General features: G+C 53.4%; 45 protein-coding genes, 1 pseudogene and 1 riboswitch (1 of these 47 running past the window's edge). Of the genes and pseudogenes, 16 read left to right on the top strand and 30 right to left on the bottom strand.

What is annotated here, in order from left to right; translation table 11 throughout:
- Positions 1 to 1,119, bottom strand: a 1,119-nt coding sequence (locus WCT94_RS18205) for a linear amide C-N hydrolase (protein WP_336870874.1), incomplete at its 3' end; no start/stop codon positions are given.
- A gap of 287 nt (positions 1,120 to 1,406) precedes the next feature.
- A complete protein-coding gene (locus WCT94_RS18210) occupies positions 1,407 to 1,832 on the bottom strand; it encodes an ester cyclase (RefSeq protein WP_336870876.1) in 426 nt (141 codons plus the stop codon).
- A 212-nt stretch (positions 1,833 to 2,044) separates the two neighbouring features.
- Here WCT94_RS18210 and WCT94_RS18215 point away from each other — a divergent pair, with 212 nt between their 5' ends.
- Entirely contained in the window at positions 2,045 to 2,818 is a 774-nt protein-coding gene (locus tag WCT94_RS18215; RefSeq protein WP_336870878.1) for a DUF3750 domain-containing protein, read from the top strand.
- A 16-nt stretch (positions 2,819 to 2,834) separates the two neighbouring features.
- Here the strand turns inward: WCT94_RS18215 and WCT94_RS18220 are convergent, their stop codons facing one another.
- Positions 2,835 to 3,737: a LysR family transcriptional regulator gene (locus tag WCT94_RS18220; protein ID WP_015841166.1), complete on the bottom strand. Its 903-nt coding sequence runs from the start codon at positions 3,735 to 3,737 to the stop codon at positions 2,835 to 2,837.
- Positions 3,738 to 3,948: 211 nt separating this feature from the next.
- On the opposite strand from WCT94_RS18220, the gene WCT94_RS18225 reads away from it, so the two are divergent.
- The 4 genes from WCT94_RS18225 (at position 3,949) to WCT94_RS18240 (ending at position 7,300) form a co-directional block, all read left to right on the top strand.
- A complete protein-coding gene (locus WCT94_RS18225) occupies positions 3,949 to 4,335 on the top strand; it encodes a VOC family protein (protein WP_336870965.1) in 387 nt (128 codons plus the stop codon).
- A gap of 72 nt (positions 4,336 to 4,407) precedes the next feature.
- The gene (locus tag WCT94_RS18230) at positions 4,408 to 5,175 is read left to right on the top strand and encodes a sulfite exporter TauE/SafE family protein (RefSeq protein WP_336870881.1); all 768 of its coding nucleotides are present in this window, start codon (positions 4,408 to 4,410) and stop codon (positions 5,173 to 5,175) included.
- Positions 5,176 to 5,218: 43 nt separating this feature from the next.
- The gene (locus WCT94_RS18235) at positions 5,219 to 6,256 is read left to right on the top strand and encodes an alpha/beta hydrolase family protein (protein ID WP_336870882.1); all 1,038 of its coding nucleotides are present in this window, start codon (positions 5,219 to 5,221) and stop codon (positions 6,254 to 6,256) included.
- Positions 6,257 to 6,481: 225 nt separating this feature from the next.
- A complete protein-coding gene (locus WCT94_RS18240) occupies positions 6,482 to 7,300 on the top strand; it encodes a hypothetical protein (RefSeq protein ID WP_182099791.1) in 819 nt (272 codons plus the stop codon).
- 61 nt (positions 7,301 to 7,361) lie between these two features.
- Here WCT94_RS18240 and WCT94_RS18245 read toward each other — a convergent pair.
- Positions 7,362 to 7,679: pseudogene (locus tag WCT94_RS18245) on the bottom strand (zinc-binding dehydrogenase); the annotation flags it as partial.
- 102 nt (positions 7,680 to 7,781) lie between these two features.
- On the opposite strand from WCT94_RS18245, the gene WCT94_RS18250 reads away from it, so the two are divergent.
- Entirely contained in the window at positions 7,782 to 8,837 is a 1,056-nt protein-coding gene (locus WCT94_RS18250) for an acyltransferase family protein (protein WP_336870883.1), read from the top strand.
- 153 nt (positions 8,838 to 8,990) lie between these two features.
- On the opposite strand, the gene WCT94_RS18255 is transcribed toward WCT94_RS18250, so the two are convergent.
- Entirely contained in the window at positions 8,991 to 9,914 is a 924-nt protein-coding gene (locus tag WCT94_RS18255) for a GGDEF domain-containing protein (RefSeq protein ID WP_336870885.1), read from the bottom strand.
- A gap of 153 nt (positions 9,915 to 10,067) precedes the next feature.
- Positions 10,068 to 11,087 (bottom strand): NADPH-dependent aldehyde reductase Ahr, encoded by a 1,020-nt coding sequence (ahr, locus tag WCT94_RS18260; RefSeq protein ID WP_336870887.1) that lies wholly within the window; start codon positions 11,085 to 11,087, stop codon positions 10,068 to 10,070.
- A 158-nt stretch (positions 11,088 to 11,245) separates the two neighbouring features.
- Positions 11,246 to 11,342, top strand: a riboswitch (TPP riboswitch).
- Between the two features lie 36 nt (positions 11,343 to 11,378).
- Here ahr and thiM point away from each other — a divergent pair.
- The 3 genes from thiM (at position 11,379) to psiE (ending at position 13,533) form a co-directional block, all read left to right on the top strand.
- Positions 11,379 to 12,173, top strand: coding sequence for a hydroxyethylthiazole kinase (thiM, locus tag WCT94_RS18265; RefSeq protein WP_336870888.1), 795 nt, complete (start codon positions 11,379 to 11,381; stop codon positions 12,171 to 12,173).
- Positions 12,170 to 12,973: a bifunctional hydroxymethylpyrimidine kinase/phosphomethylpyrimidine kinase gene (gene thiD / locus WCT94_RS18270; RefSeq protein WP_336870889.1), complete on the top strand. Its 804-nt coding sequence runs from the start codon at positions 12,170 to 12,172 to the stop codon at positions 12,971 to 12,973. Before thiM ends, thiD begins: the two co-directional genes overlap by 4 nt.
- A 152-nt stretch (positions 12,974 to 13,125) precedes the next feature.
- Positions 13,126 to 13,533 (top strand): phosphate-starvation-inducible protein PsiE, encoded by a 408-nt coding sequence (gene psiE / locus WCT94_RS18275; RefSeq protein ID WP_039486479.1) that lies wholly within the window; start codon positions 13,126 to 13,128, stop codon positions 13,531 to 13,533.
- A 28-nt stretch (positions 13,534 to 13,561) separates the two neighbouring features.
- Here the strand turns inward: psiE and yegS are convergent, their stop codons facing one another.
- The 11 genes from yegS to WCT94_RS18330 form a co-directional block, all read right to left on the bottom strand.
- Positions 13,562 to 14,461: a lipid kinase YegS gene (gene yegS / locus WCT94_RS18280; protein ID WP_336870892.1), complete on the bottom strand. Its 900-nt coding sequence runs from the start codon at positions 14,459 to 14,461 to the stop codon at positions 13,562 to 13,564.
- Between the two features lie 468 nt (positions 14,462 to 14,929).
- A complete protein-coding gene (gene trhP, locus WCT94_RS18285; RefSeq protein ID WP_336870894.1) occupies positions 14,930 to 16,291 on the bottom strand; it encodes a prephenate-dependent tRNA uridine(34) hydroxylase TrhP in 1,362 nt (453 codons plus the stop codon).
- 194 nt (positions 16,292 to 16,485) lie between these two features.
- Complete coding sequence (locus tag WCT94_RS18290; RefSeq protein ID WP_336870896.1) at positions 16,486 to 17,445, bottom strand: glutathione S-transferase family protein; 960 nt, start codon at positions 17,443 to 17,445, stop codon at positions 16,486 to 16,488.
- A 170-nt stretch (positions 17,446 to 17,615) separates the two neighbouring features.
- Positions 17,616 to 18,167: a GNAT family N-acetyltransferase gene (locus tag WCT94_RS18295; protein WP_336870898.1), complete on the bottom strand. Its 552-nt coding sequence runs from the start codon at positions 18,165 to 18,167 to the stop codon at positions 17,616 to 17,618.
- A 44-nt stretch (positions 18,168 to 18,211) separates the two neighbouring features.
- Positions 18,212 to 18,940 (bottom strand): two-component system response regulator BaeR, encoded by a 729-nt coding sequence (gene baeR / locus WCT94_RS18300; protein WP_336870900.1) that lies wholly within the window; start codon positions 18,938 to 18,940, stop codon positions 18,212 to 18,214.
- A 33-nt stretch (positions 18,941 to 18,973) separates the two neighbouring features.
- The gene (gene baeS / locus WCT94_RS18305) at positions 18,974 to 20,341 is read right to left on the bottom strand and encodes a two-component system sensor histidine kinase BaeS (RefSeq protein WP_336870903.1); all 1,368 of its coding nucleotides are present in this window, start codon (positions 20,339 to 20,341) and stop codon (positions 18,974 to 18,976) included.
- A 7-nt stretch (positions 20,342 to 20,348) separates the two neighbouring features.
- Positions 20,349 to 21,746 (bottom strand): MFS transporter, encoded by a 1,398-nt coding sequence (locus WCT94_RS18310; protein ID WP_442955507.1) that lies wholly within the window; start codon positions 21,744 to 21,746, stop codon positions 20,349 to 20,351.
- A 728-nt stretch (positions 21,747 to 22,474) separates the two neighbouring features.
- Positions 22,475 to 25,555, bottom strand: a complete 3,081-nt coding sequence (gene mdtC, locus WCT94_RS18315) for a multidrug efflux RND transporter permease subunit MdtC (protein WP_336870907.1) — start codon at positions 25,553 to 25,555, stop codon at positions 22,475 to 22,477.
- The gene (locus tag WCT94_RS18320; RefSeq protein WP_336870909.1) at positions 25,552 to 28,674 is read right to left on the bottom strand and encodes an MdtB/MuxB family multidrug efflux RND transporter permease subunit; all 3,123 of its coding nucleotides are present in this window, start codon (positions 28,672 to 28,674) and stop codon (positions 25,552 to 25,554) included. Before WCT94_RS18320 ends, mdtC begins: the two co-directional genes overlap by 4 nt.
- The gene (locus WCT94_RS18325) at positions 28,674 to 29,915 is read right to left on the bottom strand and encodes an MdtA/MuxA family multidrug efflux RND transporter periplasmic adaptor subunit (RefSeq protein ID WP_336870912.1); all 1,242 of its coding nucleotides are present in this window, start codon (positions 29,913 to 29,915) and stop codon (positions 28,674 to 28,676) included. The genes WCT94_RS18320 and WCT94_RS18325 overlap by 1 nt, the downstream gene beginning before the upstream one ends.
- A 248-nt stretch (positions 29,916 to 30,163) precedes the next feature.
- On the bottom strand, positions 30,164 to 31,354 hold the full coding sequence (locus WCT94_RS18330) for a NupC/NupG family nucleoside CNT transporter (protein WP_284144964.1): 1,191 nt from the start codon (positions 31,352 to 31,354) through the stop codon (positions 30,164 to 30,166).
- A 263-nt stretch (positions 31,355 to 31,617) separates the two neighbouring features.
- Here WCT94_RS18330 and WCT94_RS18335 point away from each other — a divergent pair, with 263 nt between their 5' ends.
- Positions 31,618 to 32,583 carry an aldo/keto reductase gene (locus WCT94_RS18335; protein ID WP_336870914.1) on the top strand — a complete coding sequence of 322 codons (966 nt, stop codon included), beginning with the start codon at positions 31,618 to 31,620 and terminating at the stop codon, positions 32,581 to 32,583.
- A 325-nt stretch (positions 32,584 to 32,908) separates the two neighbouring features.
- On the opposite strand, the gene WCT94_RS18340 is transcribed toward WCT94_RS18335, so the two are convergent.
- The 6 genes from WCT94_RS18340 to WCT94_RS18365 all read right to left on the bottom strand — a co-directional run bounded on the left by WCT94_RS18340 (position 32,909) and on the right by WCT94_RS18365 (position 40,263).
- A complete protein-coding gene (locus WCT94_RS18340; RefSeq protein ID WP_011094702.1) occupies positions 32,909 to 33,250 on the bottom strand; it encodes a glucose PTS transporter subunit EIIB in 342 nt (113 codons plus the stop codon).
- Between the two features lie 157 nt (positions 33,251 to 33,407).
- Entirely contained in the window at positions 33,408 to 35,465 is a 2,058-nt protein-coding gene (locus WCT94_RS18345) for a beta-galactosidase (RefSeq protein ID WP_336870916.1), read from the bottom strand.
- 47 nt (positions 35,466 to 35,512) lie between these two features.
- A complete protein-coding gene (locus WCT94_RS18350) occupies positions 35,513 to 36,727 on the bottom strand; it encodes a glycoside hydrolase family 53 protein (RefSeq protein WP_336870918.1) in 1,215 nt (404 codons plus the stop codon).
- A 36-nt stretch (positions 36,728 to 36,763) separates the two neighbouring features.
- Entirely contained in the window at positions 36,764 to 37,612 is an 849-nt protein-coding gene (locus WCT94_RS18355) for a sugar ABC transporter permease (protein WP_011094699.1), read from the bottom strand.
- Positions 37,613 to 37,624: 12 nt separating this feature from the next.
- Positions 37,625 to 38,941 carry a carbohydrate ABC transporter permease gene (locus tag WCT94_RS18360; RefSeq protein ID WP_180779757.1) on the bottom strand — a complete coding sequence of 439 codons (1,317 nt, stop codon included), beginning with the start codon at positions 38,939 to 38,941 and terminating at the stop codon, positions 37,625 to 37,627.
- 89 nt (positions 38,942 to 39,030) lie between these two features.
- Positions 39,031 to 40,263 (bottom strand): extracellular solute-binding protein, encoded by a 1,233-nt coding sequence (locus WCT94_RS18365; RefSeq protein WP_181845659.1) that lies wholly within the window; start codon positions 40,261 to 40,263, stop codon positions 39,031 to 39,033.
- A 492-nt stretch (positions 40,264 to 40,755) separates the two neighbouring features.
- Between WCT94_RS18365 and WCT94_RS18370 the strand changes: the two genes are divergently transcribed.
- The gene (locus WCT94_RS18370) at positions 40,756 to 41,838 is read left to right on the top strand and encodes an ABC transporter ATP-binding protein (RefSeq protein WP_336870920.1); all 1,083 of its coding nucleotides are present in this window, start codon (positions 40,756 to 40,758) and stop codon (positions 41,836 to 41,838) included.
- Positions 41,839 to 42,019: 181 nt separating this feature from the next.
- Here the strand turns inward: WCT94_RS18370 and WCT94_RS18375 are convergent, their stop codons facing one another.
- The 3 genes from WCT94_RS18375 to galR all read right to left on the bottom strand — a co-directional run bounded on the left by WCT94_RS18375 (position 42,020) and on the right by galR (position 45,215).
- Positions 42,020 to 42,157, bottom strand: coding sequence for a hypothetical protein (locus WCT94_RS18375; RefSeq protein ID WP_336870922.1), 138 nt, complete (start codon positions 42,155 to 42,157; stop codon positions 42,020 to 42,022).
- A gap of 260 nt (positions 42,158 to 42,417) precedes the next feature.
- On the bottom strand, positions 42,418 to 43,737 hold the full coding sequence (locus WCT94_RS18380; protein ID WP_336870924.1) for a maltoporin: 1,320 nt from the start codon (positions 43,735 to 43,737) through the stop codon (positions 42,418 to 42,420).
- A 467-nt stretch (positions 43,738 to 44,204) separates the two neighbouring features.
- The gene (galR, locus tag WCT94_RS18385; RefSeq protein WP_256543034.1) at positions 44,205 to 45,215 is read right to left on the bottom strand and encodes an HTH-type transcriptional regulator GalR; all 1,011 of its coding nucleotides are present in this window, start codon (positions 45,213 to 45,215) and stop codon (positions 44,205 to 44,207) included.
- Between the two features lie 463 nt (positions 45,216 to 45,678).
- On the opposite strand from galR, the gene galT reads away from it, so the two are divergent.
- Together galT and galK are read left to right on the top strand one after the other, a co-directional pair.
- Positions 45,679 to 46,719 carry a galactose-1-phosphate uridylyltransferase gene (gene galT, locus WCT94_RS18390; RefSeq protein ID WP_336870926.1) on the top strand — a complete coding sequence of 347 codons (1,041 nt, stop codon included), beginning with the start codon at positions 45,679 to 45,681 and terminating at the stop codon, positions 46,717 to 46,719.
- Positions 46,720 to 46,728: 9 nt separating this feature from the next.
- A complete protein-coding gene (gene galK / locus WCT94_RS18395; RefSeq protein ID WP_336870930.1) occupies positions 46,729 to 47,892 on the top strand; it encodes a galactokinase in 1,164 nt (387 codons plus the stop codon).
- Between the two features lie 79 nt (positions 47,893 to 47,971).
- On the opposite strand, the gene mgtE is transcribed toward galK, so the two are convergent.
- Entirely contained in the window at positions 47,972 to 49,450 is a 1,479-nt protein-coding gene (gene mgtE, locus WCT94_RS18400; RefSeq protein ID WP_336870932.1) for a magnesium transporter, read from the bottom strand.
- A 220-nt stretch (positions 49,451 to 49,670) separates the two neighbouring features.
- On the opposite strand from mgtE, the gene WCT94_RS18405 reads away from it, so the two are divergent.
- Positions 49,671 to 50,120, top strand: coding sequence for a MarR family winged helix-turn-helix transcriptional regulator (locus tag WCT94_RS18405; RefSeq protein WP_336870934.1), 450 nt, complete (start codon positions 49,671 to 49,673; stop codon positions 50,118 to 50,120).
- 195 nt (positions 50,121 to 50,315) lie between these two features.
- Positions 50,316 to 50,741: an organic hydroperoxide resistance protein gene (locus tag WCT94_RS18410; RefSeq protein WP_336870935.1), complete on the top strand. Its 426-nt coding sequence runs from the start codon at positions 50,316 to 50,318 to the stop codon at positions 50,739 to 50,741.
- 659 nt (positions 50,742 to 51,400) lie between these two features.
- Here the strand turns inward: WCT94_RS18410 and WCT94_RS18420 are convergent.
- The 3 genes from WCT94_RS18420 to ppk1 form a co-directional block, all read right to left on the bottom strand.
- Positions 51,401 to 51,589 carry a YjfB family protein gene (locus WCT94_RS18420; RefSeq protein WP_205566340.1) on the bottom strand — a complete coding sequence of 63 codons (189 nt, stop codon included), beginning with the start codon at positions 51,587 to 51,589 and terminating at the stop codon, positions 51,401 to 51,403.
- 229 nt (positions 51,590 to 51,818) lie between these two features.
- Positions 51,819 to 53,354 carry an exopolyphosphatase gene (ppx, locus tag WCT94_RS18425; RefSeq protein ID WP_336870941.1) on the bottom strand — a complete coding sequence of 512 codons (1,536 nt, stop codon included), beginning with the start codon at positions 53,352 to 53,354 and terminating at the stop codon, positions 51,819 to 51,821.
- Complete coding sequence (gene ppk1 / locus WCT94_RS18430; protein ID WP_336870943.1) at positions 53,354 to 55,426, bottom strand: polyphosphate kinase 1; 2,073 nt, start codon at positions 55,424 to 55,426, stop codon at positions 53,354 to 53,356. The genes ppx and ppk1 overlap by 1 nt, the downstream gene beginning before the upstream one ends.
- Positions 55,427 to 55,766: 340 nt before the next feature.
- Here ppk1 and WCT94_RS18435 point away from each other — a divergent pair, with 340 nt between their 5' ends.
- Positions 55,767 to 57,671 carry the 5' portion of an ABC transporter permease subunit gene (locus WCT94_RS18435; protein WP_336870946.1) on the top strand. The gene runs 264 nt beyond the window's last position, so 1,905 of the gene's 2,169 nt are visible here — the first part of the coding sequence; its start codon is at positions 55,767 to 55,769; the stop codon falls past the right edge of the window.

Raw genomic sequence — 57,671 nt, forward strand, 5'->3', positions numbered from 1 at the left:
AAATTTAAATGGCGTGGCGGGCTTAAAGTGTGCTGAAGCCTGACCAGAATAAATAGTGCTCTGGTTTGGCCCTAAATCTAATTTGCTGGCGTTATCTCCACGCGGAGCAAAGTCGATTTTTTTCAAATCAACCCAAAAAATATTGGGGGAGACGGCAGATTCAAAAAAGTACTGTAGCGATTTATGATCGATGACCGTACGCCAGCGTGTTGAGGCAATGTTTGGCATACCCGGTAAGGAATAGCCATAAGGAACCGATGCATTGCGTATAATACTGAATGCGGTGGCTAAGTCCGCTTTATCTTTTTCTATTTTACTTTTTTCTGCTACCCCTGGAATGAGTTTATTGGGGGCAACACTTTTCACATAGAATGAGGCACGAACAAAGCGGTCGGCTGCGCGATTCGTTCCCGGCAGCATCACATTCCCTCCAATCTGATCCCAGTAGGCATTCAGCGCCAACTGCTGATCGAAGGTTGGAGAATTGGTCATTACCTGATAATCCTTATTGTGGTGAATAACCTGTTTGCCGTCGATGTATTCAATAATGGCACTGTCGCCAGACGAATCTGACAAGGACAAATGGAGCGTTGCCATGCGATCCTGTCCCGGTACGTCTTTGGTTACCAGTATAAATTTTTCCTGTTGTAGCGATTTCACGGCTTCATCGACGGTAGCAAAATTATCCAACACATACTGTGCCCATGCGGCGACGCTTAAGCCCGGTTTTTTCGCGGTTGGCTTGGTTTTAGGGTATTCAGATTCCGCCAGCCAGAGCACGTTAGCCGCCAACCCTTTCTCATTCAGGCCATCGGTTGTGGAAGCCATTTTTTCGTTGCCATCAAAAGCAGAGGCAATAACACTGCCGTATTTTGATGTCCATTCCAGAGAATACTGACCAGCGGCACCAGAACGTTTTAGTTCTCGTGGGAAAATCCAGAGATTAGTATGGGTATCGTCGGCCCAGTCCATTGATCGGGCGGTAATGGGGTAATCAGGATTATTGATATCTTTATAAACGAGCCGCGTACAGGCAAGTGAAACCGCCGAGCCTAGCGTTAATGCGACTAATGATAGTACACATACCGTAGACTTAATATGCTTATTATTTTTTTTCATTTAATTTCTCCATTCTCTATTTCCAGAGGTGTGTCGTTAATAGAACTTGCCAATTGATTATAGTCAGCGATTATTTAATGACGTTAAAAATCGTAAAATAGATGCAGGAATGTTGAATGATTATTTAATGAATATGTTTTTTGAATATATTATTTTCATAGTAAGTTCTTTTACACGCCATGATGTTGCTTGTTGAGATGACATTTTTCAGCGTTCGATAAAAATCATCTGGATCCCCGAGCGCAATTGGTTTCATGCGGAACATCGGGGATGTCAGACGCAGCCGGTCAGGCCGTTTCTTCTGCTTTTAATCCATCGAAGTTTTCAAAATGCCAGGTTTCGCTGATGCGGCCTCCCTCAATACGGTGCATATCCATACCAGAGAAACGTACCTGCTGACCGGAGGCTTTCCAGCGGTCGAAATCACCAACGTGTCGGCCGCTCATGGCAATCCGGCAGACCACCAGATCATTCTCGGTAACCACGGCTTCGATATTGATATGGAAGCCTTCAAAAGCCGCATGTGTATGTGCCACGGCGCGTTTGAACCCGGCTGGTGTATTCGGCTGACCGGGGTCGGCAGGATGATTGACCCAATTGGTCGCTAACAGGCGGTCGAAAGCGGCATGGTCATTAGTGTTGAAGGCCTGATAGAAAGCGGCTGCCAGAGACGCGTTATCGTTCATGTCGTTGTTTCTCAGTGTGTTTAACATCGAATATTCTGTGGCATGCGGTCTGAATAAAGGAAGAATCTCGCCTGTAGCCCCACACAACGTAAAAATAGGTCAACATTTTACCCATCGCTTTAATCTTACCGCCAACTGGCAGTAAACTGGCGGAATGATTTTTGACCGATTTTCACTGCGGATACTCTCCCGCATGCGTATCGATTCCGTTCCCTCTTTTTCAGTGAGCTATTTGGCCTATGACGTACCTCAAATATTTGGGGATTGGGTTTATTTGTGTGCTGTTGCTATCTTTTTGGCAAAGTTGGGCGCAGTCGACGCGCAACGGCGAAACGTTTAGCGGGCAAACCTGGTGGTCTGCCAAACGGGATTCTTCTGGGTTAGCGCCGAACCCGGTGCAATTTCGCCAGACGGCTATCGTGCAGGTTTACGCTGCGCCGACATACGGCTGGCGCGGGCTGGTGGCGGTGCACCCGTGGATCATTTTCAAGAAAGCGGGGGAAACTCAATATCGCCGTTACGAAGTGGTGAGCTGGGGGAGCGATAATGTTGTCCGTCTTAACCGGTCGGCGGCAGATGCGTATTGGTACGGGGCGATGCCGAAGCTGCTGGTGGAGCACCGTGGCGACAAAGCAGAAGCCATGATCCCGCAGATTGAGGCTGCGATTAAAAGCTATCCGTGGCCGAATACCTACCACGCCTGGCCGGGACCAAATAGCAATACGTTTCTCGCACACATTGGCCGCGAAGTACCGGCGCTCAAGCTGGATATGCCGGCTAATGCCATTGGTAAGGATTATCGCCCGATCACGCGCCCTGTGGGGATGTCGCCATCGGGAAGCGGCGTGCAGATCTCGCTGCTGGGTGTGTTGGGTATCACGATGGGTATTGAAGAGGGGATTGAAGCCAATATTCTGGGGCTGAACATGGGTGTGGATATGAATCCGCCCGCGCTGCGCTTGCCCTTTGTTGGCCGTCTCGGCTATGAAAAAACGGGCAGTGAAGAAGGCTGAGGGTAAAGCCTTCTCCTTATGCGCCGCACTGCCGCAGGTGCGTTAGCAGATTAGCGACTTCGGGTTGCAGAATCGCACCGGATTTCACGCCCAGCCAGAGCTGGCGTGAAGCCCACTCGTCGGTGAGATTGATGGCGCGCAATCCGGTACCGAGCACTTCCGGGCGAATTGCGCCCTCCGGCAAGACGCTGATCCCCAATCCCGCTTCGATCATGCGGCAAATCCCGTCAAAGCTGCTGACCTGTACGCGCAGACGCAGCACTCTTCCCAATTCATCCGAAGCGTCTTTCAGCTGTTTCAGCAAAGAACTACCGCTATTGAGGCCGACGTAATCGTAGCCCAATGTGTCGTTAAAACTCACGTCTGACAGGGCGGAAAGCGGGTGCTGGGGCGGAACGAGTACGACAAGTTTGTCCTTACGGTAAGGAATCTTCTCGACCCCTTGCGATCCGACATTGTCAGCGAAGATACCGATATCGGCATCTCCCATCGCCAGCGCTGTCACCACGGTTTTACTGAGCTTTTCCTCAAGGTTAATACGAATAAGTGGTCGTGCCAGAAGGAACGACGCCAGATCCTGCGGAAGAAACTGAATAATCGCCGAGGTATTTGCCCACATGTGTACGTGGCCGCGCACGCCAACGGCATAATCATTCATTTCGCTCGCCATGCGCTCCACGTTGCTCAACACATTGCCTGCGAGATTCACCAATTCCTTGCCGGCTGGCGTTAAGGTCAGGCCGCGTGGCATGCGGATGAACAGCGCACAGTCCACGGTACGCTCCAGTTCGGCGATACGTTTACTCAGGGCAGAAAGCGTGATGTGGAATTTTTCTGCGGCTTTGGTCAGGCTGCCCGTTTGAGCAACCTGTAAAAAAATGCGGAGCGACTGGAGGTCAAAATGCGCAGGGTTAATCATAATCGTTCGAGCTTCCTCGGTGGTGTGAAAAACACCTCAGTGACCGGTGTATTGATGCAGAGCAGCGTGTTGTCAACTTTCTTATGGCACGCTAACTCTATCACAGCGGGAGGTTTTCCTGACAGGAAAGGGTCGTTGACGATTCAGTGATTATCAAAAGACCCTGTTACTCCTAGGATGTGAGATGTCTGATGTAAGAGGGAGCTTGGAAATGCCATTTATCGATCATATCGATCACCTCGTATTGACCTGCGTTGATCTCGCGGAGACCCGGTATTTTTATGTCGAGGTGCTGCAAATGCGGGAAGAAACGTTTGAAAACGGGCGCGTCGCTTTTCATTTTGGCCACCAGAAAATCAATGTGCATCTGCGTGGAGCCGAGCATGAACCAAAGGCACATCTGCCTGTGCCGGGGGCGCTCGATCTGTGTTTGATTGCGTCGGTGCCGCTGGAGCAGGTTATCGCGCATCTGGCGCGTTACCGCTGGCCAATCACCGAAGGGCCAGTGATGCGTACCGGCGCCACACAGCCTATCCGTTCTATTTATCTGCGCGATCCCGATCTTAACCTCATTGAAATCGCGGAATATTTATCCTAAAGCCATCGTCTGTCTACCAGCCTGAAACGCGGTTCTCCAGATTGTCTTGTTATTTATAGGTCATGCACTTTTATGTTTAGCTTAATGATGTTCAGCGATATTGTGTTGTGTTTGCTTTTGGGCGTCGGGCTGGGATTTTGTGGGGGAATGTTGGGGATTGGCGGGGGGATTATCGCGATTCCGATTCTGGGCGTACTTTTTGGGATGGATCAGCATCTGGCGCAGGGAACGGCGCTGGTGATGATTACGCCTAACGTCCTGATTGGTTTTCTACGCTATCGCCAGCGTAACCGTATTGATACGCGCATGGCATTGACGATGTGTGCATTCGCGACGGGGTCTGCCTACTTTGCCGCTCACCTTGCCTCATCGATTGATGTACACAACCTACAGCGTGCGTTCGCCACTTTCCTGCTGGTGCTGGCCGCGTACTATATGTGGCAGTGGTATAACAAAAAACGCAGCCAAACGCCGGAGAGGGTTCTGTCGACCAAATATCTGCCGCTGCTTGGTGTAGCGAGCGGGTTTATGTCGGGCATTTTTACCGTTGGCGGCGGTTTGGTGGTGGTTCCCGCGCTGGTCACGCTGTTTGCCTTTGCGCAAACGCAGGCGCAGGGTATGGCGCTGATTCTGGTGGTGCCCGGCGCGCTGGCGGCGCTGCTTTCCTACTCGCAGGCGGGGAACGTTGACTGGAGTATCGGCGTACCATTGGCGTTGGGGGGCATTGTCAGCGTCTCCTGGGGCGTCGCGGTTGCCCATAAACTGCCCGTCGTTTATTTGCGAGGTGCCTTTTGTCTGGTGCTGGTCGGCGTGGGTATCACCATGCTGGTGCTTAAATAATGGCTAAATCAAGAGGTTTTGTCGTGAGGCGGGAAACATGCAGATGAAAAAATGGAGTGCGTGGGTTGGCGTCTGCGCGGTTGCCATTATGGCCGTGCTGTTTACGCTTTCCGGGCTATCTGACTTTGAGTTGGATAACGCCAATGTATCGACACTCCGTTTCTCGTCTGGGCAGAATGTTCTGTCAGGCTCTCTGATTGCGCCGCAAGGCGTTACGTCTCCGCCCGTTGTGCTGATTGTTCATGGCGATGGGGCGCAAGACCGCTTCTCCGATTCCGGCTATCTCCCTTTAATTAATCAGCTGATTGACGCGGGTATTGGCGTTTTTACCTGGGATAAACCCGGCGTTGGAGAAAGTTCAGGTGAGTGGTTGGAGCAATCCATGCAGGATCGTGCTGATGAAGCAGTGGCGGCGCTGAATGCCGTCAGAGCACAACCGGGAATGGATCGGCGCAAAATCGGGTTCCTCGGTTTTTCTCAGGCGGGCTGGGTCATTCCTCCCGCAGCCCGCCAGTCTCAGCCTGCGTTCTCCGTGATTGTGGGCGGCGCGCTCAACTGGAGAGAACAGGGTGCCTATTATACCCGTCAGAAACTGGCGCGTGCTGGCATGGCTGACGCGGAGATTGAGCGGCAGGTCAGCGCCGAATTAGCCGCCAATGATGTCGTTTTCGGTCAGCCTGAGCTTGCCGACCCTTCCCGGCGGCCGGATATCGAGCCGAAACGGTTTGCGTTCATTGCCCGTAACTACCTGGCGGATGCGACGCAGAGCGTTAGCATAATGCCCGGTCCGGTGTTAGCGCTTTGGGGTAGCGACGATCTCAATGTCGATCCGCAGCAGAATGCGAAGCGATATCAGCAGTTCCTGACAGCCCGTTTTGATCAGCAGGCTGTGATAGTGCCGGAAGCGACGCATGGGCTCCTGCGCGCGCAGTTGTTCAATGACCAACTGACGACAGCGTGGCCGCAGTGGAAAAGGGGAGCGTTCATCGTATTGGGCAGGAAAGCCTATGCGCCCGGAGCTATTCAGCAGATGACAGAGTGGATAACGGCTGAGGCTGGCAAGAACGCGTCGCCTGAATGAATGCAGGTAAATAAACCCGGTATTCATCGTTTCGCGTTTAATTCCTATTTATTCCTTTAAATAGCGTGGCATTAAGCCTAAAGTTTTCAGCGCTTTCTCCGTTGATAGGTAGGAAGTGATGCGGTTAGCGTGATGATTTATTCGCTTCCTGACCGCTGCTGGAACGGCCCGAGCGAAGCAGGGTCGACGTCCCCTCTTAAGCCCAATCTGAATAAGGCGTGATGTATGAGTCTCGTGAGCTATCTAGGAAAGCAAACTCTCGGTGTACTGGCGGGTTATAAGCAGGATGGCGTGGTCATCCATATTTGCGGCGTCTATCCCAATGCGGATAACAGCCTGCGCGTTTTTTTCCCACACGGGCATGAGTTTGCCGTTGGCGATCTGGCAACGATCCATCTTGATAACCGCTCCGGGGTTGATGAATTTGATGCCAATATTCAGGTTTATCGTGCTTCTTACAAAGGCCGCGTTGTCGTCAGCGACGGAGATTGGGTGGTGCTGGAGCCGAGAGAGTGTCAGCTCCTGCACGGTTTCACGCCAGTGCTGGATATCCGCGAGCCGGGCTACCAGTTTCCACAAGACAACCGTCCGTCAACGCCAGTACCGCTAACGCCGATGGTCGATTTTCCACCGACGGAAAAGCAGGATTTCACCAATAAGGTCGGCGTACTCATTACCATGGCTGCCGAACAGCCGCATACCACGGTGCTGGCGTTCCTGTCATCGGTGGATAACGATATCTTCCTGATCACGTTCCCCGAAACCTTTAAATCTCAGCTGCTCAAACGCAATCCACACTGCTTTTTTGCGATGGATGAGCGCAGCCATTATACCTTTGAGCGGGCGATTGAATGGAACTACACCCTTATTGAAGGGGAAGCGTTTATTATCGCGCGTGACAATCCGCTCTATGAAAAAGTGCGCCATGAATTCGTCACCAAGAACCCGTGGGAAATCGCCTTTTTCACGCGTCCTGATGTCGAGGTTTACCATATTAAAAGTAAACAACTGGTGTGCCCCGGTAATACGCAGACGCTTAGCTAAAATATAAAAAATAAAACGGGATAACACTGCGTTATCCCGTTTTATATCGGTAAAACGCGGCTTACATTGACAGGTCGATCACCATACGGCCGGTAATTTTCCCGCCTTTCATTTCAGCGAAAATAGCGTTGATATCTTTCAACGGACGGCGTGTCACTTTCGGTTTCACTTTCCCTTCGGCCGCAAACTGGAACGATTCTTTCAGATCTTCACGCGTGCCGACCAGCGATCCCACGACCTGAATGCCATCCAGCACCAGACGTGGAATATTCAGATCCATAGATTCCGGCGGCAGGCCGACGGCGACAATACGCCCGCCTGCGCGAACCGCATCGACCGCGGAGTTAAAGGCCGCATACGCAACGGCAGTGACTACGCTAATAAATAATATTGAACGTCCTCCCTATAATTGTTATATTTTGATGCTCAATCAGGAGGGTTGTGTCATCATACCCTATTAAAATTAGAGTATAAATCTAAAATGGAAAAAATAAGGCTTGATCAACTAACAGGTCTTCGATATTTCGCTGCTTTGTTAGTTTTTTTGTCTCATTTAAGCTGGGGTGGTTCTAGCTTATATCTCGTAAGAATTTTTGAATCTGGCTATGTAGGTGTTTCTTTTTTCTTCTTGTTATCAGGATTTGTTCTTTCATATTCTTATAAGCAAAAAATTCTAGATCGTTCATTAAGTTTCATTAAATACGCTTTACTGAGATTGGCAAGGCTTTCACCATTACATTTTTTGACTGCCTTACCATTTTTTTTATACGCGCTTTATAAATTGGATTTGAGCTTCTTTAAGTTAGTGTTGAATCTATTTTATCTACAAAGTTGGGTGCCAAACTCAACCTACTACTTTTCATTTAATGCTCCATCTTGGTCTCTGTCGAACGAGATGTTTTTTTATATTTGCTTCTTCCCGCTAATTTTTATTAGGATAAAAACTCTTCTTAAAATTTTCATCTTGCTTTTTGCACTAATTTTCTTTAGTGCTTCACTGGTTGAGCTTCTATACTCTGAGAAAATTTTTTTCGGCGGTAGTACACTTGCCCACTGGCTTTTTTATATTTTCCCTGGCTTTAGACTGCTAGAGTTTATTGCGGGTATGTTACTTTTTAAGCTTTGGGAGAGTGGTTTTCGCTTGCCTGGTTGGGTGATTTTGCCTTCGTACGTTTTGCTTCTTGTATCAATGTATTTCGCCAAAGAAGTGCCTGAACCATTTCGAATGTCACTTTTTTTCTTACCGGTTATTATTTTGTTTTTTTATGCTCATTTAACAGAGTCAGGGCTTGTTGTTCGCTTCTTTTCCACAAAAATTATGGTTTTACTGGGCAATGCCTCATTTGCTTTTTACCTGATTCACCAGCCTTTAATTATTGTTCTTAAGAGAATTGTCGTTAAGTTTGAATTGTCTAATTTCTCTTTCTTTGTTTTTTCCTGTATTGTTATTAGCGTTCTATCCATTGCGATCTATGTCCTTTATGAACGGAGGGCGGAGTCCTATCTTAAACTGTCGATAAAAGAAAAAGTAAACTAAGAAAGCCTTACATAACGTGTTACTAAGTTAATTGGCTCAACCTCTGTTCAGGGGGGGCTTTATCATGCCGGAATTCTGTTTCTGAATGGAGCAGGATTTCGGGGCTGGGGCACGCGTCCTTGCGGCCGTGTATTGGTATGGGGCGACGTCGGGCTATAGGGCTTTTTCTTTTGGCTCCAGAGCCCATTCCACTTTGCCTTTACCGGTGTTTTTGGCCTGGTAAAGTGCGACATCCACGCGTTTCATAAAGTGTTCGGTGGGTTCCCGCGGCTGTTTTTTGCCGGCCCCAATACTGACTGAAAGGTGGTGCATATTCTTGATAATGATTTTGTTCGCATTTTTGAGTACTTCTCTTGCCAGTTTCTCTGCCCGTTCCTGCGTTCCGGCATACAGAATAATCGCGAACTCTTCGCCACCGATTCGGGTTGCGACCACCTCACTGTTATCGAAACGGGAAAGTATATGACCAAATTTGCTTAATACTTCGTCGCCTTTCGTATGCCCATATTTATCATTAATAACTTTGAAATTGTCGATGTCGATAATAAATAAATAGGGTGTTTTCGCTTCGAGCTTTTTTAATTCGTTAATAAAAAACCGGCGATTAGGAAGCTGTGTGAGTTCATCGCTGAATGACTGTATTCTGGCTTCGACATACTTATTATTGATTTGCTGTATCAGGGTATAGACACCAAACCCGACGCCAAACATACCAATAATTCTCAGCATATCCTCAACATAATACCCAACCAGCTTGGGCTGATAGATAAACTCATCCATGAAGTCAAACGTGGCTGAGCATATCCAGACGTGTAGTCCGAGGCGAATGGATAAAGCGGAAGTATGGTTCAGTGATATTTTACTGGTACAGGACAGGATAAAAAAAAGAAAAACCAGCGCAATCGAGTCAGTATAAGAGCCTGGGTTATTATGCAACTGCTCCTGAAAGTCGCGGTGTTTGAAGAATAAAAGGTTGAATATAATGATCGACGCAGACAATAGCAGGGCGAGCCTTACAGACGAGGAGGCTTTCTTATTTCTATCAATAAAATCGTGGTCATACTCTTTAAAAGGCATTGCGGATCTCCTCTTGCATCACCTTTCAATCCTATCATGAAACCCATCGAATACATTGAGTCGCGTGGTGCCAAGCGGTATACCCCAGAGAACGACGTTGGCTGAGCTGATCTGCAAAAAGCAGACGCCCGATTGCTCAGGCGTCTTGACCGATTAAAAATCCGCTTTCAGTACAACGCGGTAGCGGGCTTTACCGTCGCGTACGTGCTGGATAGCATCGTTGATTTTCGACATCGGGAACAGTTCCGTCTGCGGCTTCACGTTGGCGCGCGCGGCGAGCTTCATCAGAGAACGCAGCTCATGCGGTGAACCGGTAGAAGAGCCGGAAACGCTGCGGTCACCCGCAATAAGCGTGAAGGCTGGAACACTGAACGGCTTCATTACCGCGCCGACGGTATGGAATTTCCCGTTATAGGCGAGTGCGTTGAAGTAGGGCTGCCATTCCAGATCGACGCTCACGGTGTTGATGATGAGATCGAACTGGCCTGCCAGTGCGGTCAGCGCCTGCGGATCGCGGCTGTTGACGACTTTATCGGCACCCATCGCCCGCACTTCCTGCTCTTTAGCCGGGTTTGAGCTGAATGCTGTGACTTCACAGCCCATCGCGTGCAGAAGCTTAATCGCGATGTGTCCCAGACCGCCGATACCGATCACGCCGACGCGGCTGGTTGCGGTGATATGGTGCATTAGCAGCGGTTTGAAAACGGTGATGCCGCCGCACAGCAACGGACCCGCAGATTCGATATCAATGGAATCAGGAAGCGGGATCGCCCACTGCCAGTTCGCGCGGATCTTATTGGCAAAACCGCCTTTATTCAGGATCGTCGGCACGCTGCCTTGCTGACAGTTAGTTTGGCTGCCGCTGATACAGGCATCGCAGTGCCCACAGCTGCGTGCCGTCCAGCCAATACCGACACGCTGACCAACTTTTAAGCCTTTGTTCTTCGCCGCGTCGCCCAGCGCGTGCACACGGCCAATCACTTCATGCCCGGCAACCAGCGGATAGCTCGATATGCCCCATTCGTTATCGATCATCGAGAGATCGGAATGGCACACGCCGCAGTAATCAACCACGACTTCGACATCTTCCGCCTGCAATTCACCCGCATCAAACTCATACAACTCCAGCTCAGCGCCTGCTTCCGGTGCGGCATAACTTTTTATCATCGTCATCACAATCTCCTCAGTATGGGTTTGATTAACCAGTCTAAAGGGTTATGGCGTTTTTCTCTATGTCACAACGTGCCTGTGGTTTTTCATTTTGTGTCAGGTGGAGAGGGGGCGGGCAGCGCTTGATTTACGTTATGCACTTACTTATGCTGCAAAGCGTAGTAAATGACTCGGGGTGCCCTTCTTTGTGAAGGCTGAGAAATACCCGTACCACCTGATCTGGATAATGCCAGCGTAGGGAAGTCACGGTATGCCCACCGGTTGCCGCCTTCTTCCACGCCGGTTGGGAGACTTATGAACACGCGACCCACCGACTTTTCTGCCGCTCAGGCAGCAACCTCACTGACCCAATTCCGTTCCGCCTCGCCGCTGGTGCACTGTTTGACCAACGACGTGGTGCAATCTTTTACGGCTAACGTGCTGCTGGCGCTGAATGCGTCGCCTGCGATGGTGGTCGATCCCGAAGAAGCCGCACAGTTCAGCGCGGTAGCCGATGCGCTGCTGATTAATGTCGGGACACTGGAGCGTTCGCGCGCCGAGGCGATGCGGGTGGCAGTCAACAGCGCGCATCAAGCGGGGACGCCGTGGGTACTCGATCCGGTTGCGGTCGGTGGTTTGACCTTTCGTACTGCATTCTGTCGTGAATTGTTAGCACGGAAACCCGCGGCGATTCGCGGCAATGCGTCTGAAATTATGGCGTTTGCTGGCTTAGCCGCACAGGGGCGCGGTGTGGATAGCGCCGATGATTCGCTGGCGGCGCTCCCTGCTGCACGCGAGCTGGCGCGACAAGTGGGGACGATTGTTGCGGTGACCGGTGCGGTGGATTATGTCACGGACGGTGAGCGAGATATCGCGATAACCGGTGGCGATAGCATGATGACGCGCGTGGTCGGTACGGGATGTGCGCTGTCGGCGGTCGTCGCGGGCTTCTGTTCTCTGGAGGGGGATCGCGTATCCCACGTGGCGGCAGCGTGCTATGTCATGGCGCTGGCAGGGCAGCAGGCGGCTTCGGTCTCGCAAGGTACGGGCAGTTTTATCCCCAACTTTCTCGATCGGCTTTATACCTTGCGCGCGGAGGATCTGGCATGAAACGTATTAATGCGTTGACGATTGCGGGCACCGATCCGAGCGGTGGTGCGGGGATTCAGGCGGATTTAAAAGCCTTTTCCGCGCTGGGCGCTTACGGCACGTCGGTTATTACCGCGCTGGTGGCGCAAAATACGCGCGGCGTACAGTCCGTCTACCGAATTGAGCCGGATTTTGTCGCGGCGCAGCTGGATTCCGTGTTGAGCGATGTCCGTATCGATAGCGCCAAGATTGGGATGCTGGCACAGACCGAGATTGTCGACACCGTTGCCGAACGCCTGCGTCACTACGCGGTGCCTTTCATTGTGCTGGACACCGTAATGCTGGCGAAAAGCGGCGATCCGCTGCTCGCACCCGAGGCAGTGGAATCGATCCGCCGTGAGCTGCTGCCGCTGGTGTCCCTGACTACGCCCAACTTGCCCGAGGCTGCGGCGCTGTTGAATACGTCACTGGCCACCAACGAACGGGAAATGCGTGAACAGGGGGAAGCGCTGCTGGCGATGGGCTGTCAGGCGGTGCTGATGAAAGGCGGCCATCTGAGTGAAGCGGAGAGCCCGGACTGGCTGTTCAGCCGTCAGGCCGAACCACTGCGTTTTAGCTCCCCGCGCGTGAATACCCGCCATACGCACGGCACCGGCTGCACGTTATCTGCCGCACTGGCGGCGCTGCGACCGCGCCACGATAGCTGGGGGGAGACGGTCAAGGCCGCGAAGGACTATTTACAGCAGGCGTTACAGCAGGCCGACACGCTGGAGGTCGGACATGGCATTGGCCCCGTTCATCACTTCCACCGCTGGTGGTAAAACCATAAGTAAATTGACTTGTACTTTGCGTGACATATTTGCCAGTAATTTCAAACTAAATTAAGCGCATTTCGGCGTGACAGGGCGGGGGCATCCGGTTACTTTGCTGTGAAATCTTGGCGTTAATATGAAATAGGGTGTGGGGATAACATATGGCAGGTTCTGCTCGCAGTGCGATGGCTGCCAAGGCACTTCAGACGATACTCAATATCGGCCTGCTGGTGCTGGCGACTATTCTGGTGATTTTTTTAGTCAAGGAAACGTTCCATCTGGCGAAGGTGCTGTTGATCTCCAACGAGAAAGATTCCTCCTATCAGCTGATAGAAGGCATTGTGATCTATTTCCTGTATTTTGAGTTCATTGCGCTGATCGTGAAGTATTTCCAGTCAGGCTATCACTTCCCGCTGCGCTATTTTATCTACATCGGCATTACGGCCATCATTCGCCTGATTATCGTCGATCACAAAAGCCCGTCGGATACGCTGGTGTATTCCGCGGCGATCCTGCTGCTGGTAGTGACGCTGTACCTGGCAAACAGTAATCGCCTGAAACGGGAATAAGAGAAACATAAATAGTCGAAACGCACCGCTATTCCAGCAGCGAGCACTGAGGCGGTAGCCGGCAGTGAATCGCGGCGGGAAGCACCTCGATGCGGAAGCGTTTGGCGGTGAGCGGCTCGCCATCCAGATTAAACGTCATATCGTCTGGCGCGGTAATCTCCAGCCAGGGTAGGGTAGCGGAAATCATGTTCTGGTTTTCGCTGCCGGTAAACCAGGCCTGAAGCATATTGGGCAGCAGCTCCGTTGCCGATAGCACGCTCAATTCCAGTTGCCCATCGTTAATCAGCGCTTCTGGGCAAAGTTCCTGTCCGCCGCCAGCCTGACGACCGTTCCCCACCGCGATGACCAGCGTATCGCCTTCCCAGTGAAAATCCGGCCCGCGAATCTCACAGCGCTCGGCTTGCAGCATGTCCATGCGAAAGAGCGCGTGCAGCACGTAAGAAGCACTTCCCAGCGCGGCCTTCATCTTGGCCGGTGTCTCGGTGGTAATACGCGTGGCGAAGCCGCCCGTCGCCATGTTAATGAAATAGTGGCTGTCGTTCACTTTGGCGACATCAATGGCGGTGGCGCGGCCTTTGATCGCCAGCGTCAGCGCGTTGTGCATCTCCATCGGAATCTGACAGCTGGTGGCGAAATCGTTGGCCGTACCCAACGGTACAATCCCCAGACACGGACGTACCGCTTCCGGCTGCACCGCTAAAGCGGCGGCGACTTCATTGACGGTGCCGTCGCCGCCTGCGGCGATGACGTTATCCGCGTTGAGCTGGATCGCCTCTTCCACATAGCGTTTAGCATCGCCATATTCCCACGTCACGCGGACATGCAGGGTATAGCCGTCCTTTCGCAACTCATCAATGGCCTCGCGGAGTTCTTCATTGCCCGCGCTCTTCCCGTTCAGAATCAGCAGTGTGATTGGATTTTTTTCCATATCTTATTTCTCAGGCTGCGATGTTGTCGTTCATTCAGAGGCCGTTAATTCAGAAATAGCACAGTGAATACAAACGTGTTGCAGTTAATCATAGTCACTAAATAGGCAGGCAGATATCAGAAGAGTCGGTGTATGTGTGCGGTGGGAAAATACGTGGGCGTGAGAAAAGAAAAGCCAGCTCAAGGGAGATTGAGCTGGCCAAGGAGGTGGTTCCTAGTAGTATCACTACGCTTATTTTTCGTTCTATGTTTTCTCAGCGACGCAATACTAACCACAAGACCGGTGAATTGATGTGATCTGTTTCTAATATTCGTTAAAAAACCCTGAGCTTTGTAACGATACCTTCGGGCGGTTGACGTACCGAGTCGCGGGTGAGAAAGGTCGATAATAGGAGAGCATACTATAAGGAAGGGCTCGCCTTGTGGGAGGCATTGCCGGATGTACGGGACATCCGGCGGTATGACCGGTTTATTCCGCGTTAGGGTTACGCGTGGTGGTGCCCGGCAGATTGCGCAGCAGTAGCGCATAATCCAGCGAGACATCGTCCGGTACGGGCAGATAGACGATATGGCCGTTACCCGGCGCCACATTGGTCGGCTGACCTTTGGCATTTTGCATCGATTCGATGGTGAATTGAATATTGCCGTTTGGCGTCATCATTTCCACGCTGTCGCCGCAGGAAAATTTGTTCTTCACCTCGACTTCTGCCAGCCCATCGCGGCGCACGCCAGTGAATTCCCCCACAAACTGTTGGCGATCGGAAACGGAATAGCCGTAGTCGTAGTTCTGGTAATCCTCATGCACGTGGCGACGCAGGAAGCCTTCGGTGTAGCCGCGGTGCGCTAAGCCTTCCAGCGTTTCCAGCAGCGTCGGGTCGAACGGTTTCCCTGCTACTGCGTCGTCAATAGCGCGGCGATAAACCTGTGCAGTACGAGCACAGTAATAGAATGACTTGGTGCGGCCTTCGATTTTCAGCGAATGAACCTGCATTTGCGTCAGGCGTTCAACGTGCTGGATCGCGCGCAGATCGCGGGAGTTCATGATGTAGGTACCGTGTTCGTCTTCAAAGGCGCTCATGTACTCGCCGGGGCGCATGCTTTCTTCCAGCATAAAGACTTTGTCGGTCGGTTCGCCGATGCCCAGCGCGGGCTCAACGTTTTTCACTGCGATAGGTTCGTGCTGATGGACGATATTTCCGACTTCGTCTTCTTTGCCTTCCTGAACCTTATATTCCCAGCGGCAGGCGTTGGTGCAGGTGCCCTGATTCGGATCGCGTTTGTTGATGTAGCCGGACAGCAGGCAGCGGCCAGAGTAAGCCATGCACAGCGCGCCGTGAACGAAGATTTCCAGTTCCATATCCGGGACGTTCTGGCGGATTTCTGCAATCTCTTCCAGCGACAGTTCGCGGGACAGAATCACACGCGTCAGCCCCATCTGCTGCCAGAATTTCACCGTCGCCCAGTTGACCGCGTTAGCCTGAACGGAAAGGTGAATATCCATCTGTGGGAAGTTTTCCCGTACCAGCATAATCAAACCCGGATCGGACATGATCAACGCATCCGGCCCCATTTCGATCACGGGTTGCAGGTCACGCAGGAAGGTTTTCAGTTTGGCATTGTGCGGCGCGATGTTAACGACGACGTAGAATTTCTTGCCTAGCTCATGCGCTTCGTTAATGGCTTGCGCCAGCGTCTGATGGTTGAATTCGTTATTGCGCACGCGCAGGCTGTAGCGGGGTTGACCGGCATAAATCGCGTCCGCGCCATAGGCAAAGGCGTAGCGCATATTTTTCAGCGTACCGGCCGGAGAAAGCAGTTCCGGTTTAAACATGGTATCTCTCGATTCTGATCACAAGTCAGGCCGCTCCACGGCGGGAGCAGTAAAGGCGGAGGATTCTAGCGCTAATAGGGGGAAATTGCAGTAGACGACACACGAAACGTGGGCCTATTGTTTGACGTAAATCAATTTTTTGACCTAAATAAAGAATGGCCTGCCATTAATGGAACAGGCCAGATCTCGTGGTATTAACGCGTGGCGATACGGGATTTTCCAAACGTTTCACGGTTATGAGGCTGAGACAAATCGACCAATGGACCAATCGGTACAATCTGCGTCGGGTTCAGCCAGGCAATACCGTAATAGCCCGCTTTGATGTGGTCGATATTGACCGTCTCCGCGATGCCCGGCCACTGATAGAGTTCGCGCAGGTAGTTCGACAGATTTGGGTAGTCGGCAATGCGCTTCAGGTTACATTTGAACGCGCCGTGGTAGGCCACGTCAAAACGCACCAGCGTCACGAACAGACGCCAGTCGGCCTCGGTCAGCGTGTCGCCGAGCATATAACGATGATTACCCAGATGATCGTCCAGCTCGTCCAGCGTGGCGAATAGCGTGGTGACGGCACCGTTATAATGTTCCTGCGTTTTGGCAAAACCGGTTTTATACACGCCGTTGTTGACGTTGTGGTACACGGTTTCGTTCCTGCTGTCGATCTCAGCGCGCAAATCTGATGGATAGAAATCGAGGTGATTACCGGTCAGGTCGTTAAATTCGCTGTTCAGCATGCGGATGATATCCGCCGATTCGTTGTTCACGATGCGGCCTTCTACCCGATCCCACAACACAGGCACCGACACCTTTCCGGTATAGTCGGGCACGCTGGCGGTGTACAACTGGTGCAGGTAGTGAATCTCGCCTACATGCTCGCCAGCATCCTGCGGGGTGGCAAACTCCCAGCCGTTATCGGCGATGCGTGGGTTGGCAACGGAAAGCGAGATGATGTTCTCCAGCCCTTTCAGCTTGTGGAAAATTAGCGTGCGCGATGCCCACGGGCAGAGATAGGAGACAAAAAGCTGGTAACGCCCGGCTTCTGGCACCAGCTCGGTTTGCCGAAATTTGGTTTCTTCACGGTGGAACGCGCCGTTTTTGATCTCTTCCGCCGCGACATCGCCGTTAACCCATTTGCCGTTCACTAAACCTGACATATGCTTTTCCCTTATCTGTGCTGTTGCAGGTGACCCCTCTCCCGCACTGTGTGCGAGGTGATACCCGTTATTATTGTAGGCTTAAAATGGTAGCAGCCTCAGGAAAAGAGAAAATGACAAAATTTTCATTAAGTCGGACAGTATTTTTGACCAGCATGGGAGTGGGGTGGCTAACGCTTAGCCGCCAGCAGGCCGTATAGCGCAGAGTCGGACACCTCGCCGTCTACGATCCAACGCTGCTTTAACAGCCCTTCCTGCGTGAATCCCAGACGCTCCAGCGATCGGGCTGACGCCACATTGCGGGGATCGATTTCGGCTTCCAGTCGGCTTAGCCCCACCGTTCCAAAGGCAAAATCCCTCAGGGCAGAGAGCGCTTCCGCCATATAACCTTTCCCTTGCGCACTCGCCGCCAGACAGTAGCCGATCTCGGCGCGCTTAGAGTCAATCTCAAGGTTGAACAGTACGCAGGTGCCGATGAGCTCGCCGCTCTCCTTCACCTCCAGACCCAGCTTCATATAGTGTCCGGCGCATAACGCGCTCCAGTATTCGTCGATCGCGTCATGCGCCTGTTCGATCTGCTGCCAGGGCGGATGGTTCCAGAAACGCATCACAACCGGATCGGACATAAAGACAAACAGCGCAGGTGCATCATCACGGTAGAGCGGACGCAGCCGCAGGCGAGGTGTTTCGATTTTGGTGGTTTCGGAAAATAGCGCAGTCATTATCGTGAAAGCCTCTCTTCGTGTGCATCATAGGGCGGTTGGTGTTATACCTCATTGCAGGGCGCGGCTTCCCAGCGATAGCCGATGCCGTATACCGTGCGGATAAATGAGGTCTCTTCGTCCAGCAGTTCCAGCTTACGACGCAGGTTTTTGATGTGGCTATCAATGGTGCGGTCAGTCACGACGCGGTAATCATCGTAAAGCTTATCCAGCAGCGCCTCGCGGGAAAACACCTTGCCCGGCTCGGTGGAAAGTGTCTTGAGCAGGCGAAACTCTGCTGGCGTCAGGTCAAGGTTCTGCCCCAGATAGCTGGCCTGAAAGCCGCCTTTATCAATCACTAGCGCGGTTTCGGTTTTCTCGATGGCTTTCACGCCGTCGTTCTGCCAGCCGCAGCGGCGCAGCAGCGTTCTGACGCGCACCACCACTTCGCGCGGGCTGAAGGGCTTACAAATATAGTCGTCGGCACCAATTTCCAGCCCCAGCAGGCGATCGATCTCCTCGCTGCGGGCGGTGACCATAATAATCGGCACGTTGGAAAACTGGCGGATCGTGCGGCAGAGCGTCAGGCCGTCGCAGCCCGGCAGCATTAAATCCAGCAAAATGAGTGAGGGGGAATGCTGCCGCACCCAGTCGACGACGTCGTTGCCGTTGGGCAGCCAGTGTGTGGCATAGTCCGCGGCTTGAAGATAATCCACCAGCAGTTGCCCCAATTTGGGTTCATCTTCGACGATCAGAATGGGTGACGCTATAGCGAAATCGGGTGCGGTTGTCATAGCTCTGCTTATTTTCGGTTTCAGGAATAGCAATCAGTCAGGATTGTGCAAGGGTAGCTCAATGGTAATCATCACGCCTCCTAATGGCGAATGTTCAGCATACAGCCGTCCGCTATGCGCCTCAACGATATTATTGCAGATTGCCAGCCCCAGCCCGGAGCCGCCGCTGGCGCGGTTGCGCGACCCTTCCGCGCGGTAAAAACGTTCAAAAATCAGCGTGAGCTGCTCGTCGGTCACGCCGGGGGCGCTGTCCTGCCAGATAATCGCCCAGCGTTTATGTTGCTGAACCAGCGTAATAGCCACCTGCCCCTGTTCATCGGTGTAGCGCAGGCTATTTTCCAGCAGGTTGTTAAATAGCTGGCTTAAGCGATCCGGGTCGCCAAACACATCAGCCTGAGTCGGTAATTCGGTGGTGAGCGTAATCTGCTTTTTCTGGAAACGTTCATGAAACGCGGCGATAGCAATCTGCAGAATTTGCACCACGTCTACCGACGTTTTGCGGTAGGCCAGCGCCCCGCGATCGGACAGGGTGAGCTGATGCAGGTCGTCCACCAGTTTGGTGAGCGTTGTCACCTCAGCCTGGAGCGAATGCAGAGAATGCGCATCGGGCTTACGTACGCCGTCCTGCAACGCTTCCAGTTCGCCACGCAGCACCGCCAGCGGCGTGCGTAATTCGTGAGAGACGTCGGCCATAAAGGCGCGGCGAGACTGTTCGTTTTTTTCCAGCGTGCTGGCAAGCTGGTTGAAATCCTGCGCCAGCCTGCCGAGTTCATCGTGCGAGCTGGCTGTCACACGGGTGCTGAAATCACCTGACGCCAAACTGTGCATGCCGTTAACCAGCCGTTTGACGGGCGCGAGCAGGCCACGTGCGGTCAGCCAGGTGGCGATGATAGCAAGCAGCGTCGAGAGCGCGACAATCAGCCAACTGGTGCGCTGCTGTTGTTGATCGAAGCTGATGTCGGCGTTGCGGGTCAGGCGCTCAACGGGTGAGGCCACAATCCAGCCGACCGTCTGGTTTTGTACCTGAATGGGCTGCGAGGTACCTTCTTTCGGTATCGGTGCCGGGGAACCAAACAGCTTGCGTTTGTTTGCATCCAGCACCCAAAGACGCACTCGCCATCCCTGCATGCTGTTGTCAGTGTCGCTGTTTTGATCCATCGAGTGCAGCATTTTGAACACCAGACGTTCATTGTTGCGTAGGAATGACCAGTCGCCGTGCAACTGATATTGCTCTGCGAGTGCGTCGCGTAGCTGCGTGACCCGCTGTTCGTTGCCGCGCTTAATGTAGTCGATAAAGCCGCGCTCGAAGCTGACGCGCACGCCCCAGTGCATGGTAATCAGCACCAGCATACAGGTGGCGAAAATCGCGAGGAACAGCTTGGCGGTGATTCCGAATTTCATAACGACCTCACGATTGACGCGGCAGCGTTGACTGCTTGATGGTGTCCGGCGGGACACGGTTAAAAATCAACGCGGGCAGGGCGATGATGACGATCATGCTGAGATAGGTGTAAATAAACACCATGTGGGTTTCTCCACTTCCTGCTGCCATGTGCGGTTGAGAAAACATGCCCAGCAGAATACCTGCGATGCTGACGCCGAGGCTGGTGGACAACTGCATGGTCATCGACATCAGGCTATTGCCGCCGCTGGCGAGCGTATCCGGTAGATCTTTCAGCGTTAGCGTGTTCATGGTGGAGAAACGAATGGCGTTCACCATGCCGAGGAAGAACAGCACGATCGGAATCATCCAGATCCATTGCATAAGCGCGACCAGCGCAAATAGCGCGGTGACCAGCGCCAGCAGCAGCGTGGAGACAATCAGCACGCGACGATAGCCTAAGCGGTTGACGATCTGCACCACGATTCGCTTCATTCCCATGTTGCCTAGCACCATTGGCACCATCATCAGCCCGGCATGGAACGGCGAAAAGCCCATTCCCAACTGCAAAAATAGCGGCGTCATAAACGGTAACATACCGCTGCCGATGCGTGCCAATAGCCCGCCTGTCAGGCCGATAGAGAAGGTATGGGTGTCGAACAGACGCAGATTAAACAGGGCTCGTTCGTTACGGCGCGCGTGTAGCCAATAGCTCAGCAGTGCGATCAGCCCGACGGTGATTAACGCAAAAATGGCAATCGGCGGAATGCCGAGGCTGCGGTTACCGTCCAGCGCCAGCGTCAGCGTCGCCATACCGACGGCAAGCCAGAGGAAGCCGCTGATGTCAAAGCGTTGTGTCCGCATGGTGTAATTGGGCATCAGGAACCAGGTAGCCAGCGCGCCGATAATGCCAACGGGCAGATTGATGAGGAAGATCCAGTGCCAGCTGGCGTATTCCACCAGAAAGCCGCCGAGTGCGGGCCCCATTAACGGACCGATTTGACCGGGCAGCGTCACGAAAGTCATCGCTGCCATATACTGATCGCGCGGGACAATTTTCATCACCGTCAGCCGCCCTACCGGTACCATCATCGCCCCGCCGACGCCCTGAATAACGCGTGAGATCAGCAGCTCATTTAGCGTTTCTGAACGGGCGCACAGCAGCGACCCGAACGTAAACAGCAGAATCGCGGCGAAAAAAATGTTCTTCACGCCGATACGATCCGCCAGCCAGCCGCTGGCGGGCAGCATCACCGCCACGGTCAGCACATAGGAAACAATCACCGAATGCATATGCAGCGGGCTTTCATTCAGACTCGCGGCCATTGACGGCAGCGCGGTATTCACGATGGTGGTATCCAGCGTCTGCATAAAAAAGCCAAAGGCAACAATCCAGAGCTGCCAGCGGACAGAGGCGGAATTCATTGTTGTTGCCCCTGGCGTAAAAAATTGTACTGAGGCGTAAGCTGGCTCACGGGTGAGTGGCATGGACGCCACGAAAGACAGTGCCGCGCCGGGAGCGCGTCACTGGCGGCCCGTAAAGAGACTGCTTTCGGCGAAGGCACCGCGTAGCGGTACAATTTAGCGCCACAAGCCAGGGTTCCAAGGGCGACGGCAATTGAGCCGCCCTTGGTCGGGCGCGTTCGGGGCGCTACTAGAAAAATGGTGAAGCTTGAGCGCACGAAACCTCCCCTGGAATAGCATGTTATTAGATCTTTACCGTTACTCATGTTCAGCCAGATAGTGACAAATCCTGCCGCTCATCCGAGAGATCATCTCCTCCTCAGCATCATTTATGCCAAGGTGGGAGTTCGTTGCGAGCTATATATTCCTTTTCTGTCACTTCGTGCGCTTAACATTTTCCTCGGCGTAAAAAATTGTACTGAGACGGAAGCTGGCTCACGGGTGAGTGGCATGGACGCCACGAAAGACAGTGCCGCGCCGGGAGCGCGTCACTGGCGGCCCGTAAAGAGACAGCTTTCGGCGAAGGCACCGCGTAGCGGTACAATTTAGCGCCACAAGCCAGGGTTCCAAGGGCGACGGCAATTGAGCCGCCCTTGGTCGGGCGCGTTCGGAACGCTACTAGAAAAACAGCGAACGTTAAGCGCACGAAACTTCCCCTAAAGTAGCATTTTACCAGTGCTCATGTTTAGCTATGACAGTGACACATCCCTCTCCGGTGCTTTGCGCCGAATATTCCTCAGCTTGTCGAAAAACAGATATACCACTGGGGTGGTGTACAGCGTGAGGATTTGGCTCATCACCAGCCCGCCGACGATCGTGATGCCGAGTGGCTGTCGCAATTCCGCACCGTCGCCGCTAGTCAGTACCAGCGGCAGTGCGCCAAACAGCGCGGCCAGTGTGGTCATCATAATCGGGCGGAAACGCAGCAGACAGGCCTGAAAAATCGCGTCCTGCGCGCTCAGCTTGCCGCTGCGCTGGGCGACCAGCGCGAAATCCACCATCATGATCGCGTTCTTCTTCACGATCCCGATCAGCAGCATGATGCCAATCAGCGCCACCAGACTGAACGGCGCGCCAAACCACTCCAGCGCCAGCAGCGCCCCCACGCCCGCCGAGGGCAGGGTAGACAGAATCGTCAGCGGATGCACATAGCTCTCATACAGCATACCCAGCACGATATACACGGTGATAATTGCCGCCAGAATCAGCAACAGCTGGGAAGACTGCGACTGCTGGAACGCCTGCGCCGTACCGGAGAACTGGCCGCGTACCGCTGACGGCACGCCCAGCGACGTCATGGTTCTTTCTATCGCCGCCGTGGCGCTGGACAGATCGGTGCCTTCCGGCAGGTTGAAAGAGATGGTCGAGGCGGCAGACAACCCCTGATGGTTCACCGATAGCGGCGCGTTGATCGGTTTCCAACTGGCGAAATAAGAGAGCGGGATGGGTTTACCTTCGTTGTTGATTACGAACATCTTGTTCAGTGAACTGACGTCCTGCGTGTAGGCGTCATCTACTTCCATCACCACCTTATATTGGTTTAACGGTTGGTAAATGGTTGAAATCTGACGCTGCCCGAAGGCGTTATTGAGCAGCGCGTTGACGGCAGAGACGTTGATGCCGAGCTGCGCCATCGCATCGCGATCGTAGGTTAGCGCCATTTCCGCGCCTTTGTCCTGCTGATCGGAGTTCACATCGGCCAGCTCAGGCAGTTTGCTAAACGCCGCACGAATCTTGGGTTCCCAGATGCGTAGTTCGCTCAAATCGTCAGACAGCAGCGTGTACTGGTATCCTGCGTTCGCTTCCCGCCCGCCGATGCGGATATCCTGCACCGGCATTAAAAACAGGTTAGCGCCGGGTTCTTTTGCCAGCTTGATGCGCAGGCGGCTGATCACCTGTTGTGCCGACACATCTCTCTCGGACAGCGGCTTAAGCGAAATAAACATCGAACCGCTGTTGGTGCGCGATCCGCCAGTAAAACCGTTAACGTTATCCACCGCCGGGTCGCTGCTGACAATGGTCATGAAGTTCTGGAGTTTCACCGTCATGGCCTGAAAAGAAATGCTCTGGTCAGCTTGAATAAAGCCCATCAGCCGGCCCGTATCCTGTTCGGGAAAGAAGGTTTTTGGAATGCTGATATACAGCCAGACGTTGAGCGCGATGGTGCCCAGCAGGATCAGCAGAACCCAGCGTGCATGGTTGAGCACCCATTTCAGCGATCGCCCATAGCCTTGTTGCATCGCCAACAGCACGCGGTTAAAACCTTGCTTGCGCGGCTGGCTGCGTTTAGGGACGGCACGCAGCAGTCGCGCGCATAGCATCGGCGTGAGCGTGAGTGAGATCAGCAGCGAAATCATGATCGCCACCGACAGCGTGACGGCGAATTCGCGGAATAGCCGCCCCGGTAAGCCGTCCATCAGCAGCAGTGGGATGAACACGGCAACCAGCGACAGACTCATGGATAAGACGGTGAACCCCACTTCGCGCACGCCCTGAAGCGACGCCTGTAGCGGTTTCATGCCCGCTTCGATATGGCGGGAAATATTCTCCAGCACCACGATAGCGTCATCCACCACGAAACCGGTGGCAATGGTCAGCGCCATCAGCGACAGGTTGTTCAGGCTAAAGCCGCACAGGTACATCGCCGCGAAGGTGCCGATGAGCGATACCGGTACGGCCAGCGCCGGAATGGCGGTCGCACGGCCGGAACGCAGGAACAGGAAGACGACCAGAATAACCAGCGCAACGGCGATCACCAGCGATTGTTCCACTTCCGCCAGCGATGCACGGATGGTGGGGGAACGATCCTGTGCGACATCCAGCTGTATTTCGGCAGGGAGGCTAGCGCGCAGCTCCGGCATGGCGGCACGGATATTGTCTACCGTGGTAATAATGTTGGCATCCGGCGCGCGGCGAATCATCACCAGAATCGCAGGTTTCGCGTTCGCCATCCCCGCGTTACGGGAATTCTGCACCGAATCTTCCACCGTTGCGACGTCGCTCAGGCGGACGGCGGCGCCGTTGTTGTAGTGGATAATCAGCGGCGCGTAGGCATCGGCGGTTTTGAGCTCATCGTTGGTTTGTATCTGCCAACTTTTCTGGCTGTTTTCCACATTGCCCAGCGGCTGGCGGACGTTCGCCTGCGCGATAGCCTGCCGTACCTCGTCGAGGGAAATACCCTGATTGAACAGCGCCACCGGATTCAGCGCGACGCGCACGGCGGGGAGGGAGCTGCCGCCGATGGAGACATCGCCGACGCCTTCCATCTGCGAAATTTTCTGTGACAGCTGAGTCGAGGCAAAGTCGTACAACTGCCCCTGACTGTAGGTGTCCGAGGTCAGCGTCAGGATCATGACGGGTGCGTCGGACGGATTGACTTTGCGGTAGGTCGGTCGGCTGGACATACCGGACGGCAGCAGGTTCTGTGCCGCGTTGATGGCTGCCTGCACATCACGCGCTGCGCCGTTGATATCGCGATCGAGGTTAAACACCAGAATGACGCGCGTGCTGCCGAGCGAACTGGTGGAGGTCATTTCGCTGACGCCTGCGATCCTGCCGAGTGCCCGTTCCAGCGGCGTCGCGACGGCGGAGGCCATCGTTTCTGGCGAGGCGCCGGGCAGGGAGGCGCTGACCGAAATCACCGGGAAATCCACCTGTGGCAGCGGCGACACCGGCAACAGGCGGAAACCCAGTACGCCACAGAGTGCGATGGCCAGCGTCAGCAGCAGGGTGGCGACGGGGCGGTGGATGAACAGGGCGAAGAACTTCACTCGGTTTCTTCCTCCTGACGCGCTAAACGGCGGAAACGCGTTGCCAGACGGTCAAACAGCAGGTAAATCACCGGTGTGGTAAACAGCGTCAGAATCTGGCTCATGATCAGGCCGCCGACCATACAGATCCCCAGCGGCTGGCGCAGTTCCGCGCCGACGCCAGTGCTCAGCATCAGCGGTAGCGCACTTAGCAACGCCGCCATGGTTGTCATCAAAATCGGCCGAAAACGCAGCAAACAGGCCTGATAAATCGCGTCGTACGGTTTCATACCCTGTTCTCGCTCCGCCGCCAGTGCGAAGTCGATCATCATGATGGCGTTCTTCTTCACGATCCCGATGAGCAAAATAATTCCGATAATAGCGATCACATCCAGCTCATTCCCCGCCATCATCAGCGCCAGCAGCGCGCCGACGCCCGCTGTTGGCAGCGTGGACAAGATGGTGATCGGGTGAATAAAGCTTTCGTACAGCACACCGAGCACAATGTACATCGCAACAATCGCCGCCACGATCAGCCATACGGTGCTGCTCAGCGCCGATTGGAACGCCAGCGTACTGCCCTGAAAACGGGTGGTGATATCCGCAGGCAGATTCATTTGCTGTTCGGCCTGCGTGATGGCATCCACCGCTTCACCCAACGCATAGCCTTTAGCGACGTTGAAGGAGATCGTCGTCGACGGGAACTGGTCAATATGGTTGATCGCCAACGGCCCCTGACGCTCTTCAATGGTGGCAATACTGCTGAGCGGAATGGTGCCGCCGTCGCTGCTGATGAGGCGCACATCATTCAGCGCGTCCAGACCGGTGTTGTTCGTCGTATCGTGCTCCAGCACGACGCGGTACTGGCTAGCCTGCGTATAGATGGTGGACACCAGACGCTGACCAAAAGCGTTGTACAACGCGCTGTCGACCTGCGACATCGTGATGCCCAGACGGCTGGCGCTGTCGCGATTCACGTTGACGTAGGCGACGGCGGCGCCGTCTTGCCAGTCGCTGCTGACATCCTCTAGCTGCGGCAGTTTTTTCAGTTCGGTCATCAGCTTCGGCACCCAGACGCTGAGTTCATCCAGCGACATCGCCTGTAGCGTAAACTGGTACTGCGTGCGGCTAATCTGAGTATCGATAGTGAGATCCTGCACCGGTTGCAGATACAGCTGGATGCCGGGAATCTGTGCGGTTTGCTGTTGCAGACGGCTGATGACCTCTGGAATACGTTCGCTGCGTTCGCTGAGCGGTTTCAGGTTGATTTGCAGTCGGCCGCTGTTTAGCGCGGCATTGGTGCCGTCAACGCCGATGAATGAAGACACGCTCTCCACCGAGGGATCTTTCATGATGATGGACGCGACGCGCTGCTGGCGGTCGGCCATATTGCTGAACGAGACCGTCTGCGGCGCCTGCACGGTGCCCTGAATAATGCCGTTATCCTGGATCGGGAAGAAGCCTTTCGGGATCCAGATATAGAGCAAAACCGTCAGCAGGAGCGTACCGAGCGCGACGCTGAGCGTCAGCCACGGATGGTTCAACACCTTGCGCAACCAGACGCCGTAGACATCAATCAGACGAGTGAAGAAGCGTTCGCTGGCGCGGGTAAAACGGTTCTGTTTACGCAGCGACTGATGGCTCAGCATGCGGGCGCACATCATCGGCGTTAGCGTGAGCGACACGACGGCGGAAATCAGGATAGACACCGCCAGCGTAACGGCAAACTCGCGGAACAGCCGTCCGACGATATCGCCCATAAACAGCAGCGGGATCAGCACGGCGATGAGTGAGAACGTCAGAGAAATAATGGTGAAGCCGATTTCTCCCGCGCCCTTCAGCGCGGCGTTAAGCGGTTTTTCCCCTTTTTCGATATAGCGGGCAATGTTTTCAATCACCACGATGGCATCATCCACCACGAAACCGGTGGCGATGGTCAGCGCCATGAGCGTCAGGTTATTGATGGAAAAACCGAGGAAGTACATGGCGGCAAAGGTACCGATCAGCGACAGCGGCACGGCGATGCTGGGGATCAGCGTGGCGACGGCGTTGCGCAAAAACAGGTAAATCACCATGACGACCAGCGCGATAGCCAACAGCAGCTCGAACTGGACGTCTTTCACCGAGGCGCGAATGCTGGTGGTGCGGTCAGTCAGCGTGGTGACCTCGACGGCGTTCGGCAGGCTGGCTTTTAGCGCCGGCAGCATCTTGTTAATGCTGTCCGTGGTCGTGATGACGTTGGCACCCGGCTGGCGCTGAACGTTGATAATGATCGCCTGCTGCCGATTCGCCCAGGCTCCAAGATGAATATTCTCGGCGGCCTGCTCGATGGTTGCGACATCCTGAAGCCGCACCGGTGCGCCATTCTTCCACGCGACAATCAGCCTGCGGTAATCATCAACGCTCTTCATCTGGTCGTTGGCGGAGAGCGTGACCGAGCGCATCGGACCGTCCAGACTCCCCTTGGCGGAATTCACGTTGGCGGCGGTAATCGCGGTGCGAATCGTTTCGCTGGTCAAGCCGTATGCCGCCAGCGCTGGCGCATTCAGCCTTACCCGCACGGCAGGACGTTGCCCACCAGCTAACGACACCAGACCGACGCCCGCTACCTGCGAGATTTTTTGCGCGATGCGGTTATCCACCATGTCCTGCACCTGCGTCATCGACATGGCGCTGGAGGTGACGGCCAGCGTCATAATCGGCGGATCGGCCGGGTTTACTTTGCTGTAGGTCGGCGGATAGGGTAGATCGTTAGGCAGCAGGTTACTGGCCGCATTGATGGCGGCCTGTACATCTTGTTCGGCGACGTCCAGCGACAGTTCAAGCTGGAACTGAAGCGTGATGACGGATGCGCCGCCGGCGCTCTGCGTCGACATCTGTTTTAGCCCGGACATCTGGCCGAACTGCCGCTCCAGCGGCGCGGTAATCGCCGACGTCACGACATCGGGGCTGGCGCCGGGATACAGGGTAATGACCTGTATCGTTGGGTAATCCACTTCGGGCAGGGCGGAAACCGGCAGCGCCCGATAGCCGATGATACCGGCCAGCAGAATGGCAATCATCAGCAGCGTTGTTGCGACCGGGCGCAGAATAAACAGGCGTGACGGCCCGCCGCCGCTGGCTGGAACGGTATCCTGCATCAGGATTTCTCCCCGGTGATGGCAGGCGTTTTCTCCGTCAGCGCTGAGGGCACGACTTCCACTTTCGCCCCTTCGGTCAGGCGGTCGATACCGTCAGTGACGACCTTCACGTCGGCGTCCAGTCCGGCCGTTACCACAACCAACTGGCCGTACTGAATACTGGTGGTAACCTGACGCTTACTGACTTCGTTTTTATCATTCAGAATCCAGACGAAGCGGCCTTCATTCCCCATTTGCACGGCGGAAGAAGGCGCGACGACGGCGTTTTTCAGCGTGTCGACCTTCATGCGGATATTCACGAACTGGTTCGGGAACAGGGCATCGTCCAGGTTGTCAAAACGCGCCTTGAGCTTGATCGTGCCCGTGGTGGCGTCGATCTGGTTGTCCATGCTCAGCAGGGTGCCCTGTGAGAGTTTCTTTTGATTGGCGCGATCCCAGGCTTCCACCACGGGGGGCTGGCCTGATTTCTGCGCACTCAGAATGGTGGAGATTTCCGCTTCCGGTACGGTAAAGACGACATCAATCGGGTAGGTCTGCGTAATCACGACAATGCCATTGGTGTCGCCGCTGGTGATGTAATTCCCGACATCGACCTGCTTTAAGCCGATCCGGCCGCTGATCGGCGCGGTGATCTTACTGTAATCCAACTGGAGCTGTGCGCTGGCTACGGCACCTTCATCGGCTTTTAGCGTTCCTTCTGCCTGACGAACGGCGGCGGTCTGGGCATCCAGCTCCTGACGGGAAATCAGGTTGGTTTTCACCAACTGCTGGTAGCGCGCTAAATCTTGTTGAGCATTAGCCAGCACGGCCCGATCTTTTGCCAACTGCCCCTGTGCCTGTGTGAGCTCCACCTGAAAAGGCCGCGGGTCGATTTCCGCCAGCAGGTCACCGGCTTTAACCTGTTGCCCTTCCTGAAAGTGCAGTGCCATCAGTTCACCGTTCACCCGGCTGCGCAGCGTGACGGTATTGGCTGCGGCGACGGTGCCTAAACCGGACAGGTAGTAGGGGACGGACGCCGATTGCGTCAGCGCAGCCTGCACGGGGGCCAGCGTGCGCATGGCCGCTCGGCGTCCACCGCCATTGCCACTGCTGCTGTTTCCCGAATGTGACGTACGGGCGGCGTGCTGTTCACTCGTGCCGGGGGCGGCAGGGGGAGTCTGGGTAAAGTGGCGCCAGATCAGCACGGCAATAGCGATAACGGCGGCAAGTATCAGCAGGCCTCGGATACGTTTGGCATTCATAGTGATGGATTACTCTCTCCAGGTTGCGCGGGAAGCACGGTGTACCCGTCATGCTTCAAGCTGCACGTGCGTGCGTTGTCACTTTAGCAAGCAGGTTATGGAACCATGTCCTTATTTTACTAGTTTAAACAGGAGATGCCGGACAAAAATGAAGGAAATATGGAAGATATGTCAGGGTTTGTAGGGAAAAAAATCCGGCAGCGCGAGGCTGCCGGATAGGGATAAAAATTCTATAACACGATGAAGGGTTACAGCACCAGACCCGCGATAGCGGCGGAAAGGATGCTCACCAGCGTGGAACCGTAAACCAGTTTCAGACCGAAGCGGGAAACCACGTTGCCCTGTTGTTCGTTCAGGCCTTTAATCGCGCCAGCAATAATCCCGATGGACGAGAAGTTAGCGAAGGACACCAGGAACACGGACAGAATGCCCACGCTGCGTGGAGACAGTTCGCCTGCCACTTTTTGCAGTTCCAGCATCGCGACAAACTCGTTGGAAACCAGTTTGGTCGCCATGATGCTACCCACCTGCAGAGCTTCGTTAGAGGGGATACCCATGATCCAGGCGAACGGGTAGAACGCGTAGCCGAGGACTTCCTGGAAGCTGATGCCAAAAATGGCGCTGAAAATGGCGTTGACTGCGGCAATCAGTGCAATGAAACCGATCAGCATGGCTGCAACGATAACGGCGACTTTAAAGCCCGCCAGAATGTATTCGCCCAGCATTTCAAAGAAGCTCTGATTTTCGTGCAGGTTACCCAACTGCAATTCCGGCTCTTCACCGACTTTGTAGGGGTTAATCAGCGACAGTACGATGAAGGTACTGAACATGTTCAGAATCAGCGCAGCAACGACGAATTTGGCATCCAGCATTGACATGTACGCACCGACGATAGACATCGACACGGTCGACATGGCAGTCGCGGACATGGTGTACATGCGTTTTTCAGACATCTTGCCCAGAATATCTTTATAGGCAATGAAGTTTTCGGACTGGCCGAGAATCAGTGAGCTGACCGCGTTAAAGGATTCCAGTTTGCCCATGCCGTTCACCTTGGACAAGAGCGTACCAATGGCGCGGATGATGATCGGCAGCACTCTAATGTGTTGCAGGATACCGATCAGCGCGGAAATGAAGACGATAGGGCAGAGCACTTTGAAGAAGAAGGAAATCAGGTTCTTCTCACTATTCACCATGTCACCGAATACGAAGTCCGTCCCTTGGCCTGCAAATCCGAGTAATTTGTCGAATACCGCCGCGAACCCCTTAACAACACCTAACCCAATGTTTGAGTACAGGAAGAAGTAAGCAAGCAGAATTTCGATGACGAGTAGCTGAATAATAAAACGAATACGAATGCTTTTACGATCGCGGCAGACAAGCAGCGCCAGCGCCGTAACAACAACCAGCGCCAGAATAAATTGCGCGATATGGGACAAGAACATGTGTGCTCCAAATATGAGGCAGGCCAAATTTTCCACGTCATTTTATGTAACGCGTGCATTAAAAATGAGAGGAAGAACGCAAAAAAACAATTATACCTTGGGATTTTATCTAAACTAAATGCTACGTCTCGTTATTTGCGCCTTTCTGTTCATTCATTATTCTTATTCCATACAGAAAGTGGCATTGCCCTACTTTAGGTGGCAGGTTGGCGAGTCTTTTTATGATGTTTTCTGCATGATTCAAAAGGAGAGTGATTATGTCAGTATCAGATACCACACGTGAACTTGGACGTTCTGGGATCGTGGTTCCACCTTTCTCGTTCGGCGGTAATGTTTTTGGCTGGACGGTTGACGAGTCGACGTCGTTTAGCCTGCTGGATGCGTTGCTGGCACATCGGCTGAATTTCATTGATACCGCTGATGTGTATTCGCGTTGGGCACCCGGCAATCAGGGCGGTGAATCTGAAACGATTATCGGCAACTGGCTGAAGAAGAGCGGCCAGCGTGACAAGGTCATTCTCGCCACCAAAGTGGGGATGGATTTGGGCGAGGGTAAGAAAGGGCTGTCTCCTCGCTATATTCGTCAGGCGGTCGAGGCTTCATTACAGCGTTTGCAAACGGACTATATCGATCTCTACCAGGCACACACGGACGACAAAGATACGCCGCTGGAAGACACGCTGGCCGCGTTTGATGCGCTGATTAAAGAGGGAAAAGTGCGCGCGATTGGCGCGTCTAACTACAGCGCGACACGTCTGGCCGAGGCGCTGAAAATCAGTAAGGCCAACCATCTGGCGCGTTATGAAACGCTGCAACCGGAATACAACTTGTACGATCGGCAGGGCTATGAAGCCGCGCTGGAACCGCTGGTGCGCGAGCAAGGGCTCGGAGTCATTAACTATTATTCGCTGGCGAGCGGGTTCTTGTCAGGCAAGTATCGCCAGCCGAAGGATGCGTCGAAAAGTGCGCGCGGACAGGGCGTGGTGGAGAAATACCTCAACGAGCGCGGCCGCACTATTTTGGAAGCGCTGGATAGCGTGGCGAATGCACATCAGACAACGCCGTCGCAGGTTGCGCTGGCCTGGCTGATTGCACGCCCGAGTATTACCGCTCCGATTGCTAGCGCGACATCGCTGGAACAGGTAGCGGAACTTGCGAGTGCGACGCGGCTGGTGCTGCCGGCAGAAGATATTGAGCTGTTGAATCGCGCGAGTCGTTATTAGGAAATTGATACTTTCGAAATGGTGATTTTTATGCGGACGTGAAGATGGTTTCGTGCGCGATAATGCCGCCATTTTCATGCTACGTCGTAGCGTGCGCCCGACATAGGGGGCTACGCCAGCCCCCTATGAACCCCGGCTTTTTGCGGGAATTATGCCGCTGACGCGGTGCCTTCGTCGATATCTGGCTTAACGGACCGCTTGCGACACGTTCCATACGTGGCGCAAGCTTGAGCCGCGTCCATGCGGCTCATCCTAAGCCCGCTATCACCTCAGCATAATTTTTTACGCCGGATAACGGCAAAAACCGTTGAGCGTCGTAACACTCTTAGTGTGCTTCTGCGCCATCATCCTCAAACCAGGCGGCCAGTTCGCGGCGCAGGTTATCTGACTGCGTACCGAAAATAGCCTGTACCTGATGACCGACGATGATCACACCGATGGCACCTAATTTTTGCAGGCTGTCGCTGTTGACCAGTCGCAGGCTGTGAACCTCGACCCGCAGGCGGGTGATGCAGGCATCCAGGCTGACGATATTTTCTTTGCCGCCAAAGGCGTTCACCAACTGCTGCAAATTCTCTTTATCTAGCGGTGAAGCGATTTCAATCTCGGTAATTTGCTTACCCAACATTGATGCGAACAATTTCCGAAAATTGTGAATCTTGCCCATCGTAGTCACCTCGTCGTTTGTTTATCAGCGTGCATAGGATAATGCCGTTCACCTGACATTACTGTTAGGCGACACACGGTGATGAGGTTTCGTAGGAATACTTATCACCGTGGTCGCCCCAGCTTTGTTGTGCTTAACCGGTAAGCAGGTGTGTTTACTACAGCGTGCGGCGCAAGATCCGGCAGCCGTAGCCTGACAGCGTGATGGATCCCGACAGCGTGCTGCCAGTGGTCATTTCTTCGTAGGTGGCAGGCAGCGTGACCTGCTGCGCCGTTGCCGTGTAGTTCTGTACGAAGATAAACTCGTTTTCCCCGTCATCGCGACGATGGGCGACAATCCCGTAAGGCAGGTCGGTTGGTAGCGCGCGCGGTAAATCCAGCGCCTGTATCAGCGTGGTGAAGAAATCACGCTGGAAGGCGAGGTCGTTGCGTGAGGCGATGTAATAGGCCTGACCTTTGCCGTAATCATTGACCGTAACGGCGGGACGTCCGGCGTAGAAATCGCTGTCATAGGTCGCCAGCGCTCGCGCGCCCTCAAGGTGAATCAGCTCGCACAGGTGCGTGACCTGATACGGACCGACCAAACCTTGCTCGTTACCGCTTAGGCCGCTGATGCTGTTGCTTTCATGATCGTACAGCCCATCGATTTCTTCCGCCCAAATGCCCATGATAGGACGAAACGGCCCAGGGAAACCGTTCAGATGGCACAGATCGGTTTCGTTGACGACGCCAGACCAGTAGGTGGTGACGAAGCGGCCGCCTTGTTTGACGAAGGCATCGACCCGTTCGGCAAAGCCATCGCGTACCATGTAGAGCATCGGTGCAATCACAAGCTGATAGCCGCTGAGATCGACATCGGCGTTGATGATGTCCACCGCCACGCCCTGCTCCCAGAACGTACGGTAATGCTCAGTGACGGTTTTTTCGTAGAACAGCCCCGCGTTGCGCGGCCCTTGGGCGTTGTCCATCGCCCAGCGGCTTTCCCAGTCGAAAATGATGGCGACGTTGGCGTCAACCCGGCTACCTGCCACCGGAGCGAGTTTGTTGAGGATATCCCCCAGTTCCTGCACTTCACGCCCGACGCGGGTATCAATATGCCCGACATGATCGACGACGGCGCCGTGGAATTTCTCGACGGAGCCGCGGCTCTTACGCCACTGGAAATACTGCACGGAGTCGGAACCGTGCGCGACGGCCTGAAGCGAAGACAGAATATGCATGCCCGGTTTTTTCAGCTTGCTGATCGGCTGCCAGTTGGTCAGGCTCGGCGTTGACTCCATCAGATAGAAGGGCTTTCCGCCTTTCAGCGTACGCATCAGGTCGTGATACATCGCGGTATAGGCACCCAGCGTGCAGTCATCTTCCGCGTTATGCCACAGCGGATAGCTGTCCCAGGAAATGAAGTCGATCACCTTTGCCAACTGCCAGTAGTCGTAGTCATAGAAATATTCCATGAAGTTCGTCGTGGTTGGCAGTGACGGGTTTTCGGCTTTGAGCGGGGCGATTTCTGCGGCACAGAAATCACTGACCTGTGAGGTGTTAAAGCGTTTCCAGTCCAGATTCAGGCCGTGAATAGAGACTTCACCGATGGGCGACGGGGGTTCTAGCTGTGACCAGTCGGTGTAGGTGTGGCTCCAGAAGGTGCTCCACCACGCCTTATTCAACGCGTCTATCGTGCCGTAGCGGGCTTTCAGCCAGTTCTGGAAGGTGCTGCGGCAGGTATCGCAGTGGCACTCGCCGCCGTATTCGTTGGAAATATGCCAACCGATCACCGCAGGATGGTGCGAGTAGCGTTTTGCCAGCTGGGTGTTCATCTGTTTTACTTTTTCGCGATAATTCGGCGAACTCAGGCAGTGATTGTGGCGACCGCCGTGCAGCGCGCGTACGCGGTTGCTACCCACGCGCAGCACGTCAGGGTATTTCTGCGACAGCCAGGCCGGGCGGGCACCGCTAGGCGTAGCCAGAAAAACGAAGATACCGTTGGCATACAGCGTGTCGAGGAGGCTGTCCAGCCAGCCAAATTCGTAGCGGCCTTCTTCCGGCTCAAGCCCGGACCAGCTGAAAATACCCACGGACATGACGTTGCACTGGGTCTGCTTCATCATTTCAATGTCTTTTTCCAGCACCTCTGGGTTGTCCAGCCATTGGTCAGGATTATAGTCAGCACCGTGCAGCAGAACAGGGACTTTGCTGCTTAGCGGGGGGAATTTGAACATCGTTCTCTCCTAAACGGGTTGTCAACGTGTTGAATTCGATTTACGGCTTACTTAAACGCTTTGATGGAAGGCAGGACGTTGCCTTTGCAGTCGAACAGCGCCTGATTTTCTCGCGCGTTGCCTTCCTTCCATTCGTCATTGTTGTATTTCATTCCTGCTTTCGTGGCCCAGGTCGCACCGGGGGTAGGCAGCCAGATGGGCTCCCAATAGAAGATGCCTTTGCCGCGCTGATTGGGGACGTTGATGATGCTTTGCATCAGGTCGTGCAGGTAGTTGGCCTGACCCTGAACGGAAGCCGGATAGCCGCCCGCATCCAACTCTTTTTGCTGGAAGCTGTTTTCCGCGTTATCGCAGTTTTCCAGCGTATAAGCATAGGCGGCCTCAACCACGATGATGTCTTTATTGTAGCGCTTGGTGACGTCGTTCATGTTGTACTGCAACGCGCTGATAGGGCCGTTCCAGTAGGTGTAGAACGAGGCTCCGATGACATCGAACGGGACATTGCGTTTGACGATTTCATCGAACCACCAGATAAAGGTGTCGTTTTTGGTGCCTTCTGCCAGATGCAGCATGATCTTGACGTTATTCGTGCCCTGTACGTCCTTAACACCCTGAATACCGGCTTTCAGCAGCGCCGCAAGGCGATCGAACTCGCCGCCACCCTGGCCCCAGCTTTTTCCTTCCGGCCACAGCATACCGCCGTTTAATTCGTTACCGATTTGCACCATATCCGGCATGATGCCCGCTTTCTGGAATTCGCTAATCGTGGCTTTAGTGAAGTCATGTACGGCCGTGGTGAGCTGCGCCACGTTTAGGCCAGACCAGGCTTTAGGCTTGTTTTGGTGAGCCGGATCGGTCCAGAAATCGCTGTAGTGGAAATCCAGCAGCACTTTCATGCCGTTCGCTTTTGCGCGTTTAGCCAGTGCCAGCGTGGTGGCCAGATCGTTGTTACCGCCGCCGTAGGCGTTGCCCGCCGCATCTTTCGGATCGTTCCAGATACGCAGGCGAATATAGTTAATCCCGTTCTCTTTCAGGATCAGCATGGCGTCTTTCTGTTTGCCGTTCTCGTCATAAAATTTTCCGCCGTGCTTTTCCACCTCGTTCAGCATGGAAATATCCGCGCCTTTAATGAAGTCGGCAGGGACGTTCGTCAACTTATTGATCGTCACATTCTCTGCGGCATACAGGGTTTGCGGCAGGGAGACGGTCAGCAGGCCAGTTGCCAGCATGGCGGCCATCAGTACGCGTTTTTTCATTTTCATTTTACGTTCCTGGAATTAGGTACAGATGTTGAATGATTACCCTTTGGTTCCGCCTGACGTCAGGCCGGAGACAAAGTACTTTTGCAATGAAAGATAAAGAATGGCGACCGGCACCGCGATCAGCACGGCTCCAGCGGCGTAGGTGGTGTAGCTGGCTCCCATTTTTTGCGCGACCAGGTTGTACAGCCCGATGGGTAGCGTGTACTGATCCGGCGTACGCAGAATGGTGCTGGAGAGAATGAAATCGCCCAGCGGGCCGGTAAACGAGAACAGGGCAATCACCGCGATGATCGGTTTGGACAGCGGCATAATGATCTCGATAAAGATGCGGAAGTTGCCTGCACCGTCCATACGCGCGGATTCATCCAGATCTTTCGGAATAGCATCGAGATAGCCTTTCATCAGATAGGTGTTCATCGGGATCATGCCGCCGACGTAAACCAGCACCAGCGCAATATGGCTGTTCACCAGCCCCAGCATCTGCGCCAGCACGAAGATGGCGATCAGCGCGGAGAACTGCGGGATCATCTGCAACAGCAGAAACAGCATCAGCCCGTTCTGGCGGCCGCGAAAACGGAAACGAGAGAACGAATACGCGGTGAAGCTGACGCTGACGAGCGTCAGAATCATGGTCAGGAAGCTGATTTTCATCGAATTCCAGTACCAGGCGGCGTAGTCAATCTGGCCGTTAAACAGCTCCTCATAGTGAATAAAGGAGAAGTTATCCGGGATGATTGAGGTGTTGAGCAGGCTGCTGCCGGGATTCAACGACGCGCCTACCGTCCAGATCAGTGGATAAATAATGATGACGGCGACTATCGTCAGCAGCAGGTAGGTCAGGCCGAGTTTGATAAAATTCTGGCGTTTAACGCTGTGTTTTTTCATCTGCGCGCTTTCCTATGCCATGTTGTCTTGTTTAAAGGAATTGGTGGCGCGGAACTGCCACAGCGCGATTCCCACGACAAAGATCGACAGCAGAATGGTAATGCTGGCCGCGATCGCATATTGGGAAGAAGACATGGTCAGCTTATAAATCCAGGACACCAGAATATCCGTTCCGCCTGCGTTGGAACCGATTACCGCCGGTCCACCGTTGTTGAACAGATAGATGATGTTGAAATTATTAAAGTTGAACGTGTATTGCGTGATGATGATCGGCGCAATGGAGTAGAGAACCAGCGGCAGCGTGATGGTGGTCAGCTTGTACCAACTGCTGGCTCCATCAATCGTTGCGGCTTCGTACAAGTCGTCAGGAATCGCCTGCAGTACGCCGGTCGTCATGGCGAAAACAAACGGGAAGCCTAACCACGTTTGCATCAGAATCAGCGCGGTTTTGGTCCAAAACGGGTCGGTCATCCACGCTTTAGGCTCAATCCCTAATGCGGCCAGAATGCCGTTATTAATCACGCCAAACGTTTCGTTAAACATCCCCGCGAAGACCAGAATGGTGACGAAACCCGGTACTGCCCACGGCAGGATCAGGATGGTGCGGATTAGTGGTTTGAAACGCAGGCCTTTCTGGTTCACCAGAATCGCCAGCAGGATGCCTACCGCACACTGGAGCGTGGTCGCAATCAGCGTCCAAATGACCGTCCATTGCAGCACATCAAAGAACGTCGAGCGCCAGAGATCGAGCCGGAAGATGTTGATAAAGTTCTTCATTCCGACCCAGTCGACCAGCTTGGCAGGCGGCGTGTGGTAGAGGTCGTAATTGGTAAAGGCGATGGAGAAACCGAAAATAATCGGGAACACCACGACAAATACCAGCAGGATAAAGCCGGGCGTGATCATCAGATAAGGGAAGCCTTCGCTCAGCAGCATCTGATATTGCTTCTTCACACTGTTCAGCGGCAGGCCTTTATCACGTCTGGTGCCGCACACATAGGCATCGCGCAGGCTGCAATAGTAAACGCCGATGCCGAAGGCGGCGACGATCAGGCTGATAATGCCTTTTGCCAGCAGAAAAATAGAGTGATCGCGCGGCAGCTCGGTGCCCAGCGTAATCAGCCCCCACGTGCCGTCCCGCAGGAAATCATGGAATACGCTGATAAAGCAGACCATGACGATAAAGAAAAACGCGCCTTTGACGATCTGGCGGTTATAAATCTGCCCAAGGCCGGGGACGAGTGCCAGCAATAGCGCTGTTCTGGCATGGCGACGTCCTCTCTCTTGTGGCGCAAGGCCGCTGGCGTTGACGGTCACATCTACCTCCATTTTCTTAAAAACATGGGTATCCCCACACCCCAACATTTATTCGGAGAGAAACAAGGGGAGCCCATGTTGACGCACGGTGATGCGGTGGTTTACTGGTTACTGTGGTTGGCTTCGATCTGCATTTTTATGACTTTCACGGCGGATTCCAGCGCTGCTTTGGTGTCCTGTTTGCCCGTCACGCTCAGCTGTAGCGCGCTGTTGGCTGGCGTCCAGACTTCCTGCATTTCCGGTACGCTCGGCATAGGGACGGCATAACCAGACTGGATTGCAACAGCACGAGATTTTTCGTCATCTTTAATCAGCGGATCGTCAACCAGTGCGGCGATCGGTGGGATTTCACCGGTCAACTGGAAGCGCACTTTGGCGTATTCCGGCTGATTGATGAACTCAATGAATTTTTGCGCCAGCTCTTTGTTTTTGGAGTAGGTGGAAATGCTGTAGCCTTTCACACCCAGCAGGGAACGTGGATGCTCGCCGTTTGGCAGCAGCGGCAGTGGCGCCACGCCATAGTTTACGCCGGCGTTCTTGTACGGCTGGAACGCCCACGGGCCGGTAATCACCGCTGCGGCTTTTTTCTCGGTAAACAGGGAATCGATGGCGTTAGCGCCGGTTTCGCCGACGATGCCCGGTGGGAACAGGCCATCAGCGTAGAATTTCTTGATGTAGTTCACGGCATCGATGGTGGCTTGTTTATCCAGACCGATGTCTTTGACATTCGGTGAACCGTTGCTGTTCTGACCGAAAATGTAGCCACCCATCCCGGCGATGACGCCATAGGCGTAATAAATCTCGTCAAATTTCGCCAGCAGACCGTAGCGACCTTCGGCTCGTTGCTGCTTGGAGAAGGTGAACAGATCGTCGAATTTTTCCGGCGGCTGTGGCATCAGGTCTTTGTTGTAGACCAGTACGGTGGTTTCAACGGCTTTCGGCACGCCATACAGCTTCCCGTTATAGGTTTGCGCTTCCAGTGCAGGTTTGGTGAAACTCGACAGGAACGTCTGATCCAGTTTCAGTTCGCTAATCAATCCTTGAACCACGGCGGTGCCAACCTGATCGTGTGGCATCACAATCACATCCGGGCCGATACCTGCCGGGCCGTCCAGACGGAGTTTCTCAATTTGCTGAGCGTAAGGGGTTTCCAGCACTTTTATTTTGACATTATTTTGTTTTTCAAAGGCTTTGATCGCATCGGCGATGCCGTCAGATTTCTTGATATCTTCCCATACCAGAAGCTCTTTATCGGCCGCCAGCGCGGATTTGCTGAGCACGCCGGTGATACCCAGTGAAATCATAATGACGGTGGTCAGTGTTTTCATTTTCATCATTAGTCCTCAAAGCCCTGGTGGGCCCATCATGGTAAGAAATCGTCGCGTACTGTTCTCTTTTGCCATTTTTGCCGCCTCTGTGCGGTGTTGGTGTAACGTTACACTGCACGGCAATACAAAACAGGGAACGAGGCATCTGACGGTACGCGTTTTCTGGTTATCGTCTCTGTATAGCGGTTGGCGCTTTATTGCGCGTTTTCCACAATGTAGGGTAACGGTTACACCAGTTGCGATTACATTAAGCAGAGTGCGCCACGTCTGCCAGCGAAACATGTAAAGGCTGTGATCTCATGCACAAAAGTAACCCCCTGTTTGTGCAAACGGTTACACCATGCTGTTATATTGGAACTATGACCAGCGTACAGGTCAGCCTGACTGGATGTAGACATGTCTGGAAGGGCTGCCGAGCCATTTTGAGTTGGTGAGCACCAGGCTATCTCAACTCAACGCTTATATCCTGAAAAGCAAAATTATCAAGAGGTTACCGTTATGGCGTCTATCCAGTTGGATAAAGTTAGTAAGCATTTTGGCAAAACGATTACGCTTCACGATGTGAATCTGACGATTGCAGATGGAGAGTTCGCTGTTTTTGTCGGGCCGTCTGGCTGTGGTAAGTCGACGTTGCTGAGAATGATTGCCGGGCTGGAAGATGTCACGGGCGGTGAAATTATGATTGATGAGGCGGTGGTAAATGATGTCGCTCCCGCTCACCGTGGTGTAGCCATGGTGTTTCAATCTTATGCGCTGTACCCGCACATGACCGTCGCTGAGAATATGGGTTATGGTCTGCGCGTGAATGGCGTACCGAAAGACCAGATTAAGCATCAGATCGAGATGGTGGCGAAGACGCTGCAACTGTCTCATCTGCTTGAGCGCAAGCCGAAAGAGCTGTCCGGCGGCCAGCGCCAGCGTGTGGCGATCGGGCGCGCTATCGTGCGTAACCCGAAAGTGTTCCTGTTTGATGAACCGCTGTCTAACCTAGATGCCGAGCTGCGTGTGGATATGCGGTTACACATTGCCAAGCTGCATCAGGAATTGAAAACGACCATGATCTACGTGACGCACGATCAGGTCGAGGCGATGACGCTGGCCGATAAAATCGTGGTCATGAACTACGGCAAAGTCGAGCAGGTTGGCTCGCCGATGGAGCTTTATTATCATCCGGTTAACCAGTTTGTTGCGGGCTTTATCGGCTCACCAAAAATGAACTTCCTGCCTGCGCAAGTCATCGACTGGACGCCGGATAGCCTGACGGTAAATGTAGCCGAACAGCTACAGCTTGAGCTGCCGATTCGTACCCGTGAGCTGAGTGCTGGCAGTACGATAACGTTGGGACTACGGCCGGAACACGTTTCACCGGAAGGTGAGGGGATTTGCCTGTCATTCGGCTGTGAGGTCGTCGAGCGTTTAGGCAACAGCACCTATTTGTTCGGTCAATGCTGCGGGATTGATAACTTCAAACTGCTGCTGGCAGGCGACAGCGCCTTCAAGCCGTATGAACATATTGAGGTGTTCTTCTCGCCTGATAACTGTCTGGTGTTTAACGCCGATGGGTTGCGCATCAGTGGCTAGTTAAGCGACGACATCGCTGAATCTCAATAGCCAAAATCCCCTACCAAACATAAACAGCGCCCTTAGCGGGCGCTGGCTTTGCTGCCGCTGTCTACGGCCTATAGTAGAAACTGTTCTTCTTTATGCTGATGCGGTGTAAACGTTTCGTGCGTGTTAGGCATCTTATTTCTCTGTAACATCGTTACACGCCCGACAAGGCGCGCTCAATCGCCGCAGCGCCTTGACCACTGGCTTTTCGGCGTGATTCGCGCCGCTGTGCGGTGCCTTCGGTGTTCATGCTCGCTATTCGGACCGTCTGCGACGCGAATACTCGTCCCATAAACGGGACTCGCCCTACGGGCCAGCACAAGTGCTGTTCAAAAACGTCGTTGACGTTTTTGTCCGACGCGGCGCAGACTTTCGCGGCGTCCATGCCGCTCATCCGGCGATCATGTACACCTCAGCGCGATTTTTTACGCCGATGTAAGAAAAATTGTGAGTGCGCAGATATCAGAAACGGAAAAAGGCTCTCCGAAGAAAGCCTTTTGGGAAATACCCGACGGGAATGATGAGCCCGCCGGGCTGAGGGTTAGTGCGGTATTACCACCAGGCTTCTGCCTGAATACCGAAGTTTACGGCATTGCTGCGAGCGTCGTTGAAGGTGTTGCGGTTTTCATTTCCACGGTTTTGGTAGGACACGAAGAATCGCAGTTCCGGGCGTGTCATCATGGGAATATCGGCGGTGAAAGCGTGTGCCAGCGTGTATTTCTCACCACTGTATTTGGTTTCTGTACCCGCTTTCCAGCTATCTGTTTTTTGATACGCGCCCACTTCCAAATAGGTTTTTTGGTTCTTGGTCCAGACATATTGGCCGCGACCTACCGCAGACAATAATTCTGTGCTGTCGCGCCAGCGGCTGATTTCATCCGCTTTGCCGTAGGTCAGCACATGGCTAAGAGAAATATTATCCGTGATCGGTAGATCACCGGTCTGAATGACACGGTAGCCTTTAGCGCTGTCGTTAATGCTCCAGACGTCATACCAGCCGCCGCCCTGATCGACCATGTTGTGCGCCAGCCCTTTGTCGGCATATTGCAACACCAATTTCTGGTTAGATTTGAGGCCAGAGAAGTAGTGGCTGAGTTCACCGGTGATCATCATCGAGTCTTTAGGGTTGAATTTCCCCCCCCCTTCCTCGGGTGAGACGATGAAGATGTTTTTCTGCGTGTCCGCTTCATTCGGCATTGCGTAGGAGATACCGAACTCCGTCCACGCACCCTCCCACGGCTTCCAGCCCGCATAGCGTGCGTCCAGATAGTTGATATTCAGATCGTTGTAAGTGTCTGTTCTGTTTTGACATTCCTGACTGTTGACGCTGTTGCTACAGTTGACGCGCATGTTTTCTGCATCGGCACGGATCCAGGCAAACGAGAATGCGCCTTCACCGGCTTTGACATTTTCGATCCCGGCACCCGCACCGGAGATATTCCAGTATTTGGTATCAATGATGTGCAAGTCATGACGTTGATAGTAGCGTTTCCCCGCCCATACCGTGGCATCCGGTAGCCCAGGCACAAAGCCTTTTGCTTTCAAATTAAACTGCTGTAAACCGAAAGTGGCATCGTCGTTTGCGGTGCTTTCATCACCGTTTGAGCTGTTTGACCACATAGAAACCATACTATCAACGTAAAACGTTTTCCCATCTTCGTTATACAGCTGCTGCCCTAATTGGATTTCACCGTAGGTGTCATCTTCGTTACCTAATCTTCCTACATAGCTTTTATCGGCTGTCTGTTGTTTTCCGTGGTTTGAAGCACCCACGCCAGAACGGAAGTATCCTGAAAAATCAACGGAATAAGAAGGGGTTGCCAGCATTGCCAGACTCAGGGCAATGGATGTCGTCAGCAGTTTTCTTTTCATAATATACCTTTCGCTTATTCGGGTAAGAATGTGGATGTTCCAAATAACATGACGTGAACGGAGGTAAAACGTTTCCACTCATGGCGAGGGATTATGGGGGAATAAAACGGGGCGTGACATGATTGTTCTCACAAAATACAAAAGAGTTACACCAAAATTTACACTGAATTAACGATGTTACAGGCTGTGCTTTGCATATTTATTAGTCTTATTGTGATGTTATTCGCTAGGTAATGGTGTGTAACTGGTTACAAATCTTGCCGGTATGACTCAAATCCAGCATAAAATTTTTTTATAGCAGAATCGGAAACGTTGCATAAAAGGTGTGGGTCGATGCCGAGTAGGAAACGTTTCTGGAAAATAGAGAAAGGATGTCTGATGAAGGGAAAGAGAAAACGAAGAGGGTTCCGAAGCGCGACTTGCCTGATGCGAATCGACATCAGGCAAGCAGTATAGATAAAAGGTGGCTACTTCTTACGGGTTGGGGGGCTGACTGAATGGCGGCGTACCAGCGTCGGGCTAAACATATTCGTGGTTTCGCTAAGCTCTTTACCGTGAGATAACGCGATGGCTAATTCTGCCGCCTGAATGGCCATGGCGGAAACCGGATAGTGCACGGTTGTCAGGCGAGGGCGAAGGTAACGGGCGATTAATACGTCATCAAACCCGACCACCGACATATCCTGCGGTACGCTGATGCTGTTGTCGCTCAGGACGGAGAGGGCGCCAGCGGCCATGGAATCGTTGTAGCACACCACCGCCGTCATATTGCCGCCCCGGCTCAGGAGCTCCATCATGGCAGACTCGCCGCCCACTTCGTCCGGTGATGCGCGCGCAATGAGGCGTTCATCCCGTGGAATGCCGTGCTCTTGCAGCGCATCCATATAACCTTGCAGGCGATCGGCGGAGTCGGAAATTTGGTGATTAGAGCAGAGGAAACCGATCTTTTGGTGCCCTTCCTGAATTAAATGACGCGTTGCCAGCCAGGAACCATAGCGGTCATCGAGCGCAACACAGCGGCTCTCATAGCCGGGCAAGGTACGGTTGATGAGCACCATATCAGGAATGTGGCTCATCAAGGCGGCCAGTTCTTCATCCGACAGCATTTTGGCATGCACGATCAGCCCCGCACAGCGGTGGCGAATCAACTGCTCAATGGCTTTCTTTTCCTGCTCGGCATTGTGGTAGCCGTTGCCAATCAGCAGGAAGTTGCCCGTTGCCTGAGCAATTTGTTCGACAGACTTTACCATCGTCCCAAAAAAGGGATCGGAGACATCCGCAACAACCAGCCCCATGGTTTCTGCACTCTGGTGCGCGAGTGCTCTGGCATTGGCGTTCGGATGATATTGCAACTCCGCCATGGCCTTGTGTACGGCTTCCCTTGAGGCGGTACTGGCTTTGGGCGAATTATTGATTACGCGCGAAACCGTAGCGACTGATACACCTGATAGACGAGCAACATCCTTTATTGTGGCCATTGGCATTCCTGAACGGTCAAATGCGCTGTGAGGCGAACCGCAGCCTAACGCAGAAGTTAAAAGAAAAAATCGATTACTTATATTTATAAATGTACAGGTTTTTGGGTGATGTTACCTATCCGACCTCCTTTCCTTTTTGATCCAGACCGTACTTATGTGATCGCTATCAACAATCATCGGTCATTTCTCTCTTCCAAAATACCATTCTGAGGTTTAAATTTAGGGTAACCGATTACACTTATGTGATAGCTAAACGATAGCGAGCTATCGATACTCGGCTTTATAACAGCTATTTTATCCATAACATATAGTGAAACTGATTACATTCAGGGGTTTTTCTGGCTGTGTTTACAGGCTGGCCGGATGCCTCTTCCAGACCGCTGACGGGCTGTTAGCGCCATACAATTGGCCGCGGATGGCGACGCCGTGTACCGAATTTGTGTTTTGTATTGAGGAATAGCTTATGCAGTTTGAGCCAACTGAACATCCGCATCGTCGTTTTAACCCGCTGAAGGGCGAGTGGATTCTGGTTTCTCCGCATCGTGCAAAGCGCCCCTGGCAGGGTCAGCAGGATGAACCGGATCGTTCCACGCCGCCGTCTTACGATCCGACTTGTTACCTGTGTGCGGGCAACAAACGCATTACTGGCGATACCAACCCGCACTATCAGGGGACCTTTGTTTTTACGAATGACTTTTCGGCACTGATGGAAGATACGCCTGATGCACCGTCGGGCGACGACGAGCTTTTCCGCGTTCAGCAAGCCCGTGGCGTTAGCCGCGTCATCTGTTTTTCTCCCGATCACAGTAAAAGCCTGCCGCAGCTTTCGCTACCCGCGCTGAAAACGGTGATTGATACGTGGAGCGAGCAAACCGAGGAACTGGGCAAGCGGTATCCGTGGGTTCAGGTTTTTGAGAATAAAGGAACGATGATGGGGTGCTCGAATCCCCATCCGCACGGGCAGGTTTGGGCTAACGATTTCCTGCCGAACGAGGTACTGCGTGAGGACGAGCAGCAGCGAGCTTATTTCTTACGTCACGGTTCGCCGTTACTGCTGGACTACGTTCGCCGCGAACAGGCTGACGGCTCGCGCATCGTGGTAGAAACGGATCATTGGTTAGCGGTTGTCCCTTATTGGGCGTCGTGGCCGTTTGAAACGCTGGTCCTGCCCAAGTTCGCCGTACAGCGGTTGCCACAGTTGAATGATGTTCAGCGTGACGATCTGGCGCTGCTCCTGAAAAAGCTGACCAGCCGTTACGACAACCTGTTCCAGTGCTCATTCCCTTATTCGATGGGGTGGCATGGCGCACCATTTAAAGGTGACGACATCGCGCACTGGCAACTGCATGCCCATTTTTATCCTCCGTTATTACGTTCCGCCAGCGTGCGCAAATTTATGGTTGGCTATGAAATGTTGGCTGAGGCACAGCGTGATCTGACGGCAGAGCAGGCCGCTGAACGTTTACGCAGCGTAAGTGATATCCATTTTCGTGAGCAAATTTGAGGTCATTTTATGAGCCGTATTGATTCTCTACGTCAGTTAACCGAGTCTGTTTTTGTCCGATTATTTGGCTATGCGCCGCATGCCGCTATTCAGGCACCCGGTCGAGTCAACCTGATTGGTGAACACACCGACTATAATGATGGCTTTGTTTTGCCGTGTGCTATCGATTACCAGACGGTGGTCAGCGCGGCGGTGCGTCAGGATGGCATCGTGCGGGTGGTGGCGGTGGATTTTGACCACCAGCAGGACGAGTTCGATCTCGCCAAAGCGATCGTGCCTCACCCGGACTACACTTGGGCGAACTATATCCGAGGCACGGTGAAGTTTTTGCAGGCGCGTGGCCTGCCGCTCACTGGCATGGATATGGTGGTTTCCGGCAATGTGCCGTCTGGCGCAGGGCTAAGCTCATCGGCCTCGCTGGAAGTGGCTATTGGGCAGACGTTCAAAGAACTGAATAATCTGGATATCAGCCAACTGGATGTGGCGCTAAACGGGCAGCAGGCAGAAAACGATTTTGTCGGCTGTAGCTGCGGCATTATGGATCAGTTTATTTCCGCCCAGGGACGTGTCGGTCAGGCGATGTTAATCGACTGCCGCACTCTGGAAGGGCGCGCGGTGCGTATGCTCGATGGCGTTGACGTCCTGATCGTGAACTCCAACGTGCGTCGTGGGCTGGTGGACAGCGAATACAACACGCGCCGCCAGCAGTGTGAAGCGGCAGCGCGTCACTTTAACGTTAAAGCGCTGCGTGATGTTTCACTGTCGCAGTTTGAAGCGGGAATCGAGGGACTGGATGCAGTAGCGGTTCGCCGTGCGCGCCACGTGATTACCGAGAACCGTCGTACGCTGGAAGCGGCCGATGCGCTGGCGCGTCAGGATGCACACCGTTTGTTTACGCTGATGGCGGAATCACATGTCTCCATGCGGGATGATTTTGAAATTACCGTGCCGCCGATCGATACATTGGTCGCGCTGATTCAGGATTATGTCGGCGAGCGGGGCGGTGTCCGTATGACCGGCGGTGGTTTCGGCGGCTGCATTGTCGCCCTTATCCCTTCGGCACTGACTGACGAAGTCAAACAGGTGATTGAACGTGAATATCCGGCGCGCACCGGGCTTCAGCCATCCATCTATCTGTGTCAGGCATCCGGCGGTGCGGGTCGCGTGAGTTAAGTTCTGGCTGAGAATCTCGAGCAAAAAGGGCTTTGATGAAAGCCCTTTTTATATTGCATGTGTTCAACATTACCGAGGTTCACGGGAGCAGGAACAGCGTTGCCAGCCCAAGGAAGATAAAGAAACCGCCGGTATCGGTGATGGCGGTGATCATGACGCTGGAGCCGATGGCCGGATCCCGGCCGAGTTTCATCATGATCAGTGGGATAGCGACGCCCATTAGTGCTGCGAGCAGTAAATTCAGCAGAATCGCCAGCATCATTACGCCGCCCATGGCGGCGCTGCCGTAGAGCAGGAAGGTCACCACGCCCATAATCGTGCCCCATATCACCCCGTTGACCAGCGCGACGCCGAGTTCTTTGAGTAGCAGGTACGATTTTTTACCGTGCTCTAACTGATGCAGCGCCAGCGCGCGAACAATCATGGTGATTGTCTGGTTGCCGGTATTTCCGCCGATTCCGGCGACAATCGGCATGAGCGTCGCCAGCGCCACCAAGTGAGATAAGGTGTGTTCAAACAGGCCGATAACCCGTGAGGCAATGAGCGCCGTACAAAGATTGATAGCCAGCCATGCCCAGCGATTGCGGAACGATTTGTACACGGGGGCATAAACATCTTCAGAGGGCATCAACCCCCCTGAACGCCGTAGGTTGCTGTCGCTTTCCCGGTTCACGACGTCGAGGATATCCTCGATCGTCAGGCGTCCCATGAGTTTTCCTTTGCTATCTACCACGGCGCTGGAGATTAAATCGTAACGTTCAAACGCCCCCGCGGCTTCTTCGACTTTATCTTCAGGTTGGAACCTCAGCGGCTGATCGTCCATGACGTCATTAACCCGTGTCTGAGGTGCGTGGAGCAGAATACTGGCCAACGACAGCTCACCGATCAGCGTGTTCTTGCGATCGGTCACGAACAGTTTGTCGGTCGATTCGGGGATGGTTTTGCGATAGCGCAGATAGCGCTGTACGGCCGCGAGCGTGACATCGGCGCGCACGGTAATGAGCTTGAAATCCATCATATGGCCGAGGCAGTCTTCATCATAATTGATGGCGGCGCGTAGCTGCGCACGCTGCTTCGGCTCAAGCGAGGTCAGTATTCTGCCCAACAGGTGACGAGGAACGAGACGAGAGAGCTGGGCCTGCTCATCAACATCCAAGATCCGAACGGCTCTCAGGATTGCTTTATCCTGCATATCGCCGATCAGGTCGTCGGAAATGCTGTCGGAGGCCTCAATCAACACGCGACCGCGCTTCTCTATGGGGATCAGTCGCCAGAGCGCCAGACGTTCATCCTGCGGTAAAGACTCCAGTAAATCGGCAAGGTCAGCGGCATGCAGCCCGATGATAAGCTCGCTGATTTCTGCGGTTTGGTCGAGCAGAATGCTTTTTTCACGCAGCCCGATTTTGTTACTTAATACGTCGGTGTCGCTTAATGGTGCGCCATCGCGTTCCGTTAAGCGAGGTTGTCGGTTGATGATGTCTTCAACCAGTTCCTTGTTTTCCAACAGCAGAAGGGAGATGCGGCGCCGGAGGTCGGTAAGTTTTTTTACACTCGACATAATGTTTTATGCTCGATCTGTTTTTTATCCGTATTTTATTAAACGTAGCGCAAAATCAGTAGATTAAGAATAGGATTACTGGCGAATCGCACTCTGAACAGCAGGGTGATGGCGTCCTGGTGTGTTTTTTTAGTGTGGATTTCGCCTAATGAATTATTAAATCGTTTGCTATTTAGTTTTTAGCGATATATAGTCAGTTCCAGAAACGTAACAAACACCGATGGCAGAGACGATGAACGACAACGCTTACAAACTGGATGGACAGCTGTGCTTCGCACTGTATTCCGCCAATCTGGCGATGAATAAACTGTATCGCCGTTTGCTGTCTGACTTGAACCTCACCTATCCCCAATATCTGGTTATGCTGGTGCTGTGGGAGCGTGATGGTTTGACGGTGTCTGAATTGGGTGAGCGGCTGTATCTGGATTCCGCCACGCTGACGCCGCTGCTCAAGCGGTTACAAAGCGCAGGCTTAGTGGTGCGTAATCGGGGAACAGAAGATGAGCGTCAGGTGCTGATCGGGTTAACCGAGGCAGGACGGGAACTTCAGCAACAGGCAAGAGCAATTCCTGAAAGCGTGTTTTGCGCGACGGAATGCCATCTCGAACAGTTGCAGACGATCAAAAAAGATTTGGAAACGCTGCGTAATAGCCTGATCGGGCATCTATAAAAGGTGAGTGTTTTCCTGATGTATCGCAATATCGGTTAGACAGCGTCATGCTTTTAACCCTTTATTAAGTGATTTATTTTAAGTAGTTTATTTCAAGTAATTAAGTAGTGAGCGATTTAATTTTTCGCTATTAAATTAAGGCCTCAGCAGTATCTCACTGTATTAGGTCATTCCTTAACGATCTGGAGTCACATTATGTCTATTGAAAAAGTATTATACGTTGCTCATGCTCAAGCTACCGGTGGTCGCGATGGTCGTGCGGTGTCTTCCGATAACGCGGTTGATATTAAATTGACGACCCCGCGTGAGCTGGGTGGGGCAGGCGGTGAGGGGACGAACCCAGAACAGCTGTTCGCCGCTGGCTATTCTGCCTGTTTCCTGGGCGCGATGAAGTTTGTCGGTGTACGTGAGAAAATCGCTGTGCCTGCTAATACCACGGTAAACGGCAGCGTGGGTATCGGTGCCATCCCTACCGGGTTTGGTATTGAAGTCGAACTGAAAATTTCACTGCCGGGTCTGGATCGTGCTGTAGCTGAAGATCTGGTGCAGAAAGCCCATATCGTTTGCCCATACTCCAATGCAACGCGCGGCAACATCGATGTGACTCTGACGATTGTCTAAGTCCTGCTAGCAAGTACAGTGTCGATCAATGAAAAATTGACTGATGAAAACGGTGGCTGCGAAGATTCGCACTGCCGTTTTTTTATTTGCACGGTCTAGTCAGAATGGACAGTGGAGGCAGGAGTAAATAGCAGGCACGAGAATACGAAGGCAGTATGCCTGATGAAGAAAAAGAGAATATAAGGAAAAGGAACCGGTTGGTTAGGCGCTATTCTTTCTGATTGACGAGCACGTTGGTAGGAAGCAGTAATTGTTCCGCACGCTGCTGCTGTTTGTCTTGATGATGGCCAAACGCAGTGATAGTGGAGTAGGCAAAGCGACCTAAAAGAATAATGAAACTGATGAGTAAAACGGCACGAGCGATCCGAGAGCCACTTCGTCGCGGGCGTATCGATAATCGTCGTCTGTGGGTAAGCGTGGACATTACCAGTGAATCCTCTGTGAAAGCGAACATTCGCTGTTGTTTATTTAGGCACAGGCTTTAGGAGAGGTCAATCTGCCGACGTGAAAAAGATGATGGCTGATTCGGTTTTCGCACGTTCGGTACAAGGAAAGAGGGCGGGAGCAAACGCAAAGGGGCGGAAACACAAGGGGACTTAAAGGGCCACCAAAAACCCGCTCAAACAAAAACGGATAAGCGGGTTGTGTGGTGCAAGGGATTACGCCGTGGTATTGACGTTACGCCCAATCGCCGGATTTGCTGGCAGAGGTGGTAATGCCTTCAAAATACCTGCTGCAACAGCTTCTTGGTTATCGAGCGCTTTTTTCATCACTAGTGTACTGGCCTCACTGCTGGTTCGCATGTTGCTGAGGTCGGTCGCGAGTGATGCAATCTGCGATACATCCATTTCACTCTCCTTAATACTGAGTTGGATTGATGTCCGGTATGGAAAGGAAGCGCACCTTTCCGCCGAGGTTGCATGATGTTGGCGAAAATTCTCGCCAGCCATCATTTTGGTATCGGCCCCATCTCTGTAAACTTTACGTTAACCGGGCTTCACCGGCCAGTCTGGTTGCACAATTTTTCGTCACGATACTGTACGGCGTACACTCGGATTACAGACAAAACCCTAGCAATCAGGCTTTTTCTTCCTCAATCATCAGCTTCCAGCCAGTGACGTCCTGCCAATATTCCTGTTCCCGTTCTAAATCCAGTTGTACCAGCGTGTTGTTGGTAAAGAAGTCGTGCGGGAACGTCAGCGTCCAGTAGTTGTCATCGGTATGCAGCCGTAACGATTCCGGCGTTGTCGTCGCCTGACGCTGGTTGTTCAACAGCGTGGCAAGGCGTAAAAGTTGCACTAATGGCAAATACTGTTTCTTTTTGAACAGGTTCAAGCGCGGCAACTCTTCCAGCTTGATCGCTTTACGGTGCAGCCGCACGATCATCGACAGCACAAGCTGTTGTTCCTGATTGAAGCCGGGCAGGTTGGTATTTTGCAGAATGTAGGCGGAATGGCGGTGCATACCGCTATGGTTAATGCCTAACCCGACCTCATGCAGCATGGAAGCCCAGTTTAAGATGGCCTCAAGCTGTGGGTGCATCAGATTGGGATTTTGCTTTGCCCATTGCGCATAAAGCTGCTGCGTGGTTTCCCGCACGCGTCGCGCCTGCTCGCGGTCGATATTGTAATGGGTCGCCAGACTCTGCGCGGTACGGATGCGAATATCCTGATGACGGAAACGGCCTTCCATTTCGTACAGCACGCCTTCACGCAGCGCACCATCGGACAAGCGGAGTTCTTTGATCGCCAGCGCGTCGAAAATACCGCACAGGATAGCCAGACCGGGCACCAGCACCGACTGACGATCTTCGGACAGACCCGGTAGGCTCAGCGACTTGAAATGCTTAAACTGCAAGATCTGCGTGCGTAGCATTTCCAGTCTTTCGGGGGTAATCAGGCCGTCTTTCTCCCCCATCTCCACGAGAATTTCGTGCGTGGCTTTGATCGTTCCAGACGCGCCGAGGGCGAATTTCCATCCGTATATGCGATATTCCCAGGACAGCGTCTCCAGCTTTTGCGCCGCGGCCAGCCGAGCACGCTTGAAGTTGACTTCGCTTATTTCACCGTTCGGGAAAAACTGCTGTGCAAAGCTAACGCAACCCATACGACGGCTTTCCACCAGCATCGGTTCGAAATCTTCACCGATAACCAGCTCTGTAGAACCGCCGCCGATATCGATGACAAGCTTACGGCCTTTTTCCGGCTGCGTATGCTCCACACCCATAAAGATCAGACGAGCTTCTTCGTGGCCGGAAATGATCTCTATCGGATAGGGGATAATATCTGCCGCGCGGCGCAAAAAGTCCTGCGCGTTGACCGCCTGACGCAGCGCATGCGTTCCGACGATGGATACGTTCACGGCGGGGAAGCCTTGCAGGCGTTCAGCAAACAGCGCCAGACAGCTCAGGCCGCGTTGAATGGCCTCTTCGCTGAGCACATTTTTGTTGTCAAGGCCGTCGGCCAGATGGACACGCTGTTTTAAACGCCCCAATACCTGAAGCGCACCGTTTACCACGCGTGCGATCACCATGTGAAAACTATTGGAACCCAGGTCGATGGCCGCGAATTCTTGCGGCTTCATCTCGGTTTTTTCATTGTTCGTTAACGGCATTATTCAGGCTTATCTCCAGGTTGCTCCAACGCCTTGATGTAGTCGTAAATGGCATTTTGCGCGCGTACTTTACGCTTGTTGCCGCGTGATACATAGCGGTTGCTCGATTCTTTATCAACGACACGGGCTTTCACCGTATCGCTGAACAAAATATCCAGCGTTTCCAGCACGCGGTTCTTCAACGTAGGGTCGAGAATTTCCACTGCGACTTCAATGCGATAATCAATGTTGCGTGTCATCCAGTCTGCGGAAGAAAGGTAGACTTTCTTGTCCCCGCCGTTGTTGAAGACATACACCCGATCGTGTTCCAGATAGCGGTCAAGAATACTGATGACCTGAATATTTTCACTGATCCCCGGCAAATTGGGGATCAGTGAGCACATGCCGCGCACCAGCAGATTAATTTTCACACCCGCAGAAGAAGCCTGGTACAGCTTTTCTGCCAGCCCTTTATCCACCAGATTATTTACCTTAAGCGTAATGCCTGCATCACGATTCGCCAGCGCGTTCTCGATCTCGGTATCAATCAGTTGGTAGAGCTTGTCGCGGGAGTTTTGCGGTGACACCAGCAAATGCTCGAAGCTGACCGGACGGTAGGGGTTTTCAATAAAGTTGAAGACGCGGCGTACTTCGTTGGTGATGCGTTCGTCGGCGGTCAGCAGCGAGTAGTCCGTATACAGTCGGGCGGTTTTCTCGTTGAAGTTACCGGTACCGATGTGCGCGTAACGCACGATGTTTTCCCCTTCGCGGCGGGAAATCAGGAACAGTTTGGCGTGAATCTTCAACCCTGGCACCGAGAAAATCACGTGCACGCCGGCTTCCGTTAGGCGCTTGGCCCAATGGATGTTGGCTTCTTCGTCAAAGCGCGCCTGTAGTTCGACCACCACCGTCACTTTCTTTCCGTTGTGCGCCGCATGGATCATTGAATTAATGATGCGCGAGTCTTTGGCGACGCGGTAAATATTGATTTTGATGGACAGCACATTGGGGTCGAAAGAGGCTTGTCGCAGCAGTTCCAATACGTGCTCGAAGGTGTGATACGGGTAATAGAGCAGCACGTCGCGCTCACGGATCGCATCAAACCCATTGCGAAAATGGTTGAATCCGGTGTGTCGCAGACGTGGCAACGGTTTGTTGACCAGATTGGCGCGTCCGACGTTCGGGAAAGAGATAAAGTCTTTGAAATTATGGTAACGCCCGCCAGGAATGACGGAATCGTAGGAAGAGATCCCCAGTTTATCAAGCAGCATAGCGACCATCGCGTCCGGCATGTCGCGCTGATAAACGAATCTCACCGGCTCGGCGGTTAAGCGCTGCTTCAGGCTGGAAGACATCAGTTCCAGCAGGCTGGATTCCATTTCCGTAACCAGATCGTATTCCGCATCGCGCGTCATCTTCATGGAGTACGCGTTCAGCGCATCATAATCGAAGAAGCCCTTGAAGATGTCATCCAGACAGTAGCGCAGAATGTTATCGATGAGGATCATGGTTTTACGACGGCGCGGCGCTTCCGCTGGCAGGTTGACAAAGCGCGGTATTTTATCCGAAGGAATTTCCAGCAGGGCGTAGTTAATCTCATCGCCACGAATAATCTCGACGGCAAGATAGGTATAACTATCCTTCAGGAACTCCACCAGGTTGGTTTCGTCAAAGATCAGTATTGGCGTGATGTGCGGGCGCAGATATTGCCGGAAGTAATCTCTCAGCCACTCTTGTTGATTAGGGGAAACCTGACGTTCATTGACCAGAAAAATCTGGTTACGCGCCATCTCCAGCAGCAGCTCGTTGTACAGGCTGTCAAAGATTTGATCGGTTTTGAGAACACGAGCCTGAATTTTGCCTAAAAGATGCCGTAGATTGCCGTCCAGACCTTGTTCTTCATTAATCAGAATGCGTCTTTTCAAATCGGCAAAACGGACTTTATAAAATTCATCAAGGTTGCTGGAGTAAATGCCCAGAAAGCGCATGCGTTCGATTAACGGATTGCTTTTATCTGCTGCTTCCTGAAGTACTCGTTCATTAAAGGATAACCAACTTAATTCTTTCTCTATGTAGAGTTTGTCCTGACCCATTGTCACTCCGCTCAACTCATGTACTGAAGGTTCATCCAATATTCATACCCTTCCGTTGTGGAGATAGGGTACAACAACATTATGGCGTGTTGATGACGATACCCGTCATATTTCGAGTAGTCAGTGCGTTGGCGACCCTCACTTACCCCAGTCACTTACTCGAGTAAGCTCCTGGGGACTCCCTCGGTTGCCGCCTTCGTACAACTCGAACTATTTAGGGTATAAAATCTAATTCATAGACAGACTTACCATTGTCATATTATGGGCGTAAAGGCAACATATGCTACCCGCAATACGTTAGCAACACGACTCTGGCGGCTTCACTCTAACGGCGAGAATAATGGTAAAAACAGGCAACACATCACAGTATCGGGATCGTCGACGAGCGTGGGTAGATCGTTTGGTTCACCGCATTGTTGCGGGCAGCGGGCTGCTGGTGCTGGCTATGCTGTTGTTAATCTTCTTTTATCTACTGTATGTGGTGACGCCACTGTTCCTTTCTCCCACGGTTAACGGTCAAAAAACGGTGCCGCGCCACGGTGCGGAACCGTCGCTGGCGTTGGGGCTTAGCGACAACGGGCAGATTGGATTTCGTATCGACAGTCAGGGCTATGGGGAGTTTATTCCGTTTGCGGAAAACCAACCGATGTCACGTATCCGGCTGGTTCCTGCACTGAGTTTACTGGCGCAAAGTCAGGGGGAACGACAGACTTATGCCCTGAGCCAGCCTGACGGCCGCTTAGTTTTCGTGCAGCCCGTGTTATCGCGCACGGAAAACCGGTCTCCCGTCTGGGTTTATCCGCTCGGTGAGCAGGCCTATTCGCTTGGGTTGCCTGCGCAACCGTTGCGTCATCTGGCGGTGGCGGCGGTGGACGAAACGCATGCCGTTGTTGCGGCTATCGGGCAAGAAAACGCGTTGATTATTGCCGATGTTGATGAAAACGGCGTACGGCAGCGGGCACAGATTACGCTTCCGACTGGCGCGGTTAGCCAACTGCTGCTGACGCCAGACGGACAGCAGGTCTATTTGCTCAGCGGCAACATATTAACGCTATGGCAGGTGGAGGCGAGCGCGCTGACGCTGCGGGAAGAGCGGCAATTGCCGTTGGCGGAACCGTTGCATCTGGCGCTGTTGTCCGGCGGGCGGTCGTTGCTGGTACAGACCGCCGGCGGGCAGATTAGCCAATGGTTTGAGGTGCCGGGCGAAAAGGGCGCTACGCTGACGGAGATCCGCCAGTTTCCGCACGTGGCAGGGGAATCGGTGCTGTTGGCAACGGAAGCGCAGCGGCGAGTTTTTGCCACATTGAATGCACAGGGTGAACTGTCGCTGTTTGCCAGCAAGCAGTCGCATGCGCTGCTGACGCAGGCGTTACCGGCTCATGCGCAGAGCCTGGCGTTTTCGCCGCATGGATCTGCCATGCTGGTTGAAACGGCGCAGGGGTGGCACCGCTATCAGGTTGATAACCCGTATCCCGATATCGGCTGGCGTGGGCTGTGGCAAAAATTGTGGTATGAGAATTACCCGGAGCCTGCCTATATCTGGCAATCCACGTCTGCGGATGACAGTTATCAGGCCAAATTCAGTATGATGCCGCTGATGCTGGGCACGATGAAAGCGGCGATTTACGCCATGCTGTTTGCCACGCCGCTGGCGCTGTCTGCGGCGATTTATACCGCCTGTTTTATGTCGCCGACGCTGCGACGCTGGATTAAACCCACGCTGGAAATCATGGGCGCGTTGCCAACGGTCGTCGTTGGCTTGATTGCGGCCATCTGGCTGGCTCCGCATTTTGCGACGTATCTGTCCGCTATTCTGGTTATGCCGATTTTATGGATGCTGGCCGTGCTCGGCTGCGGCTGGCTGATTGAATGCTTGCCGACGCGCTGGCGTCTCCGTTTCCCGGCCGGCTGGGACGTACTCTTCCTCATCCCCACGATCCTGCTGACATTTGTCGTTGGCTGTTGGCTTGCGCCACGCATGGAAATCTGGGTGTTAGGACAGCCGCTGTATCAGTGGTTGGGCGATGATTTCGTGCAACGTAATACGCTGGTGGCGGGTGTCGCTCTCGGTTTCGCACTGATTCCGCTGATTTTTTCGCTGGCGGAAGATGCTCTGTTCAGCGTACCGGCTCGTTTAAGCCAGGGATCGCTGGCGTTGGGCGCGACGGCGTGGCAAACCCTGTGGCGCGTCGTGCTGCCGTCCGCCAGCGCCGGGATTTTCGCCGCGCTGATGCTGAGCTTTGGC

The organism is Pectobacterium sp. 1950-15, assembly GCF_037136835.1.
In the GTDB taxonomy this organism is placed as follows: Bacteria; Pseudomonadota; Gammaproteobacteria; order Enterobacterales; family Enterobacteriaceae; genus Pectobacterium.

What these genes read in the sequence shown, in the direction of transcription:
- WCT94_RS18210 (WP_336870876.1), bottom strand. Translation starts at nt 1,832, where the DNA reads ATGTTAAACACACTGAGAAACAACGACATGAACGATAACGCGTCTCTG.
- WCT94_RS18215 (WP_336870878.1), top strand. Translation starts at nt 2,045, where the DNA reads ATGACGTACCTCAAATATTTGGGGATTGGGTTTATTTGTGTGCTGTTG.
- WCT94_RS18220 (WP_015841166.1), bottom strand. Translation starts at nt 3,737, where the DNA reads ATGATTAACCCTGCGCATTTTGACCTCCAGTCGCTCCGCATTTTTTTA.
- WCT94_RS18225 (WP_336870965.1), top strand. Translation starts at nt 3,949, where the DNA reads ATGCCATTTATCGATCATATCGATCACCTCGTATTGACCTGCGTTGAT.
- WCT94_RS18230 (WP_336870881.1), top strand. Translation starts at nt 4,408, where the DNA reads ATGTTTAGCTTAATGATGTTCAGCGATATTGTGTTGTGTTTGCTTTTG.
- WCT94_RS18235 (WP_336870882.1), top strand. Translation starts at nt 5,219, where the DNA reads ATGAAAAAATGGAGTGCGTGGGTTGGCGTCTGCGCGGTTGCCATTATG.
- WCT94_RS18240 (WP_182099791.1), top strand. Translation starts at nt 6,482, where the DNA reads ATGAGTCTCGTGAGCTATCTAGGAAAGCAAACTCTCGGTGTACTGGCG.
- WCT94_RS18250 (WP_336870883.1), top strand. Translation starts at nt 7,782, where the DNA reads ATGGAAAAAATAAGGCTTGATCAACTAACAGGTCTTCGATATTTCGCT.
- WCT94_RS18255 (WP_336870885.1), bottom strand. Translation starts at nt 9,914, where the DNA reads ATGCCTTTTAAAGAGTATGACCACGATTTTATTGATAGAAATAAGAAA.
- ahr (WP_336870887.1), bottom strand. Translation starts at nt 11,087, where the DNA reads ATGACGATGATAAAAAGTTATGCCGCACCGGAAGCAGGCGCTGAGCTG.
- thiM (WP_336870888.1), top strand. Translation starts at nt 11,379, where the DNA reads ATGAACACGCGACCCACCGACTTTTCTGCCGCTCAGGCAGCAACCTCA.
- thiD (WP_336870889.1), top strand. Translation starts at nt 12,170, where the DNA reads ATGAAACGTATTAATGCGTTGACGATTGCGGGCACCGATCCGAGCGGT.
- psiE (WP_039486479.1), top strand. Translation starts at nt 13,126, where the DNA reads ATGGCAGGTTCTGCTCGCAGTGCGATGGCTGCCAAGGCACTTCAGACG.
- yegS (WP_336870892.1), bottom strand. Translation starts at nt 14,461, where the DNA reads ATGGAAAAAAATCCAATCACACTGCTGATTCTGAACGGGAAGAGCGCG.
- trhP (WP_336870894.1), bottom strand. Translation starts at nt 16,291, where the DNA reads ATGTTTAAACCGGAACTGCTTTCTCCGGCCGGTACGCTGAAAAATATG.
- WCT94_RS18290 (WP_336870896.1), bottom strand. Translation starts at nt 17,445, where the DNA reads ATGTCAGGTTTAGTGAACGGCAAATGGGTTAACGGCGATGTCGCGGCG.
- WCT94_RS18295 (WP_336870898.1), bottom strand. Translation starts at nt 18,167, where the DNA reads ATGACTGCGCTATTTTCCGAAACCACCAAAATCGAAACACCTCGCCTG.
- baeR (WP_336870900.1), bottom strand. Translation starts at nt 18,940, where the DNA reads ATGACAACCGCACCCGATTTCGCTATAGCGTCACCCATTCTGATCGTC.
- baeS (WP_336870903.1), bottom strand. Translation starts at nt 20,341, where the DNA reads ATGAAATTCGGAATCACCGCCAAGCTGTTCCTCGCGATTTTCGCCACC.
- WCT94_RS18310 (WP_442955507.1), bottom strand. Translation starts at nt 21,746, where the DNA reads ATGAATTCCGCCTCTGTCCGCTGGCAGCTCTGGATTGTTGCCTTTGGC.
- WCT94_RS18320 (WP_336870909.1), bottom strand. Translation starts at nt 28,674, where the DNA reads ATGCAGGATACCGTTCCAGCCAGCGGCGGCGGGCCGTCACGCCTGTTT.
- WCT94_RS18325 (WP_336870912.1), bottom strand. Translation starts at nt 29,915, where the DNA reads ATGAATGCCAAACGTATCCGAGGCCTGCTGATACTTGCCGCCGTTATC.
- WCT94_RS18335 (WP_336870914.1), top strand. Translation starts at nt 31,618, where the DNA reads ATGTCAGTATCAGATACCACACGTGAACTTGGACGTTCTGGGATCGTG.
- WCT94_RS18340 (WP_011094702.1), bottom strand. Translation starts at nt 33,250, where the DNA reads ATGGGCAAGATTCACAATTTTCGGAAATTGTTCGCATCAATGTTGGGT.
- WCT94_RS18345 (WP_336870916.1), bottom strand. Translation starts at nt 35,465, where the DNA reads ATGTTCAAATTCCCCCCGCTAAGCAGCAAAGTCCCTGTTCTGCTGCAC.
- WCT94_RS18350 (WP_336870918.1), bottom strand. Translation starts at nt 36,727, where the DNA reads ATGAAAATGAAAAAACGCGTACTGATGGCCGCCATGCTGGCAACTGGC.
- WCT94_RS18355 (WP_011094699.1), bottom strand. Translation starts at nt 37,612, where the DNA reads ATGAAAAAACACAGCGTTAAACGCCAGAATTTTATCAAACTCGGCCTG.
- WCT94_RS18360 (WP_180779757.1), bottom strand. Translation starts at nt 38,941, where the DNA reads ATGGAGGTAGATGTGACCGTCAACGCCAGCGGCCTTGCGCCACAAGAG.
- WCT94_RS18365 (WP_181845659.1), bottom strand. Translation starts at nt 40,263, where the DNA reads ATGAAAATGAAAACACTGACCACCGTCATTATGATTTCACTGGGTATC.
- WCT94_RS18370 (WP_336870920.1), top strand. Translation starts at nt 40,756, where the DNA reads ATGGCGTCTATCCAGTTGGATAAAGTTAGTAAGCATTTTGGCAAAACG.
- WCT94_RS18375 (WP_336870922.1), bottom strand. Translation starts at nt 42,157, where the DNA reads ATGGGACGAGTATTCGCGTCGCAGACGGTCCGAATAGCGAGCATGAAC.
- WCT94_RS18380 (WP_336870924.1), bottom strand. Translation starts at nt 43,737, where the DNA reads ATGAAAAGAAAACTGCTGACGACATCCATTGCCCTGAGTCTGGCAATG.
- galR (WP_256543034.1), bottom strand. Translation starts at nt 45,215, where the DNA reads ATGGCCACAATAAAGGATGTTGCTCGTCTATCAGGTGTATCAGTCGCT.
- galT (WP_336870926.1), top strand. Translation starts at nt 45,679, where the DNA reads ATGCAGTTTGAGCCAACTGAACATCCGCATCGTCGTTTTAACCCGCTG.
- galK (WP_336870930.1), top strand. Translation starts at nt 46,729, where the DNA reads ATGAGCCGTATTGATTCTCTACGTCAGTTAACCGAGTCTGTTTTTGTC.
- mgtE (WP_336870932.1), bottom strand. Translation starts at nt 49,450, where the DNA reads ATGTCGAGTGTAAAAAAACTTACCGACCTCCGGCGCCGCATCTCCCTT.
- WCT94_RS18405 (WP_336870934.1), top strand. Translation starts at nt 49,671, where the DNA reads ATGGCAGAGACGATGAACGACAACGCTTACAAACTGGATGGACAGCTG.
- WCT94_RS18410 (WP_336870935.1), top strand. Translation starts at nt 50,316, where the DNA reads ATGTCTATTGAAAAAGTATTATACGTTGCTCATGCTCAAGCTACCGGT.
- WCT94_RS18420 (WP_205566340.1), bottom strand. Translation starts at nt 51,589, where the DNA reads ATGGATGTATCGCAGATTGCATCACTCGCGACCGACCTCAGCAACATG.
- ppx (WP_336870941.1), bottom strand. Translation starts at nt 53,354, where the DNA reads ATGCCGTTAACGAACAATGAAAAAACCGAGATGAAGCCGCAAGAATTC.
- ppk1 (WP_336870943.1), bottom strand. Translation starts at nt 55,426, where the DNA reads ATGGGTCAGGACAAACTCTACATAGAGAAAGAATTAAGTTGGTTATCC.